Raw genomic sequence first — 55129 nt, 5'->3', positions numbered from 1 at the left:
CGCATCCCCCCACCCCCTGTGAAGGAGCATCCTCATGCGCACCGGATCCCTCAGCATCCTCGGAGCAGCCGTCTGGAACGGCGACCGCTTCGAAGACCGCGACCTGCACATCATCGACGGCGCCGTCGCCGATCGCCCGGCAGCGGGCGCCACGACCGTCGACGGCCGCGGCCGCTGGGTCATCCCCGGCCTCATCGACGCGCACTTCCACGCCTACGCCACCAGCCAGGACGGGCTCGAGGACGAGCGCGGCCCGCTGAGCTTCGCGGCCATCAACGGCACCCGCCGGCTCGGTGCGGCGCTGCGCCGCGGCTTCACCACCGTGCGCGACGTGGCAGGGGGCGACATCGGCCTCGCCCGTGCGATCGACGCGGATCTCTTCGACTCGCCGCGCTACCTCTTCACCGGCCCGGCGCTGAGCCAGACCGGCGGCCACGGGGATCCGCGCTCCGCGCACGTGGACATCTGCTTCAGTCACGGGCACATGTGCGAGATCGTCGACGGCGTCGAGCCGCTGCGCCTCGCCGTGCGCAACCGGCTGCGCACGGGTGCGCACGCGATCAAGGTCATGACCTCCGGCGGTGTGTTCTCGCTCACGGATCCGATCCGGGTTCCGCAGTACTCCGCGGACGAACTGCGCGCCGTCGTCACCGAGGCGACGCGGCAGGGGTCCTACGTCGCCGCGCACGCCTATTCCTCCGAGGCCGTGCAGCATTCGATCGACAACGGGGTGCGCTCGATCGAGCACGGCAACCTCATCGACGCGTCGACCGCGGAGCGCATGGCCGCCGCCGGTGCGTACCTCGTGCCGACGCTCGCCGCCTACGACGCGATGGACCGGCGCGGGGCCGGGATCGGACTCAACGCCGTCTCGCTCGCGAAGAACGCCGAAGTGCTCTCGCACGGCCAGGAGGCGGTGCGCCTCGCGCTCGCCGCGGGCGTGCCCGTCGGGTTCGGCACCGACCTCATGGGGGAACTCGAGGACGATCAGCTCTGCGGCGTGCGGCTGCAGGTCGAGGCGAGCGGCGCCGCGGCGACGCTGCACTCGATGACGACGGTCAACGCCGCCCTCATCCGCGATGACCGCGCGGGCCATCTTGGACTCGGAGCGTACGGCGATGCCGTGCTGCTAACGGCCGACCCGCTCGCCGAGCCGGCGGCCCTGTGGGAGCAGGACGCGCGCGCGTCCGTGGTGCGTGCGGGGCGCCCGATCGACTGAGACCCCTCGGACCATAAAGGCGGCCGCCCCGTCAAGGGGCGGCCGCCTTTTCGTACTGACGGCTCAGCGGGCGAAGGCGCCCCACTCGGTCGAGCCGCCTGCCGCACTGCGCGTCTGCGGCACGCGCCACGGGTTGTCGTCGCGCAGCGGTGCAGGGAGCAGCTCCTGCGGAGCGTTCTGATACGCCACGCCGCGCAGGAACCGGGTGATGCCGGCGGTGCCCACGCTCGTCGCGTCGGTCGTGGTCGCCGGGTACGGGCCGCCGTGCTGCATCGCCGGCGTCACCGCGACTCCCGTGGGCCAGCCGCCGAACAGCACGCGGCCGCTCGTGGCGGCCAGGGCGTCGACGAGCGCGTCGAGGGATCCGTCGGCGAGTTCGTCCGCACGCGCGTGCACGGTCGAGGTGAGGTTGCCGGGGAACAGCTCCTCGTGCACCGCCGGGAGCTCCTCCGCGTCGGTGTAGCGGACGATGACGGACAGCGGCCCGAACGACTCCTCGAGCAGTTCCTCCCGGTGCTCGCGCAGCGTGTCGAGTCCCACCGCGACGACCGTGGGAGTCGCGTGGCGCTGCCCGCTCTCGTCTTCGCGGATCTCGCCCTCGGCGAGTACGGTCGCGCCCTCCGCACCGAGTACGGCAGACCTCCGGCCCTCGAATGCGCGCCCGATGCCGGGGTTCAGCAGGCGGTGCTCGGCCACGCCGCCGGCCGCGGGTGCCACGGCGGACAGGTCGGCGTCGTCCGGCACGAACAGGAAGCCGGGCTTCGTGCACAGCTGGCCCGCGGATCCGGCGACGGAGGCGACGAAGCCCTGCAGCAGCTCGGCATCGGCGTATGTCGCATACACGGGGTTGACGCTGCCCAGCTCCCCGTAGAACGGGATCGGGCGTGACCGGGCGGCGGCGATATCCGCCAGCATCCGGCCGACATGCGTGGAACCCGTGAAGGCCCCCGCGCGAATCCGCTCGTCCTGCAGCAGCGCGACGCCGTTCTGCTGCCCCTCGATGAGCTGGAAGACGCCGGCCGGCATGCCGGCGCCCTCGAGCGTCTCCGCGACGATCGCGGCCGTACGGCGGGAGAGCTCGGGGTGCCCCGAATGCGCCTTGACCACGACGGGGCAGCCCGCCGCGAGAGCGGCCGCGGAGTCGCCGCCGGCCACCGAGAACGCGAACGGGAAGTTCGATGCGGCGAAGTTCAGCACCGGCCCGACCGGCTCCAGCACGCGGCGCACATCAGGGCGCGGCCCGATCACGTATGCGGCATCGGCGTCGTCGATCCGCGCGTCGAGGTAGGCTCCGTCGACGATCGTGTCAGCGAACAGCCGCAGCTGCCAGGACGTGCGCTTCAGCTCGCCCGTGAGCCGCGCCTCGGTGAGACCGGTCTCCCGCATCGCGATCGTGATGAGCTCCCCCGCATGCGCGTCGAGGGCGTCGGCGACCGCGACGAGGGCGGCGCCACGGTCCGCGGGCGAGGTCGCGGCGAAAGGCCGGGCGGCCGCGGCGGCGCGCGCGGCGACCTCGGACACGGTGATCGTGCTGTCAGTCATGCATCTCTCCTAGAAGACGAAGCCCTCGGGGAACGGATCGTCCCCGTCGAGGATGTACTGGCCGAGCCCGGTCACCCAGGCGCGGCCGGTGATCGTGGGGATCACGGCGGGCTTGTCACCCACCGTCGTCTCGCCGATGAGGCGCCCGATGAACTCCGTGCCGATGAACGACTCGTTCACGAACGGCGCGTCCAGCGCGAGCTCGCCCCGGGCGTGCAGTTCCGCCATACGGGCGCTCGTGCCGGTGCCGCAGGGCGACCGGTCGAACCAGCCGGGGTGGATGGCCATGGCATGCCGCGAGCGGACGGCGTCGGATCCGGGGGCGATGAACTCCACGTGGTGCACGTGGTTCGCGCCCTCCAGAACCGGATGCACGGGCGGCGCCTGCGTGTTGATCGCGTCCATGATCAGAAGGCCGGCGCGGACGATGTCGTCCTGGCGCGCCCGGTCGAACGGAAGCCCGACCTCGTCCAGGTCGACGAGAGCGTAGTAGTTGCCGCCGAAAGCGATGGAGTACGTGATCTCCCCGATCCCGGGGACCTGGATCCGCTCGTCGAGACGGTCCACGAAGCTCGGGACGTTCTCGATCGTCACGTTCACGGCGCGGCCGTCCTCGACGGCGACCCGCGCGATCACGAGACCTGCCGGAACGTCCAGCCGGATCTCGGTCACCGGCTCGGTCACCTCGACCATGCCCGTCTCCACCAGCACCGTGGCCACGCCGATCGTGCCGTGCCCGCACATCGGCAGGAACCCGGACGCCTCGATGAACACGACGCCCCAATCGGCGTCGTCGCGCGCGGGCGGCTGCAGCAGCGCGCCCGACATGGAGGCGTGCCCGCGCGGCTCGTTCATGAGGAATCCGCGCAGGCCGTCGAGGTGCTCCATGGCATACAGGCGGCGGTCGTTCATCGTCGCGCCGGGGATCCGGCCCACGCCGCCCGTGACGACGCGGGTCGGCATCCCCTCGGTGTGCGAGTCGACGGCCTGCAGCACCCGGCGCGCGCGCATCAGCGTGCGCCCGCCGAGCAGCCGAGCCGGCGTCCCGTCCCGAACGCGCCTCGCATCACGCGACCACCGCGGAGCGCGCCGCCAGGGCGGCGAGGGCGCGCTCGGTGTCGGCGGTGACCTGGGCGCGCTGCTCGGCGCTCAACGGGCCGCGCGGCGGACGGGTGGGGCCGCCGTAGGAGTTGCCGCAGATGTCCATGGAGAGCTTGATCGCCTGCACGAACTCGGTGCGCGAGTCCCAGCGGAACACTGCGACGAGCTGCTCGTAGAGCGCCTTCGCCTCGTGCCACTTCCCTTCGGCGCAGAGGGTGTAGAGCTCGACGGCCTCGCGCGGGAAGGCGTTCGGGTAGCCGGCGAACCAGCCCACGGCGCCGTTCACCATGAGCTCGAAGAGCACATCGTCGGCACCGGCGATGATGTCGATGTCGCACAGTTCCTTGATCTCGTAGACGCGGCGCACGTCGCCCGAGAACTCCTTGATCGCCACGACCTCGGGGATCTGCGCGAGCTTCGCCACGAGCGACGGCACCAGGTCGACCTTGGTGTCGAAGGGGTTGTTGTAGGCCATGATCGGCAGGCCCGCCTTCGCGACCTCCTCGTAGTGCGCGATGACCTCGCCCTCGTTGGCGCGATAGATGGTCGGCGGCAGCAGCAGCACGCCGTCCGCGCCGTCCTCGCGGGCGAGCTCGGCCCACTTCCGCGCCTGGTGGCTGCCCACGCCGTGCACGCCGGCGATCACGATGCCCCGGCCGTCCACGGCCTCGACGGCGACCTGGATCACCTTGCGGCGCTCCTCGTCGGTGAGCGAGGAGTACTCCCCGAGGGAGCCGTTCGGGCCGACGCCCCGGCAGCCGTTGGACATGAGGAAGTCGACGTGCTCGCCGAACTTGTCGTAGTCGACGGCGAGTCCGGCCGGTGCCGAGGAGTCCTCGGTGAAGGCCAGGGTGGTCGCGACGACGACGCCGCCGAGGTCCATGGTCTGCTCAGTCATTGCGATGTCCATTCTCTCCGTTCCCGCGCCGCCATGGCCGGGTTCTCGTGTGCGGGCTGCGTGGTCCGCTCCGGGAAGTGTCGTGCGACGTCCTCGTCGCCAGTAGTACGTAACATATCACCCACTACTAAACCTCGGCAAGGATCCGTCACCGGTTCAGTCCGCGGGGGCCTGACAGGTCGCGGCGAGCTCGCCGATCCGCACCGACGACAGCACGGGACGGCGGTCGTAGCCCACGGGGGCGCCGATGATGTCCTCGACGCTGCGCCCGCACGTGCGCGCCTGGCAGGCGCCGAGGCCTGCCCGCGTGGCGAGGCGCATCCCCCGTGAGGACGCCGCCGCGTACTCGTCGAGGGCATCGCGACGCACCGACTCGCAGCGGCAGACGATCGTCTGGGCGTCGAGCCATCGGGTCCAGCCGGAGCCGATCCGGTGCGTCTGGAGCCGGGCGGCGAAGGCGCGCATGCGCCGGCGCGCGGCCAGCGGCGCGCGGAACCGGATGTCCGCCGGTGCGACGCCGGCCGCGGCGAGGCCCGCGACGGCACCCTCCGCGAGAGCCGCGTCGGCGCCGCCGATCCCGGTGATCTCCCCGGCCGCGTACACGTCCGGCACGCTCGTGTCCTGCGACGATCCGACCCGGACGAACCGGTCCGCCCCGATCTCGCAGCCGGCCTGGATGGCGGCCTCCAGCCGCGGGGTGAAGCCGTGGCCGAGCGCGACCGCGTCGCATTCGACCGTACGCTCGGTCCCCGGGATCGGACGCCAGTCGACGTCGACGCGCTGCACGGTCGCGGCCTCGACGGCCGACTCGCCGTGGATGCGGGTGACCGCGGAGCCGAAGCGGTACGGCGTGCGGTGCGCGGCGATCGAGCCCAGGTACGACGCCAGCTCCCCCGCTTTGCCCGCGGCCGCGGTGAGTTCCCAGGGACGCCGTCCCCAGCCTCGCGCGATGGTCGCGATGCTCGCCGCCTCCACGATCTCGGCCACCTCACCGCCGACGCGGCCGATGCTCTGCGCGACGGGCAGGAGGAACGGACCTGCTCCGCCGACCACCGTACGCGCGCCGAGCCGCACCCCGTCGCGCTTCGCGAGTGCCTGCGCCGCGCCCGCGGAGGTCACCCCTGAAAGCGTCCATCCGGGTACGGGGAGCACGCGATCGTGCGCGCCCGTGGCGATCACCAGGGCGTCGGCCAGCACGGTCTCGCCGCGGCGCTGCGCGGCGTCCGCCGGCCCGATCAGGGCGTGCACGCGCACGGGGGCTCCCGGCTCGATCCGCCACACCGACGCGGAGGACAGAACGCGCGCGCCCGACAGAGCCTCCTGCAGCTGACGGAACCGTGCGGTCTGATGCTGCAGGTGCGGATCCGTGAGCTCGGGATGGTGCCGCCAGAACTGTCCGCCGACGCGTTCGCCCTCATCCAGGACCGTGACGTCCGCACCAGCCTCGACCGCGGCGGCCGCGGCGGCGAGTCCCGCCGGTCCTGCGCCGATGACCACCACACGCCGCGCGCTCATGCCCGCACCTCTCGCTCCACGATGTCGCCCTCGCAGGCCTCGCGCTGACAGGCGCGCACGCCCTCGACGCCGTTGACCGTGAGCACGCAGTCCTGACACACGCCCATTCCGCAGAAGATGCCGCGCTCTGCCCCCGCCGCGGTGCGCCACGTGCGGCGGCCGGACGACAGCAGCACGCCGGCGATGGTCTGCCCGTCGCGCCCGGAGACGGCGACGCCGTCCACGCTGATCTGCACCGTCATGCCGCGCTCTCCTGTTCCCTCGAACCATGCGCCGCGTGCTCCGCGCCGACGCCGTCCGCGCCCCGCCCATCGGATCCCTGCAGGCTGGCCCGCGAGGGCAGGAACGGGGTCGGATCCAACGGCGCCGCGGCGCCGAGGACCGCGTGCGCGATGAGCGCGCCCGTGGTCGGGGCGAGGCCGATGCCCGCACCCTCATGACCGGCCGCGTGGAAGAGGCCGGCGACCGTCGCGTCGGCGCCGATCGCGGGCAGGTGGTCGGGAGCATAGGGGCGGAACCCGTAATAGGTGCGCAGCAGCATGGTGTCGCGCAGGAAGGGGAACAGCCGCGACGCCTTCGCCGCGATCTCCGAGAGCGGCGCGAGCAGACCCTCGCCCGAGAAGCCGACGCGTTCGCGGCTGGACCCGATCAGGACGGTGCCGGACGGCGTGGATTCGACCACGGTCGACGTCTGCAGTGCCGCATCGGCGGAACTCACCGCGCCCACGTAGTCGGCGTCGTACACCTTGTGGAACACCCGCTGCGGCATCGCGGCCGTGACGAGGATCGTGCCGCGGCGCGGCCGGATGTCCAGAGTGCTGCCGAACAGCGCCGCCGCCTCGCCCGCCCAGGGCCCTGCGCAATTGACCACCGCGTCCGCCTCGACCAGACCGCGGACGGTCCGCACCCCCGTCACTCGCTCGCCGACGACGACGCCCGCCACCACCTCGTCGAGCACCAGACGCGCGCCCCCGTGCACGGCGCGGGCCAGCATCGCCTGCGTGGCGAGACTCGGCTGCACCTGCGCATCGTCGGGGTAGTGCACGCCGAGCGCGATTTCGGGGCTCAGGTGCGGTTCGGCGGCACGCAGCGCCGCCTCATCCAGGGCCTCGGAGCGGATGCCGATGCCGCTCTGCGACATCGCGAAGGAGCTCAGGGCGTCCGCGCCGCCGGGGAAGGCGACGACGATGCCGCCCTTCGCCTCGAACTCCGTCGCGGGCTGACCGGGGACGCGCTCCGCGTCGAGTCTCTCGGCCAGCGCGCGCCATGCGCGGTTCGCCTCGATCGCGAGCTCCGCCTCGGCCCCCGGCTCCTTGTCGGAGACGAGGATGTTCCCCTCGCACCGGCTCGAGGTCTCCCCCGCGACACCCGTGCGATCGATGACGATCACCTCGGCTCCCGCCTCGACGAGCGCGAGCGCGCAGGCCGCGCCGACTGCTCCGGCGCCGATCACGACGACCCTCATTCACGCCTCCTGACGTGCGCATCCGTTCGTTGACACGCGAGTACCATGTGACATTTTACACCGTCGTCGGAGCTGCCGGAGGCGACTCTCCGGTGCGGATCCGCCGACTCGGCGGATCCGCACCGGAGTTCAGCCGCCGAGGTATGCGTCGACCACCCTCGCGTCCGCCGCGAGCTCGGCCGCCGAACCCGAGAGCGTCACCCGCCCGGTCTCCACGACGTACGCACGGTCGGCGATCCGCAGCGCAGCCCTCGCGTTCTGCTCCACGAGCAGCACCGTGGTCCCCTGCGCGTTCACCGCCTGGATCGTCTCCATGACCTGCTTGACCACGAGCGGCGCGAGACCCATGGACGGCTCGTCCAGCAGGAGCAGCCTGGGGCCGCCGACGATCGCACGCCCGATCGCCACCATCTGCTGTTCGCCGCCCGAGAGGGTTCCGCCCTGCTGCTTGCGGCGCTCCGCCAGGCGCGGCATGAGCGCGTAGACCTGATCCACCCGCTGCGCGATCAGCTTCTGATCCCGCACGGTGTATCCGCCGAGCAGCAGGTTCTCGTGCACGGTCATGGTGGAGAAGATCCGCCGGCCCTCCGGCACGTGCACGAGCCCTGCGGCCACGATGTCCCAGGGCTTCGCCGTGGCGAGGTCGATGTCACCCCAGCGCACCGTGCCGCTCTTGGGCCGCACGAGCCCGGAGAGCATGTTCATGGTCGTCGACTTGCCCGCGCCGTTGTTGCCGAGCAGGCAGACGATCTCGCCCTCATGCACGTCGAAGCTCAGCTCCCGCAGCGCGTGCACGCGGCCGTAGTAGACGTCTGCCGCCTGAACCGTGAGCGAGCTCATGAGCGCTTCCCCTTCTTCGTCGTGCCGTCGCCCTCGAGCAGGGACAGATCCACCGTGCCGGTCTGCAGCTTCGTCGCGTCGAGGGGCTCGTCCTCCACGCCGAGGTACGCCTCGATCACGACCGGATCGTTCTTGATCTGCTCCGGCGTCCCGACGGCGATCTCCTTGCCGTAGTTGAGCACGACGATGCGCTCGGCGAGCTCCATGATGAGGCCCATGTCGTGCTCGATCAGCACCACCGCGACCCCGAGGTCGCGGATGCGACGGATGAGCTGCATGAGCGCCTGCTTCTCGCTGAAGTTCAGGCCGGCCGCAGGCTCGTCCAGCAGCAGCAGCTTCGGACTCGTGGCCAGCGCCCGCGCGATCTCCACGCGGCGCTGCTCGCCGTACGGCAGCTGCGTCACGTAGAGGTTCTCGTCATCCGTGAAGCCGACGAAGTCGAGCCAGCCGCGCGCCGCTTCGGCGCAGGCGAGTTCGGCACGACGATAGCCGGGAGTATGCAGGAACGTCGCCCAGAAGCCCTCGCGCAGGTTCGCGTGCATGGCCGTCTTCACGTTGTCCAGCACGCTGAGCTCGCGGAACAGCCGCAGGTTCTGGAACGTGCGCGCCATCCCCCACTTCGTCACCCGCGACGGCAGCACCCGGTAGAAGCCGAAACTCTGCAGCAGGTCGACCAGGCGGAGACGGCGCCAGAAGCCCGGCGCCTCCCGCACGATGTCCTTGCCGTCGAAGACGACGGATCCGGATGTCGGCAGATAGAACCCGGAGATGCAGTTGAACGCGCTCGTCTTGCCGGCGCCGTTCGGCCCGATCACCGCGAGGATCTCGCCCTCCTGCACCGAGAAGCTGAGACCGTCGACGGCCTTCACCCCGCCGAACTGCAGCCGCAGCTCCGAGACCTCCAGCAGCGCGCTCATCGCCCCTCACCCTCTTCCGCGGTCGCATCCTCCGCCGCGAGCGGCGTCTCGTCCTCGTCGACCGGCACCGGCGCGAGGAACCCCTGGGTGGGCGGCGGCACCGGCCGCCGTTTCCGCAGCCACGGCAGGATCGCCGTGGAGGGCCAGAGTCCCGAGGGACGGAACAGCATGACGACCACGAGCAGCACGCCGAAGATGAGGAAGCGCCACTCGGAGAAGTCGCGGAGGAGTTCGGGGGCGAGCGAGACGAACAGCGCGCCGATGATGACGCCGGGGGTGGATCCCATGCCGCCCAGCACAACCGCCATCAGGATCAGGGCGGAGTAGAGGAACTGGAAGCTGTTCGGGCTGATCGCGCTCAGGTGCGTGGCCATGAGCTGACCCGCGACACCCGCCCAGACCGCGCCGATGATGTAGGCGGAGATCTTCGCGAGGTAGGTGTTGATGCCCATGGCCTCGGCGGCGTCCTCATCGTCGCGGACGGCCTTCCAGGCGCGGCCCATCTTGCCCTTCGCGAGGCGGCCCGCGCCGATCACGCCCACGAGCACGACGATCGCCGCGACGAAGTAGTAGAACAGCACGCGCTGCGGGAACACCAGCCCGCCGATCGTGAGCCCGTCGGCGAAGCTCCAGTCTCCGAAGCTCCACGTCGGGATCCCGTGGATGCCGGAGGGCCCTCCGGTGATCTTCAGGTTGTTGGCGGTGATCCGGATGATCTCGCCGAAACCGAGCGTGACGATGGCGAGATAGTCGCTGCGCAGACGTAGAGTCGGCGCGCCGATGATGATGCCGGCCACTATGCAGCACAGGATCGTCGCGGGCAGCGCCATCCACATCGGCAGCCCCACCACGGTGGTGAGGATGCCCGAGACGTAGGCGCCGACCGCGAAGAAGGCGATGTAGCCGAGGTCGAGCAGGCCGGCGTAACCGACCACGACGTTCAGGCCCATGCACAGCATCACGTAGATGAGCGCGCTCGTGGCGATCGACATCGTGTAGCGCGACGCGTCGAGGAACGGGAGCACGGCGAGGAGCACGATGCACAGCCCGCCGAGGGCGCGCAGGAATCCCTGCTGAGAGGAGAACACGCCGCGCGGGGTGGACGGACGGTCGAACAGCGGCGAGGGCGCACGCAGCTTCGCGTCGCGCAGCGCCGAGGTCACGGAGCCTGGGGTGGTGGTGCCGGACATGTCACATCCTCTCGACGACGCGGGCGCCGAGCAGCCCCGTCGGTTTGAAGGTGAGGAACAGGATGAGGAAGGCGAACGAGAAGACGTCTCGCCATTCGCCGCCGAACCACGCGGATCCGAACGACTCCAGCAGGCCCAGCAGCAGGCCGCCGAGCATGGCGCCGTACAGGTTGCCGATGCCGCCGATGACGGCCGCCGTGAACGCCTTCAGGCCGATGATGAAGCCCATCAGGAAGTCGATCGAGCCGTAGTAGGCACCGGCCATGACGCCGGCGGCGCCCGCGAGCGCCGATCCGATGAAGAACACGGTCGCGATCACCCGGTTCACGTTGATGCCCATGAGCTGGGCGCCCTGCGGATCCAGGGCGATCGCTCGCATCGCCCTACCCTGCCTGGTGCGCTCGACGATGTGCGCGAGCACGAGCATGAGGGCGGCGGCGATGATGACGAGCACGATCTGCGCCGGGGTGATCCGCATGCCGAGGAAGTCGAAGCCGGCGGACTCGAGCCGCACCGGGAACGCCTCGGGGTTCGGCCCGAAGATCTGCCGCACGGCGTACTCCAGGGTGAAGGAGACGCCGATCGCGGTGATCAGCACCGCCAGACGGGGGCTCTTGCGCAGGGGCCGGTATGCGATCCGCTCGATGCCGACGCCGATGAGTCCGGTCGTCACCATCGAAAGCAGGAGGATCACGAGCAGCAGCGGAATCGATGACTCGTTCGAGATCCCGAAGGCCGAGAGTGTGGCGAAGCCGGCGAACGCGCCGAGCATGTAGATGTCGCCGTGCGCGAAGTTGAGCAGCTTGATGATCCCGTAGACCATGCTGTAGCCGAGCGCGACGAGGGCGTAGAACGAGCCGACGATGAGGCCGTTCCAGATGAGTTGCATCACGAGGGATGTCCTTTCCGGGGCAGCGGAGACCGAGGCGGGGGCGGCCGCGGAGAGCCGCCCCCGGATGCGGTCAGCCCTGCAGGTCGTCCTTGAGGACGAACTTGCCGGAGGAGGGATCGATCGACACGATCACGAAGCCGCCGCCCGACCGGGTGTGGTCGGGCATGAAGGTCAGCGGACCGGCGAGCGTCTTGAAGTCCTTGAGGCCTTCGAGCGCCTTGACCACACCGTCGAAGTCGGTGCCCTTGGCCGTCTTCATCGCCTCGGCGACGACCTTGACCGCGTCGTAGGACTGGGTCGAGTACGGGCCGGGGTCGGCGCCGGCGAGCTTCTTGTAGTCGGCGATCCACTTGTCGGCGCCCTTGAGCATGTCCGGCGTCTGCGTGAAGGTGCCGAGCACGTTCTCGGTGTAGCCCTTGCCCGCGATCTCGGCGAACTTCGCATCGACGGATCCGTCGCCGACGAGGAACGTCCCGGAGAAGCCGGCGTCCTTGGACTGCCGGGCGATCAGGCCGCCCTCCTGGTAGTACCCCGTCCAGTACACGAGATCGGGCTTGGCGCCGGAGAGCTGCGTCGCGACGGCCGAGTAGTCGTTCTCACCGGGCGTGATGACCGCGTTGACGTCGACCGTGAGGCCCGCGTCCTTCGCCTGCTGCGCGAACGAGTCGGCGAGGTCCTTCGAGTAGGCGGTGGCGTCGTTGACCGCCGCGACCGTCTTCGCACCGGACTTCTGGGCGTACTTCACCGCCGACGCGGCCTGCTGGGTGCCAGTGCCGTTGATGAGGAACACGCCGGGGAGCTTCTGCTTGACGAGCTCGTTCGAGTTCGCCGCCGGGATCACCATCGGGATCTTCGCCTCGTTGAAGATCGGCAGCGTGGGCAGCGTGGCACCGGAGCAGTAGCCGCCGACCGACGCGACCACGCCATCGGTGACGAGCTTGTTCGCGGCGGCGACGGCGGTCGTCGCGTCGCAGCCGTCGTCCTGCACCTCGAGCTCGAGCTTGCGGCCGTCGATCCCGCCGTCGGCGTTGATCTCGTCGATCGCGAGCTGCGCCCCGTTCTTCATGTAGTTGCCGAACGCGGACTCGCTGCCGGAGAAGGGGGCGAGCATGCCGAGCTTGATCGGGCCTGATGCAGCGCCCGATCCGCCGTCGCCTCCGCCCGCGAGGCCCCCGGAGCAGCCGGCGGTGAGGATCAGTGCGCCTGCTGCGGCGACGACGGACAAAGCGCGCAGTGCGCGTGCGGTTCGGATGTGCATGTGAGGGCCTCCTGGATGCGTCATTGCATACGTGGTTACTACCGTGTGACACATTACTCACACGCAACACCCGAAGGGAAGGGCGCGCTGCGGCTCAGTGCTCCTCGTGCCCGCTCCACACGCCGCCGACGTGACCGAGGTGGCGGCGCATGAGCGCTTCCGCGCCCTCGCCGTCCCCTGCCTCCAGCAGGTCGACGAGCTCCGCGTGCTCCAGGGCCGTGGGCACCAGGGCGTCGGCGTCCGCGAGGCGGACCAGTCCGACGAGTCGGGTCTGCTGCCGCAGCTCGCGGACGGTGTCGACCAGCTTCTGGTTCCCTGTCACCGCGAGGACGCGGAGATGGAACGCGGTGTCGGCCTCGAGGTACTCCTCGAAGCGGCGAGCCCTGCCCGCCGCGACGATCCGGTCGGCGAGCTCGCGCAGCTCCTTCGCGAGAGCTCCGTCGACCGCGCCGGCGACTCGTCGCATGGGCGGGGCTTCCAACAGCAGGCGCACCTCCGTGAGCTGGTGCAGCTCATCGGCGGAGACCTCGGTCACCTGGAAGCCCCGGTTGCGGATCGGCCGCAGGAATCCGCGGCGGGCGAGGTTCAGCATGGCCTCGCGCACCGGAGTGGCGCTCACGCCGAAGTCGCCGGCGAGGGTTGGTACGGTCAGCACCTCGCCCGGAGGCGTCTCCCCCGACACGATCCGCGCCGCGATCATGCGCTCGACCTGTTCCCTCAGACTCTCTGCAGGCACGAGGATGGATCCAGTGCTCATGCGCGGCACCCGTCGCAAAACGTCATACGGCACATGCTAGCGCCGCGCGTGCGATCATTGGCCGACGACCTCCCGCACCGAATCGAGGCCCTATGCCGATCGAGTTCGCCTCCTCGCCGCGTTCCACGGTCGGGCTGGAGTGGGAGCTCATGCTCGCCGATCCGGCCACCGGAGATCTCGTCGGCCGCGCCCCAGAACTCCTGCACGATCTGGAGAGCGCGAGCGCCGACGAGCGGCACACCGTCACGGGCGAGCTGCTGACGAACACGATCGAGGTCACGAGCGGCATCGGGTCCACCGTGTCCGCGGCGGTCGAGGACATCGCGGCGGCGATCGCGGCCGTGCGGGCGGCGACGGATCCGGCCGGCATCGAGCTGCTGTCCGCGGGCAGCCATCCGTTCGCGCAGTGGTTCGATCAGCAGGTCACCGACAAGACGCGCTACCACTCGCTCATCGAGAAGACCCAGTGGTGGGGTCGCAACATGATGATCTGGGGCATCCACGTGCACGTCGGGGTCGAGGACCGCGACAAGGTGCTGCCGATCGTCGGCGCGCTCACCTCGTATCTGCCGCACCTGCAGGCCCTCGCCGCCTCCAGCCCGTTCTGGGCCGGGGAGCGCACCGGCTACGCCTCCAACCGCGCCCTCGTCTTCCAGCAGCTGCCGACGGCGGGCCTGCCCTGGCCGCTGCCGGACTGGGAGGCCTACGAGGGCTACCTCGACGACATGGTGCGCACAGGAGTGATGGCCGATGCGACGGAGGTGCGCTGGGACATCCGCCCCGCACCGCGCTGGGGCACGATCGAGGTGCGCGCCTGCGACGGCATGTCCACCCTGCGTGAGCTCGCCGCCGTGGCGGCCCTCACTCAGGTGCTCGTGGAGTCGTTCTCGCGCGATCTCGACGAGGGGCGACCGCTCGCCGTACTCGCCCCGTGGTTCCACCGCGAGAACAAGTGGCGCGCGGCGCGGTACGGGCTCGATGCCGAGGTGATCGTGTCGGCCGACGGCACGCAGCGCTCGGTGCGGGCGCACCTGGCCGAGGAGCTGGAGCGCCTCTCCCCCATCGCCGCCGAGCTGCAGTGCTCGGCGCAGTTCGGCGGGGTCGCGGACATCCTGCGGGACGGCGCCAGCTACGAGCGCCAGGTCGCGGTCGCCGACGCGACAGGTGGCGACCTGCACGAGGTGGTCGATCACCTGATCCGCGAGTTCCGCTCGGGCCCGGAGACCCTCTGATTCCTCGGCGCCCGGTCCAGGGCCTGGGAGGACGGTCCGGAGAGCCGCGAGGGATCAGCCCTCGACGAGCTGACGCGCGAGCCCCTCGTCCAGCACGACGTCGGTGACCAGCCGCGCACCGATCGCCGCCCGCAGCGAGGGCAGCTTCTGCGCCCCGGCGACGACGCAGAACCGCCGCGCGACGCGGCGCAGCCGATCCAGCCCCGGCCCCGTCGCACGCGCGTTCACCGCGATGTCCTTCCAGGTGCCGTCGGCGCGGAAGAACACGGTCGCCACGTCGCCGATCGCCCTGTCCTCGCGCAGGCTCCGGTAGTCGTCGCGGCCGAGATAGCCGCCCACGTAGACGCGGCTGGGCACCTCGGCGCTCGGGGAGCCGACGCTGAACACGGCGAGGTCCATCTTGGCCTGCAGATCCAGCACGCGAAGTGTGCTGCGCTCCCGCCACATCGCCTCCCTGGTACGGGGGTCGTCGAAGAACGCGGGCACGGGGAACTGCTGCACCTGCGCGCCGAAGGCGGATCCGAACCTCTGCAGGATCTCGCTCGAGTACTCCACGCCGCTGGTCAGGGTGTTGCCGGCGCCGTTGAGCTGGACGATGGTCGTGCCGCGGGTCTCCTTCTGCCCGAGATCACGGCTGACCGCGCTGATCGTCGAGCCCCAGGCGAGGCCGACCACCATGTTCGAGTCGATGATCTGGGTGAGCAGGCGGCCGGCGGTGAGCGCCACGCGCTCCAGCCGCTCCACCTCGGTCACGCTCTCCGGCATCGGCACCACGTGCGCGGTCACGTGCAGGCGGTCGTGCAGCTGCTGCTCGAGCTCCCCCGCGTGCTCCAGGGGCGAGTTGATCCTGATGTCGACGAGGCCGACCTCGCGCGCATAGCTCAGCAGACGCGACACCGAGGACCGGGACGTCTCCAGCTCCTCCGCGATGACGTCCATCGTCTTGTCCTGCAGGTAGTACAGCCGTGCCGCCGTGAGCGCGGCGACGGCCTTCGACTGGCGCTTCCGTTCATCCATTCCTGGCCCTCCGAGGATCGATCCGACCGATTCTTGCACATTCGTGCAGCCTGCTTGACCATACGGGCGGCTGGGGGAATGCTGTGAGAAATCCGGAAGGAGACGAAGATGACCGACCACGTCCACAACGCCGCAGAACGCCCCGAGGTGACGCGAGTCCGCGAAGCGGGCCGCACCACCGTGCTGGTGATCGGAGGCGGGATCAACGGGATCTCCACCTTCCGCGACCTCGCTCTGCAGGGCGTCGACGTGGTCCTCGTCGAGCGCGGCGACTTCGCCTCCGGTGCCTCTTCCGCCTCGAGCCACATGATCCACGGCGGCATCCGCTACCTGGAGAACGGCGAGTTCCGCCTCGTCAAGGAGTCGGTCACCGAGCGCAACGGGCTGCTGAGGATCGCCCCGCACTTCGTCAAGCCGCTCGAGACGACGATCCCGATCTACTCGACCTTCTCGGGAATCCTGTCGGCGCCGCTGCGCTTCCTCACGCACAAGTCGGGCAAGCCCCAGGAGCGCGGAGCGTTCCTCATCAAGATGGGCCTGACCATCTACGACACGTTCTCGCGTGACGGCGGCATGGTGCCGCGGCACAAGTTCCTCGGCCGCAAGAAGTCCCTCGCGGAGCTTCCCGCCATGGATCCGAAGATCAAGTACACGGCGACCTACTACGACGCGTCGATGCACGACCCGGAGCGCCTCGCGCTCGACGTGCTGCAGGACGGTCGCGCGGCGCACCCGGGTGCGCACGCCCTGAACTACGTCGAGGCGATCGGCCACGACGGCGACGCCGTGCTCCTGCGCGACCGCGAGAGCGGCACCGAGTTCGCGATCGCCGCCGACGTCGTCGTGAACACGTCCGGCCCCTGGACCGACCTCACCAACGAGGCCATGGGCGAGCTCACCCGCTTCATGGGCGGCACCAAGGGCTCGCACATCGTGCTGGACAACCCCGAGCTGCTCGCCGCGACCCGCGGACGCGAGATCTTCTTCGAGCACTCCGACGGCCGCATCGTGCTGATCTACCCGCTCAAGGGCAAGGTCATGGTCGGCACGACGGACATCGACGCCGACCCCCGCGAGGTGCCGCTGTGCACCGAGGAGGAGATCGACTACTTCTTCGACCTCGTTCACCACGTCTTCCCGGACATCGCCGTGAACCGCGAGCAGATCGTCTACCGGTTCAGCGGGATCCGCCCGCTCCCCCGGCACGAGGACACGGCGCCGGGATTCGTCTCGCGGGACTACCGCGTCGAGGTCGACAACAGCCACGCGGTCCCGCACCTCAGCCTCGTCGGCGGCAAGTGGACGACGTTCCGAGCGCTCGGCGAGACACTCTCGGACAAGATCCTGGATCTGCTGGGCCGCACCCGCGTCGTCTCGACCCTCGGCCGCGCGATCGGCGGCGGCAAGGACTACCCGCAGGACGACGCGGCACGCGCCGCCTGGATCTCACAGCACCTGCCCGGTGCCGGAGAGCGGGCCGAACCGCTGCTCAAGCGCTACGGCACGCGCGCCGCCGACGTGTGGCAGTACGTCGAGCAGGGTGCCGACGCGCCCCTCGCCGGCGGTCAGCTCTCGACCCGCGAGCTCGAGTGGATGGTGCAGAACGAGCTGATCGTGCGCCTCGAAGACGTGGTCCTGCGCCGCACGAGCCTCGCCTTCACCGGAGACGTGACCGAGGAGATCCTCGAAGAGGTCGCCGAGGCGCTCGCGCCGCTGAAGGGCTGGGACCGCGCGCGCACCGCGCGCGAGGTCGAGCTGACCCGCGAGCTGCTGAACACCCGGCACGGACTTTCCCTCGTCGCCCGCACCCGCGGGTAGCGAGATCCCCGCGCCGCCCTTCTCGGCGTCTACTCGAACACCGCACCGGCAGAGGGGCCGGTGCTCTGCGAAAGGTCAATGGAGACATGCCTGATGTGAATATGGGCCTCTACTTCGTTTCCGAACTGGTCGGCACCGCGATGCTGCTCCTGCTCGGCTGCGGCGTCGTGGCGAACGTCGCGCTGGTGAAGAACAAGGGCTTCAACGGCGGCTTCCTGATGGTCAACTGGGGATGGGGCCTGGCGGTCTTCGCCGGTGTTCTGGTCTCCGCCTACTCCGGAGCGATCCTGAACCCCGCGGTCGGCATCGGTCTGTTCGTGCAGCACCTGCTCGACCCCACGAAGGGGATCGACTTCACCCACTACGCGGTCGCGACCGGGGCGGAGCTGCTCGGTGCGATCATCGGCGCCGTGCTCTGCTGGCTCGCCTACAAGCAGCACTTCGACGAGGAGCCGGAGCCGGCCAACAAGCTCGGCGTCTTCTCGACGGGCCCGGCGATCCGCTCCTACGGCTGGAACCTGGTCACCGAGATCATCGGCACCTTCGTCCTCGTGTTCGTGATCTTCGCGTTCGCGGACTACGGCGACGTCAAGATCGGCACCCCCGGTGGTCTCGGCGCGCTGTCGGCGCTTCCCGTCGCCCTCCTCGTCGTCGCGATCGGCGCCTCGCTCGGTGGTCCGACCGGCTACGCGATCAACCCGGCCCGTGACCTCGGTCCGCGCATCGCGCACGCGATCCTCCCGATCAAGGGCAAGGGATCGAGCGACTGGGCCTACTCCTGGGTGCCCGTCGTCGGCCCGCTCCTCGGCGGAACCATCGCCGCGCTGCTCTCGCCGGTGCTGCTGCACCTCGCAAAGTAACCCGAACCGCTATTCAAAGGAGAACTGCACATGGCTGATTACGTCATCGCCATCGACCAGGGCACGACCTCGAGCCGCGCCATCATCTTCGACCGCAAGGGCAGCATCATCGCCACCGGTCAGAAGGAGCACGAGCAGATCCTGCCGCAGGCCGGCTGGGTCGAGCACGACGCCTCCGAGATCTGGGCGAACGTCCAGGAGGTCATCGGCATCGCCCTGGCGCGCGCCAACGTGACGCGCCACGACATCGCCGCGGTCGGCATCACCAACCAGCGCGAGACCGCGGTGGTCTGGGACAAGACCACCGGCAAGCCGATCTACAACGCGATCGTCTGGCAGGACACCCGCACCCAGCCCATCGTCGACCGGCTCGCGGCGGACGGCGGCGTCGAGCGGTTCAAGGAGATCGTCGGCCTGCCGCTGGCGACCTACTTCTCCGGCACCAAGATCGCCTGGATCCTGGAGAACGTCGAAGGCGCGCGCGAGAAGGCCGAGGCCGGCGACCTGCTCTTCGGCACCACGGACTGCTGGGTGCTGTGGAACCTGACCGGCGGCGTGAACGGCGGCGTGCACGCGACCGACGTCACCAACGCCTCGCGGACCATGTTCATGGACCTCGAGACGCTGCAGTGGCGCGACGACATCCTCGAGGCGTTCGGGGTTCCGAAGTCGATGATGCCGTCGATCCGCTCCTCCTCCGAGGTGTACGGCGCTGCCGAGAACTCCTCGCTGCTGCGGGAGACCCCGATCGCCGGCATCCTGGGCGACCAGCAGGCGGCGACCTTCGGTCAGGCGGCGTTCAACACCGGCGAGAGCAAGAACACCTACGGCACGGGGTGCTTCCTGATCTTCAACACGGGCGAGGAGATCGTCCACTCGAAGAACGGGCTGCTCACCACCGTCGGCTACAAGCTCGGCGACGGGCCGACGCACTACGCGCTCGAGGGCTCGATCGCGGTCACCGGATCCCTCATCCAGTGGCTGCGCGACCAGCTCGGCATCATCTCCTCCGCCCCCGAGGTGGAGGAGCTGGCCCGCCAGGTCGACGACAACGGCGGCGTGTACATCGTGCCGGCGTTCTCCGGCCTGTTCGCGCCGTACTGGCGTCCGGACGCCCGCGGCGCGATCGTGGGTCTGACCCGCTACGCGAACAAGAACCACATCGCACGCGCCGCGCTCGAGGCCGTGGCGTTCCAGACCCGCGACGTGCTCGACGCGGTCAACGCCGACGCCGGAGTGGACCTCACCGAGCTCAAGGTCGACGGCGGCATGGTCGCGAACGACGCGCTCATGCAGTTCCAGGCCGACGTGCTCGGCGTGCCAGTGGTGCGTCCCGTGGTCGCCGAGACCACCGCGCTCGGCGCGGCGTACGCGGCCGGCCTCGCGGTCGGATTCTGGAGCGGCCTGGAGGACCTCGCCGCCAACTGGCAGGAGGACCGCCGCTGGGAGCCCACCATGGACGCCGCAGAGCGCGACCGCCAGCTGCGGCTGTGGCGCAAGGCCGTCACGAAGTCGATGGACTGGGTCGACGACGACGTGAAGTGACCTGACACACGACGAAGGCGGTCCGGAGGTGAACCCTCCGGACCGCCTTCTTCGTGTCGGCCGGCGAGCGCCGACCCCCGGGTCACGGGTTCAGGACGGCCTTGGCCGGGGCGCTGCGGTGCAGGTCGCCGCCGAACGCGACGAGCTGGAACTGACGCCCTCCGGAGAGATCGACCGCCTCCGCGAAGAACACATCGCGGTGCACACGACCGAGCCAGGTCGTGCCGGAGCCGCCGATCTGCAGCACGTCGTACCCCACGGCATCGGACCGGAGGTCCCAGGCGAAGGTCAGATGCCGCTTCCCGTCGCCGGCATCGCCCGCATCGGCGACCTGGAAGCCCGTCGGCGTCGCGGGCTTGAGCGGCTTCCCGGCCTCCCGCAGAGACACCCGGCCGATGCGGCCGTCGCCGCTCGTCCGCAGCGAGATCCGCGCGATGCGACGGCCGCGGGCGTTCACACCGCCCGTCCAGCCGTCCCAGCCCGCGGGATCCGACTTCGCGAGCGGCTGCCAGTCGACCACGGACGGCGCATCCTGCCAGGTGACCCCGAGATCGATCGTCTGGACGCCCTGGGCGCGGACCTCGACCGCGATCGCCTTGTCGGCCGTCAGGTCGGTCTTGAACAGGTGGATCACTCCCCCGCCGCGCAGAGAGAGGCTGTGCCCGCTGCCGTAGCTGGCCGACTCGTCCAGCGTGACGACGACATCGCCCTCCGTCCAGAACTGCCAGGTGAGCGCCCTGTCCGCGCTGCCCATGTTGTCCCAGCCCCTGTCGCGCACCTTCGCGCCCTCGAGGAAGAACGCGGATCCGACGCCGACGTTGAAGTCGGTCGCGATCGGCAGGCCGCCGTATGGAGAGCGCTCGGTGATCCAGTGCGCGATGCCGTCCCACTGCCGGTAGTTCAGCGTGTCGGTGCGATACGGAGGCGTCCGGGGCTCGAGGCGCCCCGAGGTCCCGGGGTTCCCCGTCGGGCCGGACCAGAACCGCTGCTCCAGATCGCGATACGTCGCGCGTCCGTCCGCGGTGGAGGTCGTGCCGTCCCACGATCCGTTCAGCCAGATCTGCGAGTCCACGAACAACGCCACGGAGGTCGGCGCGGGCCGTCCGGGGCCTGCGACGCTGCCGAAGTCCTCCTCCGGCCGGAATCCGCCCTTCTGGTGCTCGACACCGGCGAAGCCCACCTCGCGCGGGTCACGGCCGGCGGCGACGGCCGACGCGGCGCTCTTGCTGAGATCGCGGTCCGCACCGCCGGTCGTCGCCTGCCACCAGTAGTTCATGAAGAGGGAGTCGTAGATCGGCGCGTCCGGCGTGCCCAACCAGCGCAGGTTGTTCTCGCTCAACCTGTTCTCGTAGCTGACCTCGCCGCTGTCGAAGTCGGCCGAGTCGTAGCCCTGCAGATAGAAGTCGGGATCGGTGCGCTTGAGGTAGCGCAGGAAGTCCTGGAACTTCGCGATCTGCGCAGCGCTGACGCTGCCCTCCTGGTTGATGAACAGCCCGTCGAATCCGAAGTACTTCCGGATCTCGATCATCTTGTCCGCAACAGGGAAGGACCCGTCGCCGGCCTGCACGAGGAAGGCGTCGAAGTCGACGGGGCGCGGCCAGAACCAGCCCCCGATCGACCGCGCGCCGTTCTTGTGCGCGGCCTCGGTCCATCCGGGGTTGGGGATGTCGATCACGCCATAAGGGCGTCCTGGGGCGCGTTGTCCGTCGATCATCTCGATGGGCGCCGATCCCTTGACCTGTCCGTGCCAGGTGCCCAAGATGTCGATGTACGACCAGTAGCGCTGGGTGTACACCTGCGCCTCGAGGCCGATCGCCTGGTTGTGCCCCTCGTAGATGCTTCCCGCGTCGTCGATCGTGAGCGTGGACAGCTGCACCGCGGGATCGAGATCGGGATGCGCCTGCGTCGCGGCGAAGGGCGCGATCCGCGTGGCCCGCGGGATCAGGCAGCGCAGGTGCGGCGCCCACGGCGTCGTTCCGGGATCGAAGGCCAGCAGGTCGTCGGCGGCCCAGCCGAAGGTGTACGGGCCGGGCGGCGTGCCCCCTGACGCCGGCACGGGCGCGGCGGCGCCGGTTCCGGTAGCGCCGGTTCCGGCGGCGGGACGCACCGCCGCCGTCGCGATGCCGGGTGCACCGGCCAGCAGCGCCGCCAGTCCGACACCTCCGACGGTCAGGAATGTTCTGCGGTTCAGGTCAGCCATGTGCACCCTCCAGGTTGCGCTCCGTTGCGTAGCGGATCCGCGTCCCCTTAGCGGGCGATGCGAAGCCGCGCCCAGGCTATAACGTTTTAGTGTCGTCGCGCGAGGATCTTTCTCGGCGCGTCGAGGAGTGCGCCCGGGAAAGATCCGATGTTCGCCCGCGTCGACACCGCGTTCATACGCCACGGGGCGCCGAGCCGGAACGGGCTCGGCGCCCCGTGGGCGACTCTGTCAGTTCTTGCCGAAGAGCTTCTGGATCTCGGCCATGTCGGCTTCGCTCGGCGCCGGCTGCCCGCCCAGGCCGAAGCCGGATCCGGTCGCGGCCTGGCTCGTGGCCAGCCCGGCATTCTCAGCGGCGCGCTTCGCCGGGTTGCCCGATCGGGAACCGGAGCCCTTGGCCTTCTTGCCGCGCTTCGAGGAGGCGCCGGGACGCCCCATGCCGGGCATCGCGCCCATGCCGGGGATGTTCGGGGTGCCGCCGCGGGCGACGGTCTTCATCATCTTGGCAGCCTGCTCGAACCTCTGCACGAGCTGATTCACGTCGGTGACGGTCATGCCGGAGCCGCGCGCGATGCGCAGGCGGCGGGACCCGTTGAGCACCTTGGGGTTGCGGCGCTCCCCCGGCGTCATCGAGCGGATGATCGCCTCAGTGCGGTCGATCTCGCGCTCGTCGAAGTCCTCGAGCTGCTGCTTCATCTGACCCATGCCCGGGAGCATCCCGAGCATCTTCTTCATCGAGCCCATCTTCTTGAGCTGCTGCATCTGCTCGAGGAAGTCCTCGAGCGTGAAGGACTCGGTCGCGAGCTTCTCCGCGACCTTGAGCGCTTCAGCTTCATCGAACGCGCTCTGCGCCTGCTCGATGAGGGTCAGGATGTCACCGAGATCGAGGATCCGGCTCGCCATCCGGTCGGGGTGGAACGGCTCCAGATCCTCGAGACCTTCGCCCGTCGACGCGAACATGATCGGGCGGCCCGTGACCGAGGCGACGGAGAGCGCGGCTCCACCGCGGGCGTCGCCGTCGAGCTTGGACAGCACCACGCCGGTGAAGTCCACGCCGTCCTGGAACGCCTTCGCGGTGTTGACCGCGTCCTGACCGATCATCGCGTCGATCACGAACAGGACCTCGTCCGGATCCACCGCTGCACGGATGTCGGCGGCCTGCTTCATGAGCTCGGCGTCGACGCCGAGGCGTCCTGCGGTATCGATGATGACGATGTCGTGCTGCTGGCGGCGGGCGTGCTCGACGCCGTCGCGCGACACCCGCACGGGGTCGCCGACGCCGTTGCCCGGCTCCGGCGCGTAGATGGTGGCACCCGCCTGCTCGGCGACGACGGTGAGCTGGGTCACCGCGTTCGGGCGCTGGAGGTCGGCGGCGACGAGCAGGGGCGTGTGCCCCTCGCCCTGCAGCTGCTTGGCGAGCTTGCCGGCGAAGGTCGTCTTTCCGGATCCCTGGAGTCCGGCGAGCATGATGACCGTCGGCGGGTTCTTCGCGAACTCGAGGCGGCGCTGCTCGCCGCCGAGGATCGCGATGAGCTCCTCGTTGACGATCTGCACGACCTGCTGCGCGGGATTCAGCGCCTTGTTGACCTCGTCGCCCAGGGCGCGCTCGCGCACCTTCGCGGTGAAGTCCTTGACGACGGGCAGCGCGACGTCGGCGTCGAGCAGGGCGCGTCGGATCTCGCGGACGGTGCCGTCGATGTCGGCGGCGGTCAGCTTGCCCTTCGTGCGCAGATTGCGGAAGGTCTCGGTGAGCCGATCGGAAAGCGTGCCAAATGTAGCCATGGTGCTGCAATTCTACGCGAGCGGATCCCCGATCCGCGGCGCGTCAGCCCCAGTGCAGATCGGCGATGCGCGGCAGCGCGTGCTGCAGCTGCGCGAGCGGCGACCCGTGACCCGCACCGCCCTCGGCCCAGACGCGCAGCGACGACAGCACGACGATCGCGTAGGCGGCGCCGAGCACGTCGGCCCTGATGCGCTCCACGCCCGCGCCGCGCGCGGCCTCGGACAGTGCGGTGGCGAGCCTGCCCTGGCGCAGTGCGGACTCGCGCTGCAGCTCCTCCGCCAGTCCCATGGCCTGCGCGTTGCCGAAGGCGAGGGCGAGCGGATCCGGCTCGAGCCCCTCCAGGATCGCGGCGAGCACAGCCTCGATCCCCGCCGAATCGGCGCCGGCACCCGGAGCCTCGAGCGCTGCGACCGCGCGATCGAGACGCTCGTCGAAACCGGACCAGAGCACATCGCTCTTGGAGGAGAAGTAGTTGAAGAAGCTCGACCTGCTCACGCCGGCGCGTTGCGCGATGCCGGCGATCGACGTGCCCTCGTACCCGGATTCCAGGAACAGCTCGCAGGCCGCTTCGGCGATCGTCTCGCGCGAGGAGACCCGGGGGCGGCCGACGCCGCGGGCAGGGGTGGTCACCACGCCACCGTATCGCGATGCGCGCACCCGTCGATTCACCCCTATTATTGAACCGCATACAACAACTCGACCAGAAGGGTCGGCCATGCTCGACATCCAGACGGTGGGCCTCGCCCCCGAGTTCGTCCCCTACCTCGACGGGTGGGATCTGCAGCGGCGCGTGCACGCCGAGATCGTGGCGGGCACCCGTCCCGACACGCTGCTGCTCCTCGAACACGAGGCGGTGTACACGGCGGGCAAGCGCACCGAACCTCAGGAGCGCCCCCAGGACGGCACGCCCGTGGTCGACGTCGACCGCGGGGGGAAGATCACGTGGCACGGACCGGGACAGCTCGTGGGCTATCCCATCGTGCGTCTGCCGGAGCCCATGGACGTCGTCGCCCATGTCCGCCGATTGGAGCGCCTACTGATCGACGTGCTGCGCCCCCTGGGCGTGGACGGATACCAGGTCGATGGTCGCAGTGGCGTGTGGGTGCGCCGGCCGCTCAGCGAGGACAAGGTGGCCGCGATCGGAGTGCGCGTGCAGCAGGGCGTGACCATGCACGGCTTCGCGATCAACTGCGACAACACCCTCGCCGGCTTCCGCGGCATCATCCCCTGCGGCATCACCGACGCCGGTGTCACCACCGTGAGCGAGGTGATCGGCCGCGAGGTCTCCCCCGCCGACATCGTCGATGCGGTGGCCGCCGCATTCGCTGCCGAGTACGCGGCGGAGGTGGCCGCGTGAGCGCCGCTCCCGAGGGCCGCAAGCTCCTGCGCCTGGAGATCCGAAACGCCGAGACCCCGATCGAGCGCAAGCCGGAGTGGATCAAGACCAAGGCGCGGATGGGGCCGGAGTACAAGGCCCTGCACTCTCTCGTGAAGGACGAAGGCCTGCACACGGTCTGCCAGGAGGCCGGCTGCCCCAACATCTTCGAGTGCTGGGAGGACAAGGAGGCGACGTTCCTCATCGGCGGTTCGCAGTGCACGCGCCGCTGCGACTTCTGTCAGATCGACACCGGCAAGCCCGACGCCTACGACACCGACGAGCCGCGCCGCGTGGCCGAGAGCGTGCAGCAGATGGGTCTGCGCTACGCGACCGTCACGAGCGTGGCCCGTGACGACCTCCCCGACACGGGGGCCTGGCTGAACGCCGAGACGGTGCGCAAGATCCACGAACTCAACCCGAACACCGGTGTCGAGCTGCTCGCGAACGAGCACAACGCGGATCCGGCGTTCCTGGGCCAGATCTTCGACGCGCGCCCCGAGGTCTTCGCGCACAACGTCGAGACCGTGCCGCGCATCTTCAAGCGGATCCGTCCCGCGTTCAAGTACGAGCGCTCCCTCAACGTCATCACGCAGGGGCACGAGGCGGGGCTCATCACCAAGTCGAATCTGATCCTCGGCATGGGCGAGGAGCCGGAGGAGGTCGTGCAGGCGCTCCAGGACCTGCACGACGCGGGCTGCGACATCATCACGATCACCCAGTACCTCCGTCCCACGCCCCGCCATCTTCCGGTGTCTCGCTGGGTGAAGCCCGACGAGTTCGTCGCGTTCAAGGAGGAGGCGGAGCGGATCGGATTCCTCGGCGTGCTCGCCGGTCCGCTGGTGCGCTCCTCGTACCGCGCCGGCCGGCTGTGGGCGCAGTCCATGGCATCCAAGGGCCGCGAGATCCCGCCGCACCTGGCGCACATCGCCGCCAGCGCAGACCTCGGCTTCGCTCAAGCCGTCTGAGACGCGGATCGCCGGACGGGAGGCAGGGGGGCATCCTCGTCCGGCGGTTCGTTCATCCTGCGATCCGGACGCGTTCCCGTCTCGGGATGCGTGGGATCGCACTCAGTAGGGGGTCACCACCGCCGGGTCAGGAAACTCTCCGTAGATGTTGTCGGCCAACGGAGCGAGCTCAAGATAGCTCGGACGGCCGCCGTCGATGAAGAGAAGGAGCGTCGCCGCACCTTTCGGAGAGTCGGCGTCGATCCAACCGGACAGGACGAGACGGTCAGGGCCCACGATCTCCCCACCGGACTCGTCCAGCAACTCGATGGACGGACATCGTCCGCATCCGCACGAGCGTCCTGCGAGCATCGTCGCCGCGTCCACGTTCCAGCGTTCCCTGTCGGCGGCAGAAACCACGCCATCAGTGCTGCCGCGCGCGATCATCGCCGCGAGCATGCGTCGCTCGGCGTCGGTGAGACTCCGCGACACAGCGGCGCTCAGTCGGCGCTCATGACCGACAGCACGGAGCCGTCGGATCCGAAGTTCACCAGCAGCACATCGTCGGCGCCGTCGGCATCGAGCGCGTACTCGAGCACCGCGAACGGCTCGCTGCCGCCGTGCTCGTCCACGAGCAGCGTCATGCTCATCAGCTGCAGCGAGCGGATGATGTCGACCGCGGCGTCACCGCTCACGTCGACGAGGTAGTCGTTGAGCTCATCGCCGTACTCCTCCTGCTGCTGCAGGATGTACTCGGTGACCTCGCTCGTGCGGTCGTCGACCTCGGAGAGCATCCCGCGGCGGGCCTTGTCGTCGATGGCCTCGAGCCCCGAGACGAAGGCGGCGGCGATGTCGAGCGATTCCCGGGAGACGTCCTCCTGGTCGGGCGCGGTCAGATCCACGGTGAGCGCGTGGTCGCCGAACTCCACCGTCTCGGACCAGAAGATCGATCCGTCCGGTCCCGAGGACAGCAGTCCGAAGAAGTCGTGTTCGATCGCCATACCGCTATAAAACCAGCCTTGCGCGCGAGGCGGTAGTCCGTCGCGCGCGTGCCGCGGACCCGTTCGTCATCATCACGGAATCAGGCTCCGACGAGCGCCTGCACGAACACGTGCGGCGTGAAGCCGGTGAGGTCGTCGATGCCCTCGCCCTGGCCGAGGAGCTTGACCGGGATGCCGGTTCGCTCCTGCACGGCGAGGACGAATCCGCCCTTCGCGGAGCCGTCGAGCTTGGTGAGCACGAGCCCTGTCACGCCCGCGTGCTCGAGGAACGCCTCCGCCTGCAGGACGCCGTTCTGACCGGTGGTCGCATCGAGCACGAGCAGCACCTCGCTGATCGGCGCCTGCTTCTCCACGACGCGGCGGATCTTGGACAGCTCGTCCATCAGCCCGCCCTTGGTGTGCAGGCGCCCCGCGGTGTCGATGATCACGATCTCCGTGCCTTCGCGCTTGGCGTAGTCCACGGTCTGGAACGCGACGGACGCCGGATCCTGCCCGTGCTGCTGCGGGCGCACGATCGCGGCTCCCGCACGCTGCGCCCACGTGGCCAGCTGCTCGACGGCGGCGGCGCGGAACGTGTCGGCGGCGCCCACGACGACGGAGCGCTGGTAGCCGCGCAGGAACTTCGTGAACTTGCCGATCGTGGTGGTCTTGCCGACGCCGTTCACGCCGACGACGAGCACCACGGCCGGGCGCTCCGTGAGTTTCAGCGTGGTGTCGAACTTCGCGAAGTGCTCCTCGAGCGTCTCCCGGAGCATCCGCTGCAGATCCTTCGGATCCGTCGTGCGGTACTTCTCGACCTTGGCGCGCAGCTCCTCGACCAGGCGCTCGGTGATGTCGGGGCCGAAGTCGGCGGTGAGCAGCGCGGTCTCGAGGTCGTCCCAGGTGTCCTCATCGATCGTGGGCTTGACGAACATGCCGCGCAGCGCGCGACCGAGGGACCAGGACTTCTCCGCCATGCCCCCCAGCCTACGGGGAGCAGCCCGACGAACCCGGCGTGTTCGCCGACGGCACGCGGCCCGCCGTGCGACGTCTCGGCTCAGACCGTCGCCGCCGCACGATCTCCGACCCGTTGGCCGACGACCGCGGACACGCCATCCTGGCGCATCGAGACGCCGTAGAGCGCGTCGGCGATCTCCATCGTGCGCTTCTGGTGCGTGATGACGAGCAGCTGCGAACTGGCACGGAGCTGCTCGAACACCGTGAGCAGGCGACCGAGGTTCGCGTCATCGAGCGCCGCCTCGACCTCGTCCAGGATGTAGAACGGGCTGGGGCGGGCTTTGAAGATCGCGACGAGCAGGGCGACGGCCGCAAGCGACCGCTCCCCGCCGGACAGCAGCGAGAGCCGCTCGATCTTCTTGCCGACCGGGCGCACCGCGACCTCGATGCCGGTGTTCAGCAGATCGTCGGGATTGGTGAGCGAGATGCTGCCGGCGCCGCCGGGGAAGAGCAGCGGGAAGACCTCGCCGAACGCCTGGCGGGTGTCCTCGAACGCGGACGCGAAGATCGTCTGCATCCGCTCGTCGAGCTCGGTGATGATCGTGAGCAGATCCTGTCGGGTCTTGGTGAGATCCGCGAGCTGCTCCGTCAGGAACGCGTGCCGCTGCTCGAGCGCCGCGAACTCCTCCAGCGCGAGCGGATTCACCCTGCCGAGCTGGGCGAGCTTGCGCTCCGCCTCCTGCAGACGGCGCTGCTGGATACGACGGTCGAACGGAATCCCCGAGGGCTCGCGATCCGCCGGAGCATCGTCCGCATCCGGCTCCTCCACGAGGTCGTCCTGATCCGCCACGACCACCAGGACATCGCGGGGAACCAACTGGTCCGGACCGTATTCCGCGACCAGGATGTCCTCATCCAGAGCGAGCTCGGACTGCACCCGCTCGAGCAGGCTGGACAGGTGCAGCTTCTTCTCGTGGATCTGCAGCTCGAGCCCGTGCACGCTCTCGGTGAGGCCGGCGAGGCGCTCGCGGATCGAGGAATCCTGCCGCCGCAGCTCGCCGAGCTCCTCGTTCTGCGCCGACCGCGCCGACTCGGCGGCGACCAGCGCCAGACGGGCCTCGGCCACGGAGCGGTCGACCGAGTCCAGGATCCGCGGCAGCTCCGCGGCGACCCCCGAAGCGGTCTCGCGCTGAGCGCGCCGGATCACCGCACGCCGTGCGGCCTCCGCGGCGGCCTCCCGCTCCCGCTCGCGCTGGCGTTCGAGCGAGGCGACTCTCGTCTGGGCCGCCCGCACGCGCTCACGCATCGTCTCGACGCCGAGGCGCGCTTCGAGCTCGGCCTCGCGCGCCGCTTCGAGCGCCTCCAGCAGGCCATCGCGTGCGGAGACGTCCAGGACGGGGCGCGGCGCCGACTCGGCCTCCGCCAGCGCATCCTTCGCCGTGTCCGCGTGTGCTTCCGCATCCGCGACGGTCGACTGGGCCTGGACGAGTCCCGACTCGAGGCGCTCGCATTCGGCGATCGCGGATTCGTGCTGCACGGCCACCCGGTTGACCTGCTCGGTGTGCGTGGCCAGTGCCGCGTCGTGTTCGCGCAGGGTGCGCAGCGCATCGCGGGACACGCGCCGTGCGGTCTCGAGCGCCTCGGTCGCGTCCTCGCGCGCCTCGCGCAGCGAGTCGACGACGACGCGCACCTCGTCGAGGCGGTCGACGGCCGCGTCGCGTTCGGCGACGAGCTCGAGCCGGGAGCGCTCCCCGCCGGATCCCGTGTGCAGGGTGTGAGCGGTGAGCACCTCGCCGGAGCGCGTCACGATCGTGAGCGGCACCCCGGCTGCGGCGACCGCGGCCGCATGGGCCGAACGCGCCGCGGTCAGGTCCTCCACGATCACGACGTGCGAGAGGATGCCGAGCACTCCGGCCGGCGCCGTCACGACCTGCGCCGCGGGGGTCGCACCCGCGATCCCCGCATCGGACACGGCGACCGACGCGCCCTGTGCGATGACGATGTCGTAGGCGCCTGCCGTCTCGTCGTCGCCGGCGAGGGCGAACGCCGCGGCGGCATCGTCGACGAGCACGCCCTCGGCGAGCGGGCCGAGCACGGCGGCGACCGCCGCTTCGAACCCCGGCTTGACCTGGACCGCGTCGCCGACGAGCCCCCGCACGCCGGCGTGACCGGCCGCGACGATCTCCGCGGCGCCGCCCGTGACGGCGATCGCACTGCCCAGTGCCGCGGCCTTCGCGGTGAGCGCCTCGGACTCGCGCTCGGCCGCGTGCAGCCGCTCGCGCAGTTCGCCGAGCGCGGTCTCGGAGGAGACGGCCCTGGCCTGCGCGCGCTCGTACGCCTCGGCATGTTCCGCGGCAGTGCCCTCGGGCGCTTCGCCCTCTTCGATCCGCTCGCGCGCCTCAGCGGCCTCGCGGCGACGTCCGTGCGCGGCCTCCAGCGCATTCTCCTGGCGGAGCACGGCGCCGCGAACGGCTGCCAGGGCGGATGCGGCGGCCTCGGCCTGTCCGCGCAGCGTCGTGAGTCGCATGTCATGCGCGGAGACCAGCGCGCTCTGCTCGGCGATGTCGACATCGAGCGCGTCGAGCTCGGCGCGCGCGTTCGCGACCTCGCGGGTCGCCTCGTGCGCCGCGTCCTGCGCGCGACCGATCCCCGACGAGATCTCCTCGACCTCGTCCTTCGCCTCGTCGATCGTCGTCTGGGTCACGGTCACCGCCGTGACCGCGGCGTCGTCCTCGTCGGAGCCGAGCAGCGCGAGCCGCTGGTTGGCGAGCGTGAAAAGTCCGCGCATGCGCTCCTGGACCTGCTCCAGCCCGAACGCGACCCTCCGGGCCTCATCGACGGCCGCGGAGTTCTGCAGCGCCTCGAGCCTGACCATCTCGGAGCGGACGAGGTCGCCCTGCTCGCTCAGCACCACGCGCTCGGCGTGGCGCTCGTGCTCGTTGCGGGTGTGGTCCGCGAGCGCCGTGCGCAGCGTCACCACATCGTCCGCGAAGATCCTCGCCTTGGCGTCACGAACGACGGCTGCGATGGTCTGCGCGTCCCGCGCGATCTCGGCCTGGCGCCCGAGCGGCTTCAGCTGGCGCCGGATCTCCCCTGCCAGGTCGCTCAGCCGGGTCAGGTTGGTCTCCATCGCGTCGAGCTTGCGGAGGGTCTTCTCCTTGCGGCGGCGATGCTTGAGAATCCCCGCGGCCTCCTCGATGAACCCGCGGCGATCCTCGGGCGAGGCCTGCAGCACGGTGTCCAGGCGACCCTGGCCGACGATGACGTGCATCTCCCGGCCCAGACCCGAGTCGCTGAGCAGCTCCTGCACGTCGAGCAGTCGACAGCCCTCGCCGTTGATCGCATACTCGCTGGAGCCGTTGCGGAACAGCGTGCGGCTGATCGTCACCTCGGCGTACTCGATCGGCAGCGCGCCGTCGCTGTTGTCGATCGTGAGCCGCACCTCGGCGCGTCCGAGCGGACCGCGCGTCGAGGTGCCGGCGAAGATGACGTCCTCCATCTTGCCGCCGCGCAGGGTCTTCGCCCCCTGCTCCCCCATCACCCAGGCGAGCGCATCGACGACGTTCGACTTGCCGGATCCGTTCGGCCCGACGATGCAGGTCACGCCAGGCTCGAAGGCGAACGTCGTCGGCTGCGCGAAGGACTTGAACCCCTTGAGGGTCAGGCTCTTCAGGTGCATGGGCACGCTCGGCAATCGGCGGAGTTCACGGCGTCTACGCTATCGCGGCGACCCCTGCGGTCGTGCGGGAAACGCCCGAGGTCCAGGGATTTCTGAGTGTCGGCTTGACGTCTTCTATGAAGCTCCGCTAGCGTGACAACCCGAGCCGAGAAAGGAGGTTGCCGACATGATTACAAACCGCATCGCATTCACCCCATTCCGTGGGATCGACGCGTCTTCGGCGACTTCCGCCGGCGTCTGCGCGCGCTTCGACGCGTAGAACAGACGCGCTCCCTCGTCCCGGCCTGAGGCCGGCCTGACGCCTTCGGGCGTCCGCGATCCGATCCACGGTCCTCCGTGTCGATCATCAGGTCGTCTCGATCATCCGATCCTGCCGATCCCTTCGGTCGCCTGCACGATCCGGCGCCTTCGCCGGATCCGTCCCCTCACCCGTGACACGTCGCGGCGTCCCACCGGACGACCCTGCGTGGAGCGAAACCGCCTTTCCGGCACGACCAACGAAAGCGAATCACCGTGAATACCGCATTGCACGCTTCGCCTCCCACCGAGTCGAAGCAGCGCGCTCTTCCCGAGCGCGACCTGTCCATCCAGCTCCCCCGCGAGGAGGAGCTCCGCAACCTGTCGCTCACCCAGCGTGTGGCCCTGCGCGTCGCCCTGCACCTCATCGTGCGGTCGCGGCCCACGACGCAGGACCAGGCCCGCTCGGCGCTGGCCGAGGCCCACGGTCTCCGCGTGCTCCAGCAGTACGAGGCCGAGCGTCTGGCTCACAGCTCGATCCGGCAGGTGCTCTGATGACCGGCGCTCGAAACGACGACCCGTTCATCTCCCTCCCCTCCGATGCGACCCTGCATCCGCTCGTGCTCCCCGCACGGGCGGATGCGGGGGCGCCCGGCCCTTTCCGCGACTACGCGGATGTACGCAACCGAACTCTCGAAGCGGCGTCCGGCCGCGATGACGACAGCTTCACCCCGGATGAGCTGCTCCCCCTGCTCACCCCTGACGCGTACACCTACCGACGCCAGTGGCGGATCGTCATCGGGGAGCGCACGATCGGCATCGCGCTCCTGAACATCTCGCGCGACGGCGGCGGCGAGACCGCCACGATGGCGATCAACGTGCTCCCCGAGGAGCAGGGCCGAGGCATCGCCACCGCCGTCGCCGCCCACTTGGAGCGCCTCGCGCGCGCCGACGCCGTACGCACCCTGCAGGTGTGGACGGAGCACCTTGCGTCGGATGACCCGGCGCTGGATCCGCCGACCGGGTTCGGCAGCGTCCCGCGCGACCACACCGCGCGCTTCCTGCTCGCGCAGGGCTGGACCCTGGAGCAGGTCGATCGCGTCAGCGAGTACCGCTGGGGCGAGGACGAGCATCTGCCGGCGCTGCGGGCCACCGCCGAGGAGGCCGCTTCCGGATACCGCGTCGTGCAGTGGCTGCTGCCGACGCCCGAGGAACGGCTCGACGGATACGCGTGGATGAAGTCCCGCATGTCGACCGACGCCCCGGACGCGGCCATGGACTCGCCGGAGGAGACCTGGGACGCGGATCGCGTCCGCGAGCAGGACCGCCGATGGCTGGACATGGGCCATACGGTGCAGGTCACCGCGGCCGAGCACATCGCGACCGGCGAGCTCTGCGCGTACAACGAGCTCTCGCTCAAGGGCGCCGACGACAGCGCCACACAGCAGAACGACACCCTCGTGCTGGCCGCGCACCGCGGCCACCGGCTGGGTCTCCTCGTGAAGACCGCGGGGCTGCTCTCCTGGCACGAGCGCTTTCCGCGCTCGACGCGCGTCGTCACGTACAACGCGGAGGAGAACCGTCCGATGCTGTCCATCAACGAGCAGCTCGGCTTCGTCCCGATCTCCTACGGCGGAGCGTGGAAGAAGGTGCTCGACTGATCCATCGCCGAGGATCATCCCGGAGGATGACGTCCGGGCCGGATCCTCACTCCGGCGACCGATGATCAGCCGGACGGCGCCGACGAGGCTGGAGGCATGAGCACAGCAGTCATCGAAGCCCACGGTCTGATCAAGTCGTTCGGATCCACCCGCGCCCTCGCCGGCGTCGACCTCGGGATCTCCGCCGGGGAGTCCGTCGCGATCATGGGAGCCTCCGGATCCGGCAAGACGACCCTGCTGCATGTGCTCGCCGGGATCACCCGGCCCGATGCCGGGCGCGTGCTGTTCACGCCCCCGGCGGGCAGCCCGGTCGAGGTCAGCGCGCTGGGAGAATCGGCACGATCACGGCTGCGCCGCGAGTCGTTCGGGTTCGTGTTCCAGCAGGGACTCCTGATGCCGGAGCTCACCGCGGTGGAGAATGTCGCGCTCGCCGCGATGATCACCGGCGTGCCGCGCGCGGAGGCGACGCAGCGCGCGGCGGGCTGGCTCGCCGCGCTGGGCCTCCAGGGCATGGAGGACCGCCGGATCGGCGAGCTCTCCGGCGGGCAGGCGCAGCGCGTCGCGATCGCCCGCGCGCAGGTGACCGGCGCGAGCATCGTGTTCGCGGACGAGCCGACCGGCGCTCTGGACTCCGCGACCTCGTCCGAGGTCATGGATGCGCTGCTCTGGTCGACCACGGGTCAGGGTCGCACGCTCGTCGTCGTGACGCATGACCCGCAGGTCGCCGCGCGCTGCTCACGCACGATCGCGGTCCGCGACGGCCTCGTGGTGGGCTCGGCGGTCGCCGCGTGAACGCCGCGACGCTGCGGCTGCTGCTGCGTCCCGCGCCCGGATCCGCCGGGGTCGTGGTGATCCCGATGGTCGCCTTCGCCGTCGTGTCGGCTCTCGTGCTGACGGTCGTCGGCGGAGCCCAGGCCTTCTGGCAGTGGACCGACGACTACGCCCTGACCTATCAGATCCTGGCGGCTGTCGCGCTCGTGCTGCTGGTGCTTCCACTCGCCGCATTGGGCGGCGCTGCCGCCCGGCTCTCCGCCCGGCGTCGGGACGAGCGGCTGTCGACCCTGCGCCTGCTCGGCGTCACCGGGTTCGGCGTCGGTGTGGTGGCCGTGGTCGAGTCGACCCTGATCGCGGCGGCCGGCGTGCTCGGCGGAGTGGTGCTGGCCCTCGGCCTCGCGCCTCTCGTGGGCCTCATCCCGTTCCGCGGCGAGCCCCTGGGAGCCGCCGTGCTGCTGCCACCGTGGCTCATGGCCGCCATCGCGGGCGGAACCGTGCTGCTCGCGACCGTGAGCGCGGTGATCGGGCTGCGCCGCGTGGTGATCTCGCCGCTCGGCGTGCGCACCAGGACCACGCCGCCGACGCCGCACTGGGTGCGCGCCATCATCGCCGTCGCACTGGTCGTCGCCGGATTCGTCGCCGGGTTCGTGGTGCCGGGCATCGGCGGAGCGATCGCCATGATCACCGCCCTGGTCGCGATCTTCGGGGTCGGACTCCTGGTGCTGAACCTCATCGGCCCCTGGGTGCTGAAGATCGGCGCGCGGATGCAGCTGCGCCGGGCGAAGATCCCGCAGCGTCTGCTTGCGGCGCGCATAGTGCTCGACGATTCGAAGGGCGCCTGGCGTCAGGTGAGCGGCGTGGCGATGGCGAGTTTCATGGCCGTGTTCGCCGGGACGGGTGTCGCGCTCATGGACGTGATGAGCGCCGGCGATCCCACGGCGCAGGATCTGGCGCTCCTCACCGACATGCGCACCGGCCTCATCATCACGCTCGTGGCGTCCTTCCTCATGGTCGGCTGCTCGGTGGCCGTGACGCAGGCCTCCGACATCCTCGACCAGCGGGACCTGCACCGCAGCCTGCACTTCCTCGGCGTTCCTGCAGGCACCGTGGATTCCGCGCGGCGGCGCGCGGTCATGTCGCCGCTGCTGACGACATCGCTGGGATCCGCCCTCTGCGCGGCCGTGCTCATCTTCCCGCTGCTCGGGATCGCGCTGATCACGGCGCCGCTCTCGATCGCGACCATCGTCGGGGTCCTGGCCGCCGGCATCGCCCTGGTGTGGATCGCGACTCGACTCACCCGGCCACTGCTGATGCGCGCCTTCGCCGGCTGAACGCCTCTCCTCCGCAGAGGTCAGGAGCCGATCGCGGCCGTCAGGAAGTCCTCGACGGCCGCGATCGTCGTCGCGTTGTCCCGGTGCGCGATGCCGCGGATGCCCAGGTGCGCAGCGCCGTCGATCTGCTGTCGGCGGTCATCGATGAAGAACACGTCCGCCGGCTCAGCACCCATCGCCACCAGGGCAGCGGTGTACGCCTCGGGATCCGGCTTGTTCGCGCCGATCTCATGGCTGTAGCAGATCGGGTCGAAGACCGAGGAGAAGCCGTAGCGGCGCTCCTCCTCTTCGCGGGCGCCATCGGCCGAGTTCGACAGGATCGCGACGCCGGCGCGACCGCGCAGCGTGCGGGCGTAGTCGATCAGCGGTGTGTTCTCGTCGCCGCAGTACGAGTCCCACATCTCGGTCAGCGCCTCGTCCCGTTGCTCAGCGGTGAACCCGAGCGCCTGCGCGAACCCGTCCCAGTACTCCTCGGCACGGCCCCGCACGAGATCGATGCGCGGAAGATCCGCCGCCGCGATCACCAGGTCGTACTCGGCGCGGGTCATCGCGGCGCGGGCCGCCCAGCGGTTCTTGAGCTCCTCCTGCCACGGGCCGTCGTCGACGATCTCGAGCACGCCGCCGATGTCGAACAGGATCCAGGGCTTGTTCCGCGTCATGCCTCGAGGTTAGGCGACGCGCTGCGGAGCGCCGATGGGCTGTGCTCCCCGCTCGTCTCACCCTCGGATGCAGAAGCACCGGATCTGTCACAGAATGGATCCGTCCCGACAGCGTCACCGAGGAGCATCGCATGAGCAGCATCGTCGACTTCGTCACCGTCTCGACCGCGGGTCTCGAATCCTCGCCCATCGCCGAAGCGCTGGCGGGGCTGCGCGCGAACGAGGCGCGGTACATCACCAACAAGTACGGATCCCCGTTCACCGTGAGCACCCCGGACGAGGACCCGGACACGCTGCGATGGGTGACCGACATCCTCCGCGAGGAGCGCGGCATCGTGATCGCGAGCCCCGCGCTCGAGGTGAGCGGATTCGAGGCGGACGGGATCCGATTCGGCTACGTCTTCTACGCCTCGGGCCTCGCGATCAACGTGATGTACACGCTCGCCGACGAGGGCAAGCGCGCGGTCGGCTTCAAGCTGGCACTCGGCATGGAAATCCCGGAGGAGCTGTCGGCCTTCAAGTTCGCACGCCAGCGGTCGAAGCTCGCGGGCGAGATCCGCGGCTCCTATTTCGTGATCAAGGGTGAGCACTGAGCGGAGCGCGGTTCGCCGACCGGTCGCTTCTGGACAGCAAGCCGGCTATTCCATGGAGGACGCGATACGCAACCACGGTTCGGCGCGGGATCCGGTCGAGGCCGATCCGCGTGCCGCACCATCCGCGGCGACCACGAGGGACCACTCCGCGAGCGAGGTCCCGGCATCGGCGAGTCGCCTGCTGAGCCGGCCGACGGCCCTGCGCGTGGGGTCGCCCTGAACCGATACATGCGCCATGTGGTGACGGACCAGCGCTGCGATGGCCGTGGTCTCTCTGTCTGGCCACCCCAGACGACCGCCCATCCGGAGGACGATCTCTCCCCCGAGTTCCGCGTGGCCGTGCGAGGTCACGGAGTCGCCGTCCGACCGAGTGGTCGCGGGTTTCCCGACGTCGTGGAACAGTGCGGCCAGGACGACGATCTCCCGGCGGTCGATCGGGCCGGGCGCGGCGTCCCAGCGTGCCGCCGCCGCATCCGCGGCGAGAAGCGAGTGCGTCAGCACGTCGCCTTCGGGATGCCACCGAGCATCCTGCGGAACCGAGTCCAGCGCCGCCAGTTCCGGAAGCCGCGAGACGAGCCTCTCCCTGAGCAGCTCCTTCGACGGCTCGGTCGCGTGTCGGGCAATGCGGCGCAATGCGTCACCCGCCTGGTCGTCCGCCTGATGCCCCAGAGGCGGCACCGAGTCCGGGTCCTTCGCGTACGTCATCCTCCTCGTGCCTCCACTCAGCCCGTCCTCCCCAGAGTAGATGGGAGCGATCGCGCACGGCCACGATGATCCGTCCCGCTGCGCGGCTAAGCTCATGGGCGATGTCGACACTTGCATTTGAGCCGCTGTCCACCAGCTTCTTCGGCTGCCGCATCACCATTTCCGGCATCGCCTACTCATCCGGCGTGCTGTTCGAGAGCCCCGTGTCCTCCGCGGAACAAGAGCTCGCGTTGCAGAACGCGCGATCCGCCTTCGGGTTCGTGCAGGACGAGCGTCCCGTAGATCTCCACGCCGCCGTGGCCCGCCGTCTCCCTCCCACCGTGGATGCCGCCGTCTTCGACGAGTGCCGACTCGTCTCCCTCAGCGCCGTCTGGCGCACTCGAGCGCAGTCGCTCGAGCTCTCCCTCGCGTACGGGTTCGACGACGGTGTCTACGCCATCGCGTCGCTGCGCGACAACACTGTGGAAGAAGTCTCGCTCGCGGATTGACCCGGCTCCGCCGCTGGCGTCTATGCCTCGACGCGAGAGGAACTGGATCCGGGCCGCCTGAGCGCCCTCAACACAGGCAGCGCCAAGTATCCGCCTGCGGTCAGCACCGCGCAGACCAGAAGGACGTCCGCGATGCCGGCCACGGCGTCGTAGCTCGTCACGATCGGGTCGTACCAGGCGCGCTGCCACTGAAAGCTCATCGTCACCGGGAAAGACGTCGGCTCGTAGCGCGAGAGATCCTGCTCAACCCAGGCGAAGGGCAGACCGAAGCGGGCGTGGCCGAGATCGCGTACCGAGGCTGCCGTGAAGCGATCAGCCACAAGAAGGTAGAACGTTGCCAGTGCGGCGAGCGGCAGCAGGCAGAGGTAGACGCGCAGCACCCTCGATGGCAGGGATCTGGTCTTCCGCACTCACGACCTCCGCGAGATCCGCTGGCACCTCGGGCAGAAGTGGCTCGACCGGTTCATGAACGCGTCGCGGCGGATCGGTCCGCCGCAGCGCGGGCAGGGCTGCCCAGTGCGTCCGTAGGCGTTCAGGGAGTGCGCGAAGTAGCCGGCCTCGCCGTTGACGTTGACGTACTGGGCGTCGAAGCTCGTGCCGCCCTCGGCCAGCGCCTTTGCCAGCACGGCCCGCACTTCGGCCAGCAGGCGGTTCACGGCGATCGTCGACAACGCGGACGCCGGAGTCTCGGGGTGGATCCGGGCCGCCCAGAGCGACTCGTCGGCGTAGATGTTGCCGACACCGCTGATCACGCCCTGATCCAGCAGCACGCGCTTGATGGCGCTCGATCGCGTGCGCAGTGCGCTGCGGAACGCCTGGTCCTGGAACGCCTCGTCCATCGGATCCCGCGCGATGTGCGAGACCTGCGAGGGGATCAACGGCTCGGTGCTCCCCCACCCCGCGGCGCGCGCATCGGCGGTCGGTACGAGGGCGTCCACCGCGAGAGAGCCGAACGTGCGCTGATCGGCGAAGACCACGGCGAGTTCGCCGTGCTGCGGGTGCTCGACGAACAGCCGGATCCGCTCGTGCCGCTCTGCCGCCGCATCAGGGCTGCGCAGCAGCAGCTGCCCGGACATGCCCAGATGCCCGACGATCGCTGAACGGCCGTCGGCCGCCGCCGTGGCGAGAGGCATCCAGAGGAACTTTCCGCGACGAGCCACGGTCGCGACCTCGGATCCCTCGAGCCGCGCGACGAAGTCGGCGGCACCCGCGGCGTGCCTCGTGAGCGCTCGCTCGTCGTGCACGGCCACCGAGACGATGCGCGCCCCGGTCATCGCCGGGGCGAGACCGGAACGGACGACCTCGACCTCGGGGAGTTCAGGCACGGTCGCTGAGCGCGTGCCAGGCGGCCAGCGCCGCAGCCATCTCCGCCGTCTTCTTGCTCGTGCCGGTGCCCATGGTCGCGAGTTCGCCCGCGGTCACGGTCGCGGTGAAGCGCCGGTCGTGATCGGGCCCCGTCGAGACCACCTCGTAGGCGGGCGCGCTGAGCCCGAGCCGCGCAGACAGCTCCTGCAGCGCGGTCTTCGGATCCATCGCCGCGCCGTAGCGCTCCGGGTCGCCGAGGAGCGGTTCGATGAGCCGCAGCACGAGCGCGGTCGCCGCCTCGGGTCCCGCCGACAGGTACGTGGCGCCGAACACGGCCTCCATGGTGTCGGCAAGGATCGAGTCCTTGTCGCGACCTCCGGTGCGCTCCTCGCCGTTTCCGAGCAGGATGTGCGCGCCGAGGCCGATGCCGCGAGCGACCTCCGCCAGGGCGACCGTCGAGACCACGCTCGCGCGCCGCTTCGCCAGCGCCCCCTCGTCGAGGTCGGGCAGCGTCGTGTAGAGCATGACCGTCACGGCCTGGCCGAGCACGGAGTCGCCGAGGAACTCGAGACGCTCGTTGTGCGGGATGGCGCCGTTCTCGTACGCGTACGAACGATGCGTCAGCGCAAGCTGAAGCAGCTCGGGGTCGATATCGACTCCGAGCTGCTCAGAAAGAGGGCGCGTCCCTACGGGGACTTCTGCCATGATCGACGGATCGATCAGACGTCGGCGACCTTGCGGCCCTTGTACTCGAGGAACAGCTCGGTGCCCTGCGAGTCGGTGACGACCTTCGCCTGGTGGGGGCGGCTGTAGACGACCTTGCCGTTCTCGATGGTCTTGACGAGGGCAGGGGCCTCCGCCTTCCACTGCGCGCGACGCGAGCGGGTGTTCGAACGGGAGACCTTGCGCTTCGGGGGGTTACCGGCCATGGTTGCTTACCTTCTGTGTTCTGGGCGCGCAGCTATTCCGCTGCGTTTCCGTGGTCTGTGATCTGCTGGAGGGCGGCCCATCGAGGATCGACGGGAGCGTCCTGCTCTTTCCCGGCGCTTCTGGTCAGCCGCTCACCGGTCTCGGGGTCGAGTCCAGGGCAATCCGGCTGACACACCGGCTGAAACGGGAGCGCCAAAACCACCGCGTCCCTGACCAGAGTTTCAAGATCCACGTGGTCGTCTTGAACCTCGAAGTCGTTCGCTTCCTCTCCAGGGTACGCGAAAAGCTCCTGAAACTCGACTTCGACAGGCTCTTCGATCGGATTCAGGCATCGCCCGCACTCTCCGCGGTACGTCGAATCGACCTCGCCGGTGACGAGGATGCCCTCGTGCACCGACTCCAACCGGGCGTAGAGATCGATCTCCTCACCCTTCTCGACGGAGACGAGGCCTTCGCCCCACTGCTCCTTGAGAGGGATCGTGATGCGGTGCTCGCGCATCTCTCCCGGTCGGCGAACGATGTCGCGCACGGGCAGCACGAACGGTCCATTGCGTCGCGTCTTCACCGGGACAGTCTACCGGGCCGCCCTGGACGGAGGCCGGTCCTCAGATCCCGCGCGAGCCGGTGTCGAGGAAGCGGGCGACCGCCGGCGGCACGAACGGGGAGACATCGCCGCCCAGTGCCGCGACCTGGCGCACGAGCGAACTGGAGACGAGCGCGTGCGCGGGATCCGGCAGCAGGAACACCGTCTCGATGTCGGCGAGGTGACGGTTGACGATCGCCATCGGCGACTCGTACGCCACGTCGACCTGCGAGCGGATGCCCTTGACGAGCACCCCGGCGTTCACGTCCCTCGCATAGTCGACCAGGAGGCCCATGCTCCAGGAACCGACGATCACGGTTCCCACCACCCCGGCCTCGGCGATCGATTCCTCCAGCAGAGTGAGGCGCTGGGCGACCGGCAGCATCGCCTGCTTGTCCGGGTTGTGCACCACCAGCACGTGCAGCTCGTCGTAGAGGGCAGCGGCGCGCCGGATGACATCCAGATGGCCGAGGGTCGGCGGGTCGAAGGAACCGGGGACGACGGCGATCCGAGCGCTCACTTCGTCTCCTCCGATCGCTCAGTGCATCGCATACGACCACCCTAGCGGCGCGGATCTCTGCGTCGGCCGAGCGGCAGCGGCCTGGCGCGCTCAGTTCTTGGCGAGCGCCGCACGATCGTCGATGCTGAGCCGCTGCGCCATCGCCTCGCGCAGCCCCTCGTGCTGCTGCAGCGCAGGATCCGCCTCGATGATCTCCTCGGCGATCGCACGGGCCTGCGCGATCAGATCCGAGTCCTTGATGACCCGCAGCAGCTTGAGCGAGGACTTCGCCCCGGACTGGCGCGCTCCGAGCACGTCGCCCTCGCCGCGCAGGTCGAGATCGACCTCGGCGAGCACGAAGCCGTCGAGAGTGGCCGCCACGGCGTCGACGCGGTCGCGGGCAGGGGTCCCCTGCTCGGCCTCGGTGACCAGCAGGCACAGACCAGGCACGCCACCGCGGCCGATGCGCCCGCGCAGCTGGTGCAGCTGGGAGACGCCGAACCGGTCGGCCTCCAGCACGATCATGGTCGAGGCGTTCGGCACGTCGACGCCGACCTCGATCACGGTCGTCGCGACGAGGAGGTCGATCTCCCCGCGGGCGAAGGACTGCATGATCGCATCCTTCTCGTCCGCGCTCATGCGTCCGTGCAGGCCGGCGATCCGCACGGCGCTCAGCTTCGGATGCGTGGAGAGCGCGGCCAGCAGCTGCACCACGCCCCAGCGCGGTCCGCGGCTCTCCTCCTCCTCGTCCGCGAAATGCTCCTGATCCGCTTCCTCGGCGCCGTCGTCGGTGTCGATCGCCGCGCACACGGCGAACACCTGACGGCCCTTCTCGATCTCCTCCGCGGCGCGTTCCCATACCCGGGCGAACCATCCGGGATGGTCGGAGAGGGGGGCGACGAAGGTCTCGATGCCCGCGCGCCCGCGGGGCATGGTGCGGATCACAGACGTGTCGAGGTCGCCGAAAACCGTCATCGCGACCGTGCGCGGAATCGGAGTCGCCGTGAGCACGAGCGCATGCGGACTCGTGCCCTTGGCGCGCAGGGCCTCGCGCTGCTCCACGCCGAACCGGTGCTGCTCGTCGACGACCACGAGGCCGAGGTCGGCGAAGGTGGTCTTCTCCCCCAGCAGCGCGTGCGTTCCCACCACGATGAGGGCCTGCCCTGCAGCGACCCTCAGGGCGGCCTTGCGGCGCTCGGGGGCGGACATCTGCCCCGTGAGCAGCGTGGGCATCACGAGCGGGGCGAGCTTCGGCCCGAGCATCTTCGTGATCGAGCGCAGATGCTGCCCGGCGAGCACCTCGGTCGGCGCGATGAGCGCCGCCTGACCACCCGACTCGGCGACCTGCAGCATGGCGCGCAGGGCGACCAGCGTCTTGCCCGATCCGACCTCGCCCTGCACGAGCCGGTTCATGGGCGCCCCACCGATGAGATCCGCGGCGATCGTCTCGCCCACCCTCTCCTGATCGGGGGTGAGCTCGAACGGCAGCGCGGCGTCGAAGCGCTCCAGCAGCCCGCCGGGTTTCGCCGGTCGAGCGGTGGCTTCGAGCATTCGCACGAGGTAACGCTGCTGCATGAGGGCGCTCTGCAGCGTGAGCGCCTCGTGCATGCGCAGCGTGCGGACCGCCGGCGCGATCTCGTCCTTGTTGCTCGGCCGGTGGATCCGCTCGAGCGCGACGCGGGCGTCGAGCAGACCCTCCTCGCGGCGCACCTCGTCGGGAATCGGCTCCGGCACGAGGCCGAGATCGTCCAGGACCGTGCCGACCATCTTCTCGATCTGCCACGTGGTGAGGGACGCCGTGGCCGGGTAGATGGGCAGCGGCGTGGTCACGAGGACGTCGGCCTGGGTGCGCGCACGCAGCTCGTCGTCGAACATCTCGTACTGGGGGTGCGCGAACTGGGTGACGCCGCGGTAGTCGCCGACTTTGCCGGTGAACACGCCGCGGCGGCCGATCCGCAGCTCCTTCTCGCGCCATTCGAGCTGGCCGCGGTACTTGGCGAAGAACGTCAGCACCATGCGGCCGACGCCGTCGCCGATGTCGACGGTCATCATCGCGCCGCGACGGTTCTTCATGTCGCGCACGGTCACCGACATCACCTCGGCCACGATCGTGACCGTCTCGCCCTTCGGGAGGTCGAGGATCGGCGTGAGTTCGCCGCGGTTGGCGTAACGGCGCGGGTAGTGCGAGAGCAGATCCCAGACCGTGCTCATGCCGAAGGCCTTCTGCAGCGCCTTCGCATTCCCGTCGCCGACCGCGACGGCGAGCGGCGAATCGAGGCGGAGCGGCATGCTCAGAAGTCTAGAGCGGGCCCCGGACAGCGTGCGCCGCGTGTGCACAGCGGCACAGCGCGACGGCGACCCGCGACGGATGAGGGCTCAGCGGCCGAGGAACTCCAATGCGGCGTCGCGGAACGGCTTCGACCCCGGCGCGTTGAAGTGATGCCGGCCCGGGATCTCGAAGAACGATCCGTGCGGCGAGGCGTCCGCGAGGCGGCGCGACCCGGCGATGATGGGGTCCTCGGATCCGGTCGCGAAGAGGATCGGCTGCGCCGGCGCGGTCGCCGGATCCGGATCGATCGTGCGCGCCTCCCCGCGCATGCCGAGCGCGAGGGCGAGCATCACGTCGAGATCGTTCCCCGGCACGCGTTCGGTGAGCGCGATGTAGTCGCGCGTGGCGGGGTCGGTGACCGGCGCCCCCTCGGCCAGGTACGCGCGCACCTCTGCGACGTCGAGCCGCTCCAGCGGGCGCCCGTCGGGGATCCCGCCCAGCACGGCGCGCGGGACGCGGTCGCCGAGGTCGCGCAGCACCTCCCAGCCCACGCGGGCGCCCAGGGAGTAACCGACGTAGAGGGCTTCGTCGACGAGGTAGGTGTCGAGCACCTGCTCGATGTCGCCCGCGAGGGTGCGCATCGTGTAGTCCTCGGGCTGGCGCGGCTTCTCGCTCGCGCCATGACCGCGCTGGTCGATGCCGAGCACCCGGTATCCGGCGCGCTCCAGGGTGCGTGCCCAGCCGGTGAGCACCCAGTTGTCCCGCGTGCTGGAGGCGAAGCCATGCACGAGCACCACGACGGGTGCATCCGGATCGCCCCAGGTGTAGGTCGCGAGCCCGACGCCCTCACCCGCCTCGATGATCTGCGGGCGGGGCATGCTGATCAGTTCTGCAAGAGGTTCGGCCACTCCTCCATCTTGGCCCCGCTCCGCCCTCCGCGGGCTGTCCCGCCGCGGGCATGACGCCGTGCGTCGCGCCGGCGTCCGGCGCGGGTCGGGCGTCCGTGGGACGAATAGGGTGAACGGGTGACGAGAATCATCGCCGGATCCGCCGGCGGCACCCGCCTGGACGTGCCGGGGCAGGGAACCCGGCCCACGAGCGATCGGGTGCGCGAGTCGCTGTTCGGCGCCCTGTCCTCGATGGACGCGATCGCCGACGCGCGCGTGCTCGACCTGTACGCCGGATCCGGAGCGCTCGGGCTGGAGGCGCTCAGCCGTGGCGCGCGCAGCACCGTGCTCGTCGAGAGAGGACGCGCCGCCGCTGCGGTCGTCCGCCGCAATGCCGCCGCGGTCGCGAAGGCGCTGGGCGACGACGCGGCCGGGAGGACGAGCGTGCAGGAGTCGTCCGTGCACGGCTACCTCCTCCGTGCCGCTGGTCCATTCGACCTGGTCTTCACCGACCCGCCCTATGAGCTGTCCGAGGCCGACATGACGGCGGACCTGGTGGCTCTCGCTCCGCTGCTCTCCCCCGACGCCGTCGTCGTGATCGAGCGCGGGAAGCGATCCACCCCTCCGGAGCTCGCCGCCGCGGGCCTCAGCCTCATTCGGGAGAAGGTCTACGGCGACACCGCGCTGTGGTGGGCGGAGCCGACGGCTCCCTGATTCTCAGCGTCGGGCGTCGGCTCCGGCGTCCCGGTAGGGATCCCAGCCGAGCGGTCCGACCGGCTCGCCGTCGCACAGCACCGGGGCGTCCGCCACCGCGGCGATCACGGAGCCGATCCGCCGGAAGCCCGGCGGCAGCATCCCCGCGCGGAACGCGGCGAGCAGGGCGTGGTCCTCACCGCCGGCCAGCGCACGATGCGGGTGAGCGCCGAGGGCGGCACGCTCCAGGGAGATCGTGACCCCCGAGGCCTCCGCCATGCGGCCGGCATCCAGCGCGAGCCCGTCGGAGACGTCCATCATCGCGGTGGCTCCCGCGATCGCGGCCATCGGGCCGAGTCCGATCGGCGGCGTCGGGCGCAACTGCGCGGCGATCGCGTCGGCCTCACCCTCGTCCAGCGCCGCGGCGTCGACGGCAACCGCCACGCCGTCGCGGTGGAAGCGCCGGAACAGCACCGAGAGCCCATGGCCCGCGACCCCCATCTCCCCCGCGATCGCGATGTCGTCTCCCACCTGCGCGCCGGAGCGGGTGACGGCGGGGCGCCCCTCGAGGTCGCCGAGCGCGGTGACCGCGATCATCAGGGTCGCCGACACGGTCAGGTCGCCGCCGACGACGGCGCAGCCGGGGGCGAGGGCGGCGCAGGCGTCGCGGAAGCCATCGGCCAGCGCCGCGATGAAGGAGAGACGGCGATCCTTCGGCACGGCGAGCGCGACCAGTAGAGCCGTGGGACGCGCGCCCATCGCTGCGATGTCGGCGAGGTTCACCGCCGCCGACTTCCAGCCCAGGTCGTAGCCGCTCGACCACGCCGCGCGGAAGTCGGGGCCCTCCACGAGCGTGTCGGTGGTCGCGACGACGGATCCGGACGGCGCCGCGACCACGGCGGCGTCGTCGCCGGGGCCGAGCAGCGCGTCGCGCCCCGCGGGCGTGCGCGTGAGGATCGTGCGGAGCACCCTGCCCTCGCTCACCTCGCCGATCATCGGATCGTCGGATCCCGGATCCTCCACGGTCGCGTCGGATCCTGGAGCTGAAAGGTCCACCATGCTCTCAACGGTAGCCTGGAGGGATGCCCCGCCGTCTCGCCGTCGCCACCGTCCTCGTGCTCGCAGCGGGGCTGCTGGCCGGGTGCAGCTCGACCGTGCACCTGAACGCCGCGGACGACGCGAACGACCCGCGCTGCGCCGACGTGTCCGTGCGGCTCTCGAACGTGCCCGCGATCGACGGGCACGATCGGCGCTGGACCGACGCGCAGGCGACGGCGGCCTGGGGCGATCCGGCCGTGGTGCTGCTCACCTGCGGCCTACCGGAGGCGGAACCGACGAGCACCCTCCAGTGCGTGACCCGTCAGGGCATCGACTGGCTCGTCGACACCTCGAAGACGCCGCTGCTCACGCTCACGACCTACGGCCGCAAGCCCGCCGTGCAGCTGTTCATCGACAGCACCCCGAACAAGGGCGTCAGCGCGAACGACGTGATCGACAACAAGAGCCTCGCCGCGGCGATCGCGACGATCCCCGCCACCCACGCCTGCGTCGAGCGGCCCGGGACGGACGCGACGCCCGCCCCGAGCCCGTCGAACTAGCCGCCCGTCGGGACTAGCGGCGCAGACCCGCTTCGATCAGTTCCGTGATGAGGTCGCGATAGCTGAGTCCCGACGCGATCCAGCACTTCGGGAACATCGAGATCGGCGTGAAGCCGGGCATCGTGTTCAGCTCGTTCACGACGAGCGTCTCGTCCGCCGTGAGGAACATGTCGACCCGCGCGAGCCCTCGTCCGTCGACCGCCTCGAACGCCTCGACGCCGGCCTGCTGGATCGCGGCGATCTCGGCGTCGGCGAGCTCCGCCGGGCAGACCACGTCCACGCCGTCTCCGCCGAGGTACTTGCCCTCGAAGTCGTAGAAGCCCCGAGAGGTCAGCACGATCTCGCCGGGCACCGACGCACGCGGCCCTTCGGCGCCCTCGAGGATCGCGACCTCGATCTCGCGACCGACGACGCCGGTCTCCACGAGCACCTTGTCGTCCTCGGCGAGGGCGATGCGCATCGCCTCGTCGAACTCGGCGGGATCGGTCACCTTGGAGACGCCGACGCTGGAGCCGGCGCGGGCCGGCTTGACGAACAGCGGCGACCCGAGCTTCTCCGCCGCGGCCCGCACCCCGGCCGGATCCTGCGCCCATTGCCGTGCCCGCACGGTGATCCAGGGCGCCACGGCGATGCCTGCGGCCTGCAGCGCGACCTTCATGAAGTGCTTGTCCATGCACAGCGCGGAATCCAGCACCCCGCCGCCGGCGTACGGCACCTCGAGCGTGTCGAAGTAGCCCTGCAGCGTGCCGTCCTCGCCGTGCGGTCCGTGCAGCAGCGGCAGCACCACGTCGATCGCGCCGAGGTCTTCGACGGAGCCGTCGGCACGCGTCACGCGCAGGGTGCGGATCCCGCCGGGCTCGGGCCACTGGATACGCGTGCCGTTGTCGGCCACCTCGGGCAGGTGCGCGGCGTCGAGCGGGAATTTCTCGGGCTCGTCGTCCTCCAGGACGAACGCGCCCTCGCGGGTGATCCCGACAGGGATGACGTCGTAGCGCTCCCGGTCAAGGGCGCGCAGCACCCCGCCCGCCGTTGCGGAGCTGATCGAGTGCTCGCTGGAGCGCCCTCCGAAGAGCACCACCACCGTCTGCTTGTCCATTGCCCGTCCCTTCCCCCTGGGGGGTGTCGTCGTCGGTGGTCAGATGGGGGGCGATGTCGCGCGGATCCATGGCGCCGTCCAGCACCATCTTCACCTGCTCGACGATCGGCATCTCCACGCCGGCGGCGCGGGCCAGCTGCAGGATCGGCGCGACGGACGCGAGTCCCTCGGCCGTCTGCTGCATCTGCTTGACCACGTCCTGGAAGCTGTATCCCTGGCCGAGCAGGCGCCCGGCCGTGTTGTTGCGACTGAGCGGCGACTGGCACGTCGCGATCAGGTCGCCGAGGCCGGCGAGACCCTGCAGGGTGCCCGGCTGTGCGCCGTTCGCCACCGCGAAGTCGGTCATCTCGACCAGCCCCCGGGTGATGATCGACGCCTTGGTGTTCTCGCCGTAGCCGACGCCGTCGACGATGCCGATCGCGACGGCGATGAGGTTCTTCAGCACCCCGCCGAACTCCGTGCCGATGACATCGGTGTTCACGAAGCTGCGGAAGTAGTGGTTGCGCGCGGTGCGCGCGACGATGTCGGCCGTCTCCTGGCTGTTCGAGGCGATGACCGCAGCGGTGGGCTGCTCGCGGGCGATCTCGAGCGCCAGGTTCGGCCCGCTCGCCACGGCGATGCGGTCGGGATCGCAGCGCAGCTCCTGCTCGATCACCTGACTCATCCGCAGTCCGGTGCGCTTCTCGACGCCCTTCATGAGGCTGACCACCGGGATGTCCGAGTCCCGCAGCAGCGGACGCAGCGCCTTGAGGTTCTCCCGCAGCGTCTGGCTCGGCACCGACAGGTACACCTGCTCGGCGCCCTGGACCGCCTCGGCCAGATGGTGCGTCGCGGTCATCGAGCGCGGCAGATTGATCCCGGAGAGGTACTGCGAGTTGCGCTTCGCCTCGGCGATCTCATGGGCCAGCTCCTGCCGGCGCGCCCACATCGTCACCTGGGCCCCGCCGTCGGCGAGGATCTTGCCGAAGGTGGTCCCCCAGCTGCCGGCGCCGATCACCGTGACGCGCGGCCCGAGCGGGATCGACGCGGTGCGCGGTGCGTTCCTAGGAGTCAAGACGACCCGTCTCCCTCTGGCCGTGCTCGGCCGGGTTCCACCGCTTGGCGGGGGCCTTTTCGCCGCGCAGCTCCTCCAGGAGGGCCGTGATCGCGGTCATGAGCCGGTCCGTGGCCTCCACGAGAGCGGCATTCTCACCCGCGCGGTCGTACAGGTCGGAGATGTCGACCGGATCCCCGATCACGACGTCGATCTTCTTGCGCGGCGGCCAGAGGCTGAGGCCCTTCTGGTAGCGGCCCATGATGTTCTGCGTGCCCCACTGCGCCATCGGGATCAGCGGGATCCGTCCCGCGAGCGCGAGACGGACGGCGCCCGACTTGCCGCGCATGGGCCACAGCTCGGGGTCGCGCGTGAGCGTGCCCTCCGGGTAGACGATCACGCCCCTGCCGTGCTCGACGAGCTCCTTCGACTGCGCGATGGTCTGCTTCGCCGCCGCGACCGAGGTCGCCCGTGCCACGGGGATCATCCCCGTGCCGCGCAGCGCCCAGCCGAGCACGGGCACGCGGAACAGGCTCTCCTTCGCCATGAAGCGCGGCGCACGACCGAGCCGCCAGACGGCGACGGCGACGATGAGCGGGTCGAACTCCGAGTAGTGGTTCGGCGCCATCACGAAAGAGCCGGAGCGGGGCAACTTCTCCTCACCGCGAATGCGGATCTTCGCGAGGAAGGAGACGAACGGGACCACGAAGACCGCCAGGAACCAGAACAGGCTCGGGCGGGTCTTCTCGGCGGTCGCGCGCATCTCAGCCGATCACATCGAAATCGGCACCCAGCGCGGTCAGCTTGTCGAGGAACTTCTCGTAGCCGCGGCTGAGGATGTCGACGCCGGAGACCTTCGACTCGCCCGTCGCCGTGAGCGCGGCGATGACGTGGCTGTAGCCGCCGCGCAGGTCGGGAACCACGATGTCGGCGCCGTGCAGCGGGGTCGGGCCGGTGATGACGGCGGCCTGCTCGAGATCGCGGCGCGCGACGCGACGCGGGCCGTCCTGCAGACCGTGCGGGTGCACGACGATGTCGGCGCCCATCTTCACGAGGGCGGCGGTGAAGCCCATCCGGTTCTCGTAGACGGTCTCGTGGACGACCGAGCGGCCGCGGGCCTGCGTCAGGGCCACCACGAGCGGCTGCTGCCAGTCGGTCATGAAACCGGGGTGCACGTCGGTCTCGACGATGACCGGCTTCAGCTCGCCGTCGCGGCGGAACAGGATCCCGTCCTCGCGCACGTCGAACCAGCCGCCCGCCTTGCGGAAGACGTTGAGGAAGGTCAGCATCTCCTGCTGCTTCGCGCCGCCGACGAAGATCTCGCCGTCCGTGGCGAGGGCCGCGCATGCCCAGGAGGCCGCCTCGTTGCGGTCGAAGATCGACCGGTGGTCGTAGCCGCGCAGCGTCTCGACGCCCTCGATGAGGATGACCCTGTTCGGCTCGTAGGAGATGATCGCGCCCATCTTCTGCAGCACCGCGATGAGATCCATGATCTCGGGCTCGATCGCTGCGTTCCGCAGCTCGGTCTGCCCCTGCGCGCGCACTGCAGTGAGCAGCACCTGCTCGGTCGCGCCCACACTCGGGTACGGCAGGTGGATGCTCGCGCCCTTCAGCCCGTTCGGGGCCGAGAGACGGATGCCGCTGGGCAGCTTCTCGACGACCGCACCGAACTTGCGCAGCGCGTCGAGGTGGAAGTCGATGGGACGGTCGCCGATGCGGCAGCCGCCGAGATCGGGGATGAAGGCCTGGCCGAGGCGGTGCAGCAGCGGTCCGCAGAACAGGATCGGGATGCGCGAGGCTCCCGCGTGGGCGTCGATCTCCTCGAAGTGCGCCGACTCGACATCGCTGGGATCGAAGATGAGCGCACCGGGCTCGTCGCCCTCGGTGACCCGCACGCCGTGCACCTCGAGCAGGGAGCGCACCACGGCGACGTCGCTCAGGTCGGGGACGTCGCGCAGCGTGCTCGCCGTCTCGCCGAGGAGGGTGGCGACCATGGCCTTGGTCGCCAGGTTCTTCGCGCCCTTCACGTCCACCCGGCCGTGAAGTGGACGTCCGCCGCGGATTGCCAGGACATCGCCCGAAGGCTTCGAAGCGAGCGTGGTCTCGTGCAGCGGTGTCGTCATTCAGGGCCTCTTCTTGTGGAACGGGCGCGGCCGGAGCCGTCGGGCGGATGCCCCAGGCTCACGGCCGCGTCCGATTCACCGAATAGGAAGCGTTCGTGGCCGCCACGACTCGCGGCGGGCCTCGAACTGCGCGATCTTGTCTTCGTTGCGCAGCGTGAGCCCGATGTCATCGAGCCCTTCGAGGAGCCGCCATCTAGTGTAATCGTCGATCCCGATGGTGGTCTGGAAGACGGGCTCGCCTGTCGCCTGTCCCGAACCCGCCGAAGCTCCGATCGTGGCGGTGCGCGCCGCGAGGTCGACCGTGATCTCCCGGCCGGGATCCTCGTCGATCAGCGCCCAGATCCGCTCGATGTCGGCTTCGTCGACGGTCGCGGCGAGCAGGCCCTGCTTACCGGAGTTGCCGCGGAAGATGTCGGCGAAACGAGGGCTCAGCACGACCTTGAACCCGTAATCGCGCAGGGCCCACACGGCGTGTTCCCGGCTGGATCCGGTGCCGAAGTCGGGGCCTGCCACGAGAACGGACGCGTTGCGGAACGGCTCCTGGTTGAGCACGAACTCGGGATCCTGGCGCCAGGCGTGGAAGAGCGCATCCTCGAAACCGGTCTTGGTGACCCGCTTCAGGAACACAGCGGGGATGATCTGGTCGGTGTCGACGTTGGAGCGCTTCAGCGGGGCTGCGACGCCGGTGTGGGTGGTGAACTTCTCCATGCTCAGGCCTCCTGCCCGTTCTCGACGAGGTCGCTCGGGCTGGACAGCGTGCCGCGCACCGCCGTCGCCGCGGCGACGAGAGGCGACACGAGGTGCGTGCGGCCTCCCTTGCCCTGCCGGCCCTCGAAGTTGCGGTTGCTCGTCGACGCGCACCGCTCGCCGGGGGCGAGCTGGTCGGGGTTCATCCCCAGGCACATCGAGCATCCGGCGAACCGCCACTCGGCGCCGAAGTCCGTGAAGACCTTGTCCAGGCCCTCGGCCTCGGCTTCCAGGCGCACGCGGGCGGATCCGGGGACCACCATGACGCGCACGCCGTCGGCCTTCTTCTTGCCCTTGATGACGGATGCGAAAGCGCGCAGATCCTCGATCCGGCTGTTCGTGCACGAGCCCATGAAGACGGCGTCGACCTTCACGTCCTTCAGCGGAGTGCCGGGGGCCAGATCCATGTACTCGAGCGCACGCTCGGCGGCGCTGCGCTCGTTCGCATCCGCGATCTCGGCGGGGTTCGGCACGGAGGCGGAGAGCGAGACGCCCTGACCCGGGTTCGTCCCCCAGGTGACGAAAGGCTCCAGCGCATCGGCGTCGATGAGCACCTCCGCGTCGTAGGTCGCGCCCTCATCGGTGGGCAGCGTGCGCCAGTACGCGACGGCGTCGTCCCAGTCCTGGCCCTGCGGCGCGTGCGGCTTGCCCTGCACGTACGCGAAGGTGGTCTCGTCCGGGGCGACCATGCCTGCACGGGCGCCGGCCTCGATCGACATGTTGCAGATCGTCATGCGGCCCTCCATCGAGAGCGCGCGGATCGCGCTGCCGCGGAACTCCAGCACGTATCCCTGACCGCCGCCGGTGCCGATCTTGGCGATCACGGCGAGGATGATGTCCTTCGCCGTGACACCGGGCCGCAGCGTGCCGTCGACCGTGATCGCCATCGTCTTGAAGGGCTTCAGCGGCAGCGTCTGCGTGGCCATGACGTGCTCGACCTCGCTCGTCCCGATGCCGAACGCCATCGCGCCGAACGCGCCGTGCGTCGACGTGTGCGAGTCGCCGCAGACTACCGTGATGCCGGGCATCGTGAGCCCCAGCTGCGGTCCGACGACATGCACGATGCCCTGTTCCGCATCGCCCAGGGAGTGCAGGCGCACGCCGAACTCCTCGGCGTTGCGGCGCAGCGTCTCGATCTGCGTACGGCTGGTGAGGTCGGCGATCGGCTTGTCGATCGCCAGCGTCGGGGTGTTGTGGTCCTCGGTCGCGATCGTGAGGTCGAGGCGGCGCAGCGGGCGTCCCTCAGAGCGCAGGCCGTCGAAGGCCTGGGGGCTCGTGACCTCGTGCACGAGGTGCAGGTCGATGTAGATGAGGTCGGGCTCGCCGTTCTCGCCCTTCACCACGAGGTGGTCGTCCCAGACCTTCTCTGCCAGCGTCCGGGGTCGGGGGGATGCGTCGTTCATGCGTTGCTTCTCCTGGGTAGTGGTGCGGCCGGGTCCCCTGAAGAGCAGGGCGCGACTCCGCGGCGAGAGAGGCCTAGATCGAGGTCTCGCCGCGGCTGCTAAGGAGAAGGTGCACCGCCTGCATGCGCACGAGCTTACCTCGGCCCAGGGTGGGTGTTTCCCACCCACCCTGGGCCGTCGGAGGTCACTCCGCGAGAGCGCGCTCGCGGCGCTTCTCGCGCCCCGAGGCGATCAGGCTCGCGCCCGTGGCGCCGAGCATCGCGACGACGATCACGGTGAGCGACAGCCAGATCGGCACGTCAGGCGCCCACTCGATGGGCTTGCCGCCGTTGATGAAGGGCACGCTGTTCTCGTGCATCGCGTGCAGCACGAGCTTGACGCCGATGAAGGCCAGGATGATCGCGATGCCGTAGTGCAGATAGCGCAGGCGGTCGAGCAGATCCCCGAGCAGGAAGTAGAGCTGGCGGAGCCCCATCAGCGCGAAGATGTTCGCGGTGAACACGAGGAAGCTGTTCTGCGTGATGCTGAAGATCGCGGGGATCGAGTCGATCGCGAACATCAGGTCCGTGACGCCGATCGTGACGAACACGATGATCATCGGGGTCCAGATCCGCTTGCCGTCCACCACCGTGCGCAGCTTGGGACCATCGAACTCGTCGCTGACGGGCACGAGCCGGCGCACCAGGCGCACGGCGAAACCCTCCTTCGCGGCGGTCTCGTCCTCCTGCTCCTTCTCCGGCATCGCCTGGCGGATCGCGGTCCAAATGAGGAAGGCGCCGAACAGGTAGAACACCGGCGCGAAGTTCTCGATGATCGTGACGCCGAGCAGGATGAACACGCCGCGCAGCACCAGGGCGATGATGATGCCGACCATCAGCACCTCCTGCTGCAGCTTCCGCGGCACCGAGAACTGGGCCATGATCAGCACGAACACGAAGAGGTTGTCGATCGAGAGGCTGTACTCCAGCGCCCAGCCGGTGAGGAACTCCCCCGCATGCTGTCCGCCCGCGACCGCGAGCAGAAGTCCCGCGAAACCGAGCGCCAGGGCGACGTAGAACACGACCCAGAGGGTCGACTCCTTGGTGGAGGGGATGTGGGGGCGCCACCGCACGATCAGCAGGTCGCCGATCAGGATCAGCAGCAGAACGGCGAGCGAGACGATTTCGAACCAGACGGGAACGTCCACAGGGGCCTTTCGAAGAGGTCGGTCAACGGCCGAAAGTCTCTTCCCCGCCGAATGGCGGCCACGCGCCCGGAGACCCGGCAACGGGCCTCGTGATGACGATCGCGTGAAGTCGGAATACTCCCCTTCGCGGAGTACATTCTACGGCACGAGCGAGGGAGGAAGCTTCGATCGGCACGGAGAGGAAGCTTCGATCGGCACGGAGGGGCGCGCTGATCGTCCTCCACAGACCGGCGTCAAACAGAGTTATCCCCTGTTTGGAAAGTCCGGGTGATCTGGGGTTCGAATGTCGGTGGCCCCGAGGAGGATGGGGGTATGAAGACGTTGGATGCGATCGCGGCGCTGATC

General features: G+C 69.9%; 53 protein-coding genes. 15 read left to right on the top strand and 38 right to left on the bottom strand.

The window, feature by feature from the left end; translation table 11 throughout:
* The first annotated feature begins 34 nt into the window (after positions 1 to 34).
* Positions 35 to 1219 (top strand): amidohydrolase family protein, encoded by a 1185-nt coding sequence (locus tag CQ044_RS17755; protein WP_105689692.1) that lies wholly within the window; start codon positions 35 to 37, stop codon positions 1217 to 1219.
* A 63-nt stretch (positions 1220 to 1282) separates the two neighbouring features.
* Here the strand turns inward: CQ044_RS17755 and CQ044_RS17750 are convergent, their stop codons facing one another.
* The 12 genes from CQ044_RS17750 to CQ044_RS17695 all read right to left on the bottom strand — a co-directional run bounded on the left by CQ044_RS17750 (position 1283) and on the right by CQ044_RS17695 (position 13594).
* Positions 1283 to 2761, bottom strand: a complete 1479-nt coding sequence (locus CQ044_RS17750) for an aldehyde dehydrogenase family protein (protein WP_105689691.1) — start codon at positions 2759 to 2761, stop codon at positions 1283 to 1285.
* A 9-nt stretch (positions 2762 to 2770) separates the two neighbouring features.
* Positions 2771 to 3772 carry a proline racemase family protein gene (locus CQ044_RS17745; RefSeq protein ID WP_105689690.1) on the bottom strand — a complete coding sequence of 334 codons (1002 nt, stop codon included), beginning with the start codon at positions 3770 to 3772 and terminating at the stop codon, positions 2771 to 2773.
* A gap of 55 nt (positions 3773 to 3827) precedes the next feature.
* Entirely contained in the window at positions 3828 to 4760 is a 933-nt protein-coding gene (locus tag CQ044_RS17740) for a dihydrodipicolinate synthase family protein (RefSeq protein ID WP_045273235.1), read from the bottom strand.
* Between the two features lie 156 nt (positions 4761 to 4916).
* Positions 4917 to 6275: an FAD-dependent oxidoreductase gene (locus CQ044_RS17735; RefSeq protein ID WP_105689689.1), complete on the bottom strand. Its 1359-nt coding sequence runs from the start codon at positions 6273 to 6275 to the stop codon at positions 4917 to 4919.
* Positions 6272 to 6517, bottom strand: a complete 246-nt coding sequence (locus CQ044_RS17730; protein WP_045273237.1) for a (2Fe-2S)-binding protein — start codon at positions 6515 to 6517, stop codon at positions 6272 to 6274. The genes CQ044_RS17735 and CQ044_RS17730 overlap by 4 nt, the downstream gene beginning before the upstream one ends.
* Positions 6514 to 7740 carry an FAD-binding oxidoreductase gene (locus tag CQ044_RS17725; RefSeq protein WP_105689688.1) on the bottom strand — a complete coding sequence of 409 codons (1227 nt, stop codon included), beginning with the start codon at positions 7738 to 7740 and terminating at the stop codon, positions 6514 to 6516. Before CQ044_RS17725 ends, CQ044_RS17730 begins: the two co-directional genes overlap by 4 nt.
* 129 nt (positions 7741 to 7869) lie before the next feature.
* Positions 7870 to 8580, bottom strand: a complete 711-nt coding sequence (locus CQ044_RS17720; protein WP_105689687.1) for an ABC transporter ATP-binding protein — start codon at positions 8578 to 8580, stop codon at positions 7870 to 7872.
* Positions 8577 to 9497 carry an ABC transporter ATP-binding protein gene (locus CQ044_RS17715; RefSeq protein ID WP_082076828.1) on the bottom strand — a complete coding sequence of 307 codons (921 nt, stop codon included), beginning with the start codon at positions 9495 to 9497 and terminating at the stop codon, positions 8577 to 8579. The genes CQ044_RS17720 and CQ044_RS17715 overlap by 4 nt, the downstream gene beginning before the upstream one ends.
* Positions 9494 to 10687: a branched-chain amino acid ABC transporter permease gene (locus CQ044_RS17710; protein WP_105689686.1), complete on the bottom strand. Its 1194-nt coding sequence runs from the start codon at positions 10685 to 10687 to the stop codon at positions 9494 to 9496. The genes CQ044_RS17715 and CQ044_RS17710 overlap by 4 nt, the downstream gene beginning before the upstream one ends.
* Before the next feature lies 1 nt (position 10688).
* Entirely contained in the window at positions 10689 to 11576 is an 888-nt protein-coding gene (locus tag CQ044_RS17705; protein WP_181158377.1) for a branched-chain amino acid ABC transporter permease, read from the bottom strand.
* Between the two features lie 73 nt (positions 11577 to 11649).
* Positions 11650 to 12837 carry a branched-chain amino acid ABC transporter substrate-binding protein gene (locus CQ044_RS17700; RefSeq protein ID WP_105689685.1) on the bottom strand — a complete coding sequence of 396 codons (1188 nt, stop codon included), beginning with the start codon at positions 12835 to 12837 and terminating at the stop codon, positions 11650 to 11652.
* 94 nt (positions 12838 to 12931) lie between these two features.
* Positions 12932 to 13594: a GntR family transcriptional regulator gene (locus CQ044_RS17695; protein WP_105689684.1), complete on the bottom strand. Its 663-nt coding sequence runs from the start codon at positions 13592 to 13594 to the stop codon at positions 12932 to 12934.
* Between the two features lie 92 nt (positions 13595 to 13686).
* Between CQ044_RS17695 and CQ044_RS17690 the strand changes: the two genes are divergently transcribed.
* Entirely contained in the window at positions 13687 to 14826 is a 1140-nt protein-coding gene (locus CQ044_RS17690; protein WP_105689683.1) for a glutamate--cysteine ligase, read from the top strand.
* A gap of 54 nt (positions 14827 to 14880) precedes the next feature.
* Here the strand turns inward: CQ044_RS17690 and CQ044_RS17685 are convergent, their stop codons facing one another.
* Complete coding sequence (locus CQ044_RS17685) at positions 14881 to 15843, bottom strand: sugar-binding transcriptional regulator (RefSeq protein ID WP_045273243.1); 963 nt, start codon at positions 15841 to 15843, stop codon at positions 14881 to 14883.
* A gap of 108 nt (positions 15844 to 15951) precedes the next feature.
* Between CQ044_RS17685 and CQ044_RS17680 the strand changes: the two genes are divergently transcribed.
* From CQ044_RS17680 to glpK, 3 genes are all read left to right on the top strand, one after another.
* Positions 15952 to 17661: a glycerol-3-phosphate dehydrogenase/oxidase gene (locus CQ044_RS17680; RefSeq protein WP_105689682.1), complete on the top strand. Its 1710-nt coding sequence runs from the start codon at positions 15952 to 15954 to the stop codon at positions 17659 to 17661.
* Positions 17662 to 17747: 86 nt separating this feature from the next.
* Positions 17748 to 18521 carry an MIP/aquaporin family protein gene (locus CQ044_RS17675; RefSeq protein ID WP_045273245.1) on the top strand — a complete coding sequence of 258 codons (774 nt, stop codon included), beginning with the start codon at positions 17748 to 17750 and terminating at the stop codon, positions 18519 to 18521.
* A gap of 30 nt (positions 18522 to 18551) precedes the next feature.
* Positions 18552 to 20066: a glycerol kinase GlpK gene (gene glpK / locus CQ044_RS17670; protein WP_105689681.1), complete on the top strand. Its 1515-nt coding sequence runs from the start codon at positions 18552 to 18554 to the stop codon at positions 20064 to 20066.
* Between the two features lie 82 nt (positions 20067 to 20148).
* Here the strand turns inward: glpK and CQ044_RS17665 are convergent, their stop codons facing one another.
* The 3 genes from CQ044_RS17665 to CQ044_RS17655 form a co-directional block, all read right to left on the bottom strand.
* Positions 20149 to 22266: a hypothetical protein gene (locus CQ044_RS17665; protein WP_105689680.1), complete on the bottom strand. Its 2118-nt coding sequence runs from the start codon at positions 22264 to 22266 to the stop codon at positions 20149 to 20151.
* A gap of 228 nt (positions 22267 to 22494) precedes the next feature.
* The gene (gene ffh / locus CQ044_RS17660) at positions 22495 to 24045 is read right to left on the bottom strand and encodes a signal recognition particle protein (protein WP_105689679.1); all 1551 of its coding nucleotides are present in this window, start codon (positions 24043 to 24045) and stop codon (positions 22495 to 22497) included.
* Positions 24046 to 24088: 43 nt separating this feature from the next.
* The gene (locus CQ044_RS17655; protein ID WP_105689696.1) at positions 24089 to 24676 is read right to left on the bottom strand and encodes a TetR/AcrR family transcriptional regulator; all 588 of its coding nucleotides are present in this window, start codon (positions 24674 to 24676) and stop codon (positions 24089 to 24091) included.
* 85 nt (positions 24677 to 24761) lie between these two features.
* Between CQ044_RS17655 and lipB the strand changes: the two genes are divergently transcribed.
* Entirely contained in the window at positions 24762 to 25403 is a 642-nt protein-coding gene (lipB, locus tag CQ044_RS17650) for a lipoyl(octanoyl) transferase LipB (protein WP_105689678.1), read from the top strand.
* Positions 25400 to 26389, top strand: a complete 990-nt coding sequence (lipA, locus tag CQ044_RS17645; RefSeq protein WP_105689677.1) for a lipoyl synthase — start codon at positions 25400 to 25402, stop codon at positions 26387 to 26389. The genes lipB and lipA overlap by 4 nt, the downstream gene beginning before the upstream one ends.
* Before the next feature lie 102 nt (positions 26390 to 26491).
* Here the strand turns inward: lipA and CQ044_RS17640 are convergent, their stop codons facing one another.
* The 4 genes from CQ044_RS17640 to smc form a co-directional block, all read right to left on the bottom strand.
* Positions 26492 to 26827: a hypothetical protein gene (locus CQ044_RS17640; RefSeq protein ID WP_146116825.1), complete on the bottom strand. Its 336-nt coding sequence runs from the start codon at positions 26825 to 26827 to the stop codon at positions 26492 to 26494.
* 41 nt (positions 26828 to 26868) lie between these two features.
* Positions 26869 to 27369: a DUF2004 domain-containing protein gene (locus tag CQ044_RS17635; RefSeq protein ID WP_045273252.1), complete on the bottom strand. Its 501-nt coding sequence runs from the start codon at positions 27367 to 27369 to the stop codon at positions 26869 to 26871.
* A gap of 80 nt (positions 27370 to 27449) precedes the next feature.
* Complete coding sequence (gene ftsY / locus CQ044_RS17630; protein ID WP_045273253.1) at positions 27450 to 28325, bottom strand: signal recognition particle-docking protein FtsY; 876 nt, start codon at positions 28323 to 28325, stop codon at positions 27450 to 27452.
* Positions 28326 to 28405: 80 nt separating this feature from the next.
* A complete protein-coding gene (smc, locus tag CQ044_RS17625; protein ID WP_105689675.1) occupies positions 28406 to 31984 on the bottom strand; it encodes a chromosome segregation protein SMC in 3579 nt (1192 codons plus the stop codon).
* Between the two features lie 525 nt (positions 31985 to 32509).
* Here smc and CQ044_RS17620 point away from each other — a divergent pair.
* From CQ044_RS17620 to CQ044_RS17605, 4 genes are all read left to right on the top strand, one after another.
* On the top strand, positions 32510 to 32776 hold the full coding sequence (locus CQ044_RS17620; protein WP_105689674.1) for a hypothetical protein: 267 nt from the start codon (positions 32510 to 32512) through the stop codon (positions 32774 to 32776).
* Positions 32776 to 33882, top strand: coding sequence for a GNAT family N-acetyltransferase (locus CQ044_RS17615; RefSeq protein WP_105689673.1), 1107 nt, complete (start codon positions 32776 to 32778; stop codon positions 33880 to 33882). The genes CQ044_RS17620 and CQ044_RS17615 overlap by 1 nt, the downstream gene beginning before the upstream one ends.
* Positions 33883 to 33978: 96 nt before the next feature.
* Positions 33979 to 34674: an ABC transporter ATP-binding protein gene (locus CQ044_RS17610; protein ID WP_105689672.1), complete on the top strand. Its 696-nt coding sequence runs from the start codon at positions 33979 to 33981 to the stop codon at positions 34672 to 34674.
* Positions 34671 to 35987 (top strand): permease, encoded by a 1317-nt coding sequence (locus CQ044_RS17605; RefSeq protein WP_105689671.1) that lies wholly within the window; start codon positions 34671 to 34673, stop codon positions 35985 to 35987. The genes CQ044_RS17610 and CQ044_RS17605 overlap by 4 nt, the downstream gene beginning before the upstream one ends.
* 20 nt (positions 35988 to 36007) lie before the next feature.
* Here the strand turns inward: CQ044_RS17605 and CQ044_RS17600 are convergent, their stop codons facing one another.
* A complete protein-coding gene (locus tag CQ044_RS17600; protein WP_258133363.1) occupies positions 36008 to 36646 on the bottom strand; it encodes an HAD-IA family hydrolase in 639 nt (212 codons plus the stop codon).
* A gap of 131 nt (positions 36647 to 36777) precedes the next feature.
* On the opposite strand from CQ044_RS17600, the gene CQ044_RS17595 reads away from it, so the two are divergent.
* Entirely contained in the window at positions 36778 to 37239 is a 462-nt protein-coding gene (locus CQ044_RS17595) for a phage tail protein (RefSeq protein WP_105689670.1), read from the top strand.
* Between the two features lie 45 nt (positions 37240 to 37284).
* Here CQ044_RS17595 and CQ044_RS17590 read toward each other — a convergent pair whose 3' ends face one another.
* Positions 37285 to 37944, bottom strand: a complete 660-nt coding sequence (locus tag CQ044_RS17590) for an HD domain-containing protein (protein WP_181158374.1) — start codon at positions 37942 to 37944, stop codon at positions 37285 to 37287.
* Between the two features lie 101 nt (positions 37945 to 38045).
* Between CQ044_RS17590 and CQ044_RS17585 the strand changes: the two genes are divergently transcribed.
* Entirely contained in the window at positions 38046 to 38432 is a 387-nt protein-coding gene (locus CQ044_RS17585; protein ID WP_105689668.1) for a hypothetical protein, read from the top strand.
* Between the two features lie 20 nt (positions 38433 to 38452).
* Here CQ044_RS17585 and CQ044_RS17580 read toward each other — a convergent pair whose 3' ends face one another.
* From CQ044_RS17580 to CQ044_RS17545, 8 genes are all read right to left on the bottom strand, one after another.
* Positions 38453 to 38812, bottom strand: coding sequence for a hypothetical protein (locus CQ044_RS17580; protein WP_146116824.1), 360 nt, complete (start codon positions 38810 to 38812; stop codon positions 38453 to 38455).
* 30 nt (positions 38813 to 38842) lie between these two features.
* Entirely contained in the window at positions 38843 to 39757 is a 915-nt protein-coding gene (mutM, locus tag CQ044_RS17575; protein WP_105689666.1) for a bifunctional DNA-formamidopyrimidine glycosylase/DNA-(apurinic or apyrimidinic site) lyase, read from the bottom strand.
* The gene (rnc, locus tag CQ044_RS17570; protein WP_105689665.1) at positions 39750 to 40442 is read right to left on the bottom strand and encodes a ribonuclease III; all 693 of its coding nucleotides are present in this window, start codon (positions 40440 to 40442) and stop codon (positions 39750 to 39752) included. The genes mutM and rnc overlap by 8 nt, the downstream gene beginning before the upstream one ends.
* 14 nt (positions 40443 to 40456) lie before the next feature.
* Positions 40457 to 40666 (bottom strand): 50S ribosomal protein L32, encoded by a 210-nt coding sequence (rpmF, locus tag CQ044_RS17565; RefSeq protein ID WP_013586329.1) that lies wholly within the window; start codon positions 40664 to 40666, stop codon positions 40457 to 40459.
* Between the two features lie 32 nt (positions 40667 to 40698).
* Complete coding sequence (locus tag CQ044_RS17560) at positions 40699 to 41166, bottom strand: DUF177 domain-containing protein (RefSeq protein WP_045273339.1); 468 nt, start codon at positions 41164 to 41166, stop codon at positions 40699 to 40701.
* A gap of 106 nt (positions 41167 to 41272) precedes the next feature.
* Entirely contained in the window at positions 41273 to 41770 is a 498-nt protein-coding gene (gene coaD / locus CQ044_RS17555; protein ID WP_045273263.1) for a pantetheine-phosphate adenylyltransferase, read from the bottom strand.
* 90 nt (positions 41771 to 41860) lie between these two features.
* A complete protein-coding gene (locus tag CQ044_RS17550; protein ID WP_105689664.1) occupies positions 41861 to 44038 on the bottom strand; it encodes an ATP-dependent DNA helicase RecG in 2178 nt (725 codons plus the stop codon).
* Between the two features lie 87 nt (positions 44039 to 44125).
* Positions 44126 to 44926, bottom strand: a complete 801-nt coding sequence (locus CQ044_RS17545) for an alpha/beta fold hydrolase (protein ID WP_374954872.1) — start codon at positions 44924 to 44926, stop codon at positions 44126 to 44128.
* Positions 44927 to 45043: 117 nt separating this feature from the next.
* Here CQ044_RS17545 and rsmD point away from each other — a divergent pair, with 117 nt between their 5' ends.
* Positions 45044 to 45619, top strand: coding sequence for a 16S rRNA (guanine(966)-N(2))-methyltransferase RsmD (gene rsmD, locus CQ044_RS17540; protein ID WP_105689662.1), 576 nt, complete (start codon positions 45044 to 45046; stop codon positions 45617 to 45619).
* Between the two features lie 3 nt (positions 45620 to 45622).
* On the opposite strand, the gene thiL is transcribed toward rsmD, so the two are convergent.
* A complete protein-coding gene (thiL, locus tag CQ044_RS17535) occupies positions 45623 to 46657 on the bottom strand; it encodes a thiamine-phosphate kinase (RefSeq protein WP_181158373.1) in 1035 nt (344 codons plus the stop codon).
* A gap of 23 nt (positions 46658 to 46680) precedes the next feature.
* Between thiL and CQ044_RS17530 the strand changes: the two genes are divergently transcribed.
* Positions 46681 to 47196 carry a DUF3515 domain-containing protein gene (locus CQ044_RS17530; protein WP_105689661.1) on the top strand — a complete coding sequence of 172 codons (516 nt, stop codon included), beginning with the start codon at positions 46681 to 46683 and terminating at the stop codon, positions 47194 to 47196.
* A 13-nt stretch (positions 47197 to 47209) separates the two neighbouring features.
* Here CQ044_RS17530 and CQ044_RS17525 read toward each other — a convergent pair whose 3' ends face one another.
* The 7 genes from CQ044_RS17525 to CQ044_RS17495 form a co-directional block, all read right to left on the bottom strand.
* Positions 47210 to 48292 (bottom strand): D-alanine--D-alanine ligase family protein, encoded by a 1083-nt coding sequence (locus CQ044_RS17525; RefSeq protein ID WP_105689660.1) that lies wholly within the window; start codon positions 48290 to 48292, stop codon positions 47210 to 47212.
* Positions 48198 to 49346, bottom strand: coding sequence for an NAD(P)H-dependent glycerol-3-phosphate dehydrogenase (locus CQ044_RS17520; protein WP_258133362.1), 1149 nt, complete (start codon positions 49344 to 49346; stop codon positions 48198 to 48200). Before CQ044_RS17520 ends, CQ044_RS17525 begins: the two co-directional genes overlap by 95 nt.
* Positions 49336 to 50088: a 1-acyl-sn-glycerol-3-phosphate acyltransferase gene (locus tag CQ044_RS17515; RefSeq protein WP_105689659.1), complete on the bottom strand. Its 753-nt coding sequence runs from the start codon at positions 50086 to 50088 to the stop codon at positions 49336 to 49338. Before CQ044_RS17515 ends, CQ044_RS17520 begins: the two co-directional genes overlap by 11 nt.
* 1 nt (position 50089) lies before the next feature.
* Positions 50090 to 51448 carry a UDP-N-acetylglucosamine 1-carboxyvinyltransferase gene (murA, locus tag CQ044_RS17510; RefSeq protein WP_105689658.1) on the bottom strand — a complete coding sequence of 453 codons (1359 nt, stop codon included), beginning with the start codon at positions 51446 to 51448 and terminating at the stop codon, positions 50090 to 50092.
* Positions 51449 to 51523: 75 nt separating this feature from the next.
* On the bottom strand, positions 51524 to 52156 hold the full coding sequence (leuD, locus tag CQ044_RS17505) for a 3-isopropylmalate dehydratase small subunit (RefSeq protein ID WP_105689657.1): 633 nt from the start codon (positions 52154 to 52156) through the stop codon (positions 51524 to 51526).
* 2 nt (positions 52157 to 52158) lie between these two features.
* Positions 52159 to 53598 carry a 3-isopropylmalate dehydratase large subunit gene (gene leuC / locus CQ044_RS17500; protein ID WP_105689656.1) on the bottom strand — a complete coding sequence of 480 codons (1440 nt, stop codon included), beginning with the start codon at positions 53596 to 53598 and terminating at the stop codon, positions 52159 to 52161.
* Between the two features lie 184 nt (positions 53599 to 53782).
* A complete protein-coding gene (locus CQ044_RS17495) occupies positions 53783 to 54784 on the bottom strand; it encodes a TerC/Alx family metal homeostasis membrane protein (RefSeq protein ID WP_045273277.1) in 1002 nt (333 codons plus the stop codon).
* Positions 54785 to 55129 lie beyond the last annotated feature (345 nt).

It is taken from the genome of Microbacterium sp. MYb64, assembly GCF_002979495.1.
Lineage (GTDB): Bacteria > Actinomycetota > Actinomycetes > Actinomycetales > Microbacteriaceae > Microbacterium > Microbacterium azadirachtae_A.
This window is presented reverse-complemented; position numbering and strand designations above follow the sequence as displayed.

Bases quoted from the DNA above. Each gene is read 5' to 3' on its own strand.
- CQ044_RS17755 (WP_105689692.1), top strand. From the start codon at position 35: ATGCGCACCGGATCCCTCAGCATCCTCGGAGCAGCCGTCTGGAACGGC.
- CQ044_RS17750 (WP_105689691.1), bottom strand. From the start codon at position 2,761: ATGACTGACAGCACGATCACCGTGTCCGAGGTCGCCGCGCGCGCCGCC.
- CQ044_RS17745 (WP_105689690.1), bottom strand. From the start codon at position 3,772: ATGCGCGCGCGCCGGGTGCTGCAGGCCGTCGACTCGCACACCGAGGGG.
- CQ044_RS17740 (WP_045273235.1), bottom strand. From the start codon at position 4,760: ATGACTGAGCAGACCATGGACCTCGGCGGCGTCGTCGTCGCGACCACC.
- CQ044_RS17735 (WP_105689689.1), bottom strand. From the start codon at position 6,275: ATGAGCGCGCGGCGTGTGGTGGTCATCGGCGCAGGACCGGCGGGACTC.
- CQ044_RS17730 (WP_045273237.1), bottom strand. From the start codon at position 6,517: ATGACGGTGCAGATCAGCGTGGACGGCGTCGCCGTCTCCGGGCGCGAC.
- CQ044_RS17725 (WP_105689688.1), bottom strand. From the start codon at position 7,740: ATGAGGGTCGTCGTGATCGGCGCCGGAGCAGTCGGCGCGGCCTGCGCG.
- CQ044_RS17720 (WP_105689687.1), bottom strand. From the start codon at position 8,580: ATGAGCTCGCTCACGGTTCAGGCGGCAGACGTCTACTACGGCCGCGTG.
- CQ044_RS17715 (WP_082076828.1), bottom strand. From the start codon at position 9,497: ATGAGCGCGCTGCTGGAGGTCTCGGAGCTGCGGCTGCAGTTCGGCGGG.
- CQ044_RS17710 (WP_105689686.1), bottom strand. From the start codon at position 10,687: ATGTCCGGCACCACCACCCCAGGCTCCGTGACCTCGGCGCTGCGCGAC.
- CQ044_RS17705 (WP_181158377.1), bottom strand. From the start codon at position 11,576: ATGCAACTCATCTGGAACGGCCTCATCGTCGGCTCGTTCTACGCCCTC.
- CQ044_RS17700 (WP_105689685.1), bottom strand. From the start codon at position 12,837: ATGCACATCCGAACCGCACGCGCACTGCGCGCTTTGTCCGTCGTCGCC.
- CQ044_RS17695 (WP_105689684.1), bottom strand. From the start codon at position 13,594: ATGAGCACTGGATCCATCCTCGTGCCTGCAGAGAGTCTGAGGGAACAG.
- CQ044_RS17690 (WP_105689683.1), top strand. From the start codon at position 13,687: ATGCCGATCGAGTTCGCCTCCTCGCCGCGTTCCACGGTCGGGCTGGAG.
- CQ044_RS17685 (WP_045273243.1), bottom strand. From the start codon at position 15,843: ATGGATGAACGGAAGCGCCAGTCGAAGGCCGTCGCCGCGCTCACGGCG.
- CQ044_RS17680 (WP_105689682.1), top strand. From the start codon at position 15,952: ATGACCGACCACGTCCACAACGCCGCAGAACGCCCCGAGGTGACGCGA.
- CQ044_RS17675 (WP_045273245.1), top strand. From the start codon at position 17,748: ATGCCTGATGTGAATATGGGCCTCTACTTCGTTTCCGAACTGGTCGGC.
- glpK (WP_105689681.1), top strand. From the start codon at position 18,552: ATGGCTGATTACGTCATCGCCATCGACCAGGGCACGACCTCGAGCCGC.
- CQ044_RS17665 (WP_105689680.1), bottom strand. From the start codon at position 22,266: ATGGCTGACCTGAACCGCAGAACATTCCTGACCGTCGGAGGTGTCGGA.
- ffh (WP_105689679.1), bottom strand. From the start codon at position 24,045: ATGGCTACATTTGGCACGCTTTCCGATCGGCTCACCGAGACCTTCCGC.
- lipB (WP_105689678.1), top strand. From the start codon at position 24,762: ATGCTCGACATCCAGACGGTGGGCCTCGCCCCCGAGTTCGTCCCCTAC.
- CQ044_RS17640 (WP_146116825.1), bottom strand. From the start codon at position 26,827: ATGCTCGCGGCGATGATCGCGCGCGGCAGCACTGATGGCGTGGTTTCT.
- CQ044_RS17635 (WP_045273252.1), bottom strand. From the start codon at position 27,369: ATGGCGATCGAACACGACTTCTTCGGACTGCTGTCCTCGGGACCGGAC.
- ftsY (WP_045273253.1), bottom strand. From the start codon at position 28,325: ATGGCGGAGAAGTCCTGGTCCCTCGGTCGCGCGCTGCGCGGCATGTTC.
- smc (WP_105689675.1), bottom strand. From the start codon at position 31,984: ATGCACCTGAAGAGCCTGACCCTCAAGGGGTTCAAGTCCTTCGCGCAG.
- CQ044_RS17615 (WP_105689673.1), top strand. From the start codon at position 32,776: ATGACCGGCGCTCGAAACGACGACCCGTTCATCTCCCTCCCCTCCGAT.
- CQ044_RS17610 (WP_105689672.1), top strand. From the start codon at position 33,979: ATGAGCACAGCAGTCATCGAAGCCCACGGTCTGATCAAGTCGTTCGGA.
- CQ044_RS17600 (WP_258133363.1), bottom strand. From the start codon at position 36,646: ATGACGCGGAACAAGCCCTGGATCCTGTTCGACATCGGCGGCGTGCTC.
- CQ044_RS17595 (WP_105689670.1), top strand. From the start codon at position 36,778: ATGAGCAGCATCGTCGACTTCGTCACCGTCTCGACCGCGGGTCTCGAA.
- CQ044_RS17590 (WP_181158374.1), bottom strand. From the start codon at position 37,944: ATGACGTACGCGAAGGACCCGGACTCGGTGCCGCCTCTGGGGCATCAG.
- CQ044_RS17585 (WP_105689668.1), top strand. From the start codon at position 38,046: ATGTCGACACTTGCATTTGAGCCGCTGTCCACCAGCTTCTTCGGCTGC.
- rnc (WP_105689665.1), bottom strand. From the start codon at position 40,442: ATGGCAGAAGTCCCCGTAGGGACGCGCCCTCTTTCTGAGCAGCTCGGA.
- rpmF (WP_013586329.1), bottom strand. From the start codon at position 40,666: ATGGCCGGTAACCCCCCGAAGCGCAAGGTCTCCCGTTCGAACACCCGC.
- CQ044_RS17560 (WP_045273339.1), bottom strand. From the start codon at position 41,166: ATGCGCGAGCACCGCATCACGATCCCTCTCAAGGAGCAGTGGGGCGAA.
- CQ044_RS17550 (WP_105689664.1), bottom strand. From the start codon at position 44,038: ATGCCGCTCCGCCTCGATTCGCCGCTCGCCGTCGCGGTCGGCGACGGG.
- thiL (WP_181158373.1), bottom strand. From the start codon at position 46,657: ATGGTGGACCTTTCAGCTCCAGGATCCGACGCGACCGTGGAGGATCCG.
- CQ044_RS17530 (WP_105689661.1), top strand. From the start codon at position 46,681: ATGCCCCGCCGTCTCGCCGTCGCCACCGTCCTCGTGCTCGCAGCGGGG.
- CQ044_RS17525 (WP_105689660.1), bottom strand. From the start codon at position 48,292: ATGGACAAGCAGACGGTGGTGGTGCTCTTCGGAGGGCGCTCCAGCGAG.
- CQ044_RS17515 (WP_105689659.1), bottom strand. From the start codon at position 50,088: ATGCGCGCGACCGCCGAGAAGACCCGCCCGAGCCTGTTCTGGTTCCTG.
- murA (WP_105689658.1), bottom strand. From the start codon at position 51,448: ATGACGACACCGCTGCACGAGACCACGCTCGCTTCGAAGCCTTCGGGC.
- leuD (WP_105689657.1), bottom strand. From the start codon at position 52,156: ATGGAGAAGTTCACCACCCACACCGGCGTCGCAGCCCCGCTGAAGCGC.
- leuC (WP_105689656.1), bottom strand. From the start codon at position 53,598: ATGAACGACGCATCCCCCCGACCCCGGACGCTGGCAGAGAAGGTCTGG.